Origin of the sequence: Mitsuaria sp. RG (assembly GCF_028369275.1) — a bacterium.
GTDB lineage: Bacteria > Pseudomonadota > Gammaproteobacteria > Pseudomonadales > Pseudomonadaceae > Aquipseudomonas > Aquipseudomonas peradeniyensis.
This window is the reverse complement of the sequence record NZ_JAQMYQ010000033.1, coordinates 1-56656: the sequence shown is the minus strand read 5'-3', so window position 1 is coordinate 56656 and position 56656 is coordinate 1. Positions and strand designations below refer to the sequence as shown.

Sequence of the window (56656 nt, the reverse complement as noted above, 5' to 3'; positions counted from 1 at the left end):
AGCGTTGCCCACAACTGCTGTGGGCCTGCCTGTGGATAAGCTTGGGGCACTCCGCTGCAGGCCTTGTTCCGCAAGGCCTGCAGCGTATTGAGCATATTTTGATCACATTTGTGTGACATTAACCCAAGTCACTGAAAGCGTGTGAGTTATCCCCAGTCAGCAGCGACTGCGTTCCCTGAAACGAGCATTTTCAGGCTGTCGCGCTTGCACACAATTACTGTGGAGCAGCCTGTGGATAACCCGTGAACCACCCTGTCAGACCCCGTCTCCATAGGCCTTTCAGACCTTCGATCATTTTTTGACCAGCCGCGACAGGGCAGCCGACCTCTTCCTGGTTTATGCTCGTCACCCAGGCCCTCCCAGTGGAGGGCAACCGCCACATTGCCGCGCGACAAGCGAACCTGTGCCCAGCACCGCTCGCCGCGCTCTTGATATGGAGTATCGCTATGACCGCCAACAAGACCGCCCTCATCATCGGCGCCTCCCGAGGCCTCGGCCTGGGCCTGGTGCAACGTCTGCGCGAAGACGGCTGGAACGTCGTCGCCACCGTGCGCGACCCGCAACAGCCGGGTGCGCTGGGCGAAGTCTCCGGGGTGCGCATCGAGCGCCTGGAGATGAACGACACCGCCCAGCTCGACGGGCTCAAGCAGCGCCTGCAAGGTGAAGTGTTCGACCTGGTGTTCGTCAACGCCGGGGTGATGGGCCCGCTGCCGCAAGACCTGGAAAGCGTGCAGGTACAACAGATCGGCGAGCTGTTCATGACCAACGCCGTGGCGCCGATCCGTGTGGCCCGCCGCCTGGCCGGCCAGGTACGCGAAGGCAGCGGCGTACTGGCGTTCATGAGCTCGATCCTGGGCAGCGTGACCATCCCCGACGGTGGCGAAGTCTGCCTGTACAAGGCCAGCAAGGCCGCGCTCAACTCGATGATCAACAGCTTCGTGGTCGAGCAGCAGCGCCCCGACCTGGCCGTGCTGGCCATGCACCCGGGCTGGGTGAAGACCGACATGGGCGGCGAGAACGCCGAGATCGACGTGCTCACCAGCACCCGTGGCATGCTCGAGCAGGTCAAGGCCCAGAGCGGCAATGGCGGCCTGCGCTTCATCAACTACAAGGGCGAGACGCTCATCTGGTAATCCCGGGCGATCCTGGCCTGGGTGGGCGCATTGCCCGGCCAGGCCCTGTAGAATGGCGGCCAACCGTACCTGATCGAGATTGCACACATGTATGAATGGCTGAACGCCTTGCCCAAGGCGGAACTGCACATGCACCTGGAGGGCTCGCTGGAGCCCGAACTGCTGTTCGCCCTGGCCGAACGCAACAAGATCGCCCTGCCCTGGGCGGATGTCGAGACCCTGCGCAGCGCCTACGCCTTCAACAACCTGCAGGAGTTTCTCGATCTCTACTACCAAGGCGCCGATGTCCTGCGCACCGAGCAGGACTTCTATGACCTGACCTGGGCCTACCTGCAACGCTGCAAGGCGCAGAACGTCATCCACACCGAACCCTTCTTCGACCCGCAGACCCACACTGACCGGGGCATTCCGTTCGAGGTGGTGCTCGAGGGCATCAACCGGGCCTTGAAGGATGGTCGCGAGCAGTTGGGCATCAGCAGTGGCCTGATCCTCAGCTTCCTGCGCCACCTGAGTGAAGACGAAGCGCACAAGACCCTGGACCAGGCCCTGCCGTTCCGCGACGCCTTCATCGCCGTGGGCCTGGACAGCTCGGAGCAAGGCCATCCGCCAAGCAAGTTCCAGCGCGTGTTCGACCGCGCCCGCAGCGAAGGCTTCCTGACCGTGGCCCACGCGGGCGAGGAAGGCCCGCCCGAGTACATCTGGGAAGCCCTCGACCTGCTGAAGATCCAGCGGATCGACCACGGCGTGCGCGCCATCGAGGACGAGCGCCTGATGCAACGCATCATCGACGAGCAGATCCCGCTGACCGTCTGCCCGCTGTCCAACACCAAGCTGTGCGTGTTCGAACACATGGGCCAGCACAACATCCTCGACATGCTCGAGCGTGGCGTGAAGGTCACGGTCAACTCCGATGATCCGGCCTACTTCGGTGGCTATGTCACCGAGAACTTCCATGCCCTGCACCAGCACCTGGGCATGACCCAGGACCAGGCACGCCGCCTGGCGCAGAACAGCCTGGACGCACGGCTGGTCCGTTAGCCGACCTGCCGGGCCGGGAGGCAGGCGATCGCGTTGATTTGCTGCTGGCCGAGCGGTGTGAGCTGTACCGCCCGGCTGCCTTCCTGCTCACGCACCCAACCCGACTGGGTGAACAACCGGAGCAGGGCCTTGCCCAGGCAACCGCCCAGGTGCGGGCCCTGATCGTTCCATTTGCTGCAATGGCAGATCACGCAGCCGTGCCGGTCACCGGCGGCCAACGCGTCGATGAACACCCCCAGCGCCTCCAGGTGCTCCTTGCCCTCCTGGCTCACCGACAGGTACTGCTCGTTTCCTTCCAGCCAACCGGCCACATGCAGGCGGTGGAGCAGCGCGGCGGCCACTTCGCCGCCCAGGTGGTCGCCACACAGGCGCGCTTTGCGCATCGACAGGGGAATCTGCAGCGTCGTGCCCTGCTCTGCAGGTAAGCGGGTCGCCAGTTGAACGCTGGCCAGCGCCTCCACCGCAGTGCCGACTTCCGGCGCGGCCAGGCGGAAGAAGCGCTTGCGGCCACGCGCCTCGTGCCTGAGCAGCCCGGCACTGGACAACAATGACAGATGCGCGCAGGCCGACGAGGTGCTCAGCCCGGTGAGTACGGCAAGCTCGTCCGCCGCACGCGGGGTGCCATCGATCAACGCCCACAACATGGCGCTGCGCTTGGGATCGGCCATCAGGTTGGCGACCTGACTGATGCTGCGGACTGCGTTCATGAACCTGAAGCTCCCTGTTGAATCCCGCCTGCTGGCGAACGCTGCAGATGCCCTGCCTCCGGTGTGGGCAAGCGCGGGATGGTTCGTGTGCCGGAGGGTGGACGCCAGCCCCGGGAAACGCTCATCCCGCGCTGGTCGCCGGAGGCAGTATAAGCCGCTGGAGGGTGCTCGCCGTGAGGGAGGCATGCCCCGGATGGGTCGGGATTTGCCTCCCCAAAAACGTTCTGAAAGATGCGTCTGTCAGAGTGACAGACGGCTGATTCTGCTCATCCCCCGTACTACCGTGGCTCTAGCGGGAACGAGGCTGACAGTCGCTATCAGGGGGGTCGATGCATCTGACAAGGAGGGGGAAAATTTCCGTCTTGCAAAACAGAACGTCTCCCTACTTCAGACCGTCATGACCGTCAGTCAGGGGACTGATCCCGGTCATGGCACGGGCCGGGGGCGGCGCTACACTAGATCCGCTCCCGCTCACTGGAGGTGGATCGCGATGAAGATTGTCGTCAGTGCGTCGAACCGGAATCCCGCCTGCCCCTGGCAGGTCCAGCTCGACCAGCATGTGGTGAGTTTCCGTAGCGAGGCCGAGGCGCGATCGTTCGTCGCCCTGCTGGAGGCGCGTCTCAACGCGCCCCACCCGCTCACGCAGGCCGGCTGGCCTGCAGGCGCCGGGTCAGCATTGCGACACTGACCACCAACGCGCCGCACAGGCTGATCACCAGCGCCATGGGCACCGCGCTGCCGTCGTGCAGCACCCCGACCAGCGCCGCCGCGCCCGCGGCGACGCTGAACTGCAGGCAGCCCATCAGGGCCGAGGCGCTGCCCGCCCGCGTACCTTGCCCGCTCATGGCACAGGCCGAGGCATTGGGGATGATGCAGCCGAGGCTGGCGATGCACACGAACAGCGGCACCAGTAATGGCCAGAGCTGTGCCGGGCGCAACGCCGCGACCACCAGCAGCGCCAGCGCCGCCACCAGGTACAACCATACCGCCCGCGCCAGCAGGAATGCCGGGCCGCGCTTGGCCAGCAGCCGCGCATTGACCTGGGCCATCAGGATGAAGCCGGCGGCGTTGGTGCCGAACAGCCAACCGTAGTGCTCGGGCGGCACGCCGTAAAGCTTGATGAATACGAACGGCGAACCGGCGATGTAGGCGAACATCCCGGCGATAGCGATGCCGCCGGTCAGCGCATGGCCGACGAACACCCGGTCGCCGAGCAGGCTCAGGTACTGGCGCAGCGCGCCCGACAGCGGCTGGCGTGGAATATGGGCCGGCAGGCTCTCCGGCAAGCCCAGGCCGACCGCCAGCAGGCACGCGGCGCTGAACAGGCCCAGGGCGAGGAAGATCGATTGCCAGCCGGCCACGTTGACCAGCACGCCACCGAGCATCGGCGCGAGGATCGGCGCCAGGCCCATCACCAGCATCAACTGCGAGAACACCTTGGCCGAGGCCACCGCGTCGCACTTGTCGCTGACGATCGCCCGCGACAGCACCATCCCGGCGCAACCGCCCAGAGCCTGGACGAAACGCGCCAGGATCAGGCTGTCGAGATTGGGCGCATAGGCGCAGGCCAGCGATGCCACGGTGAACAGGCCGACCCCGAACAGCAGCGGCAGGCGCCGGCCGAAACGGTCGGCCACCGGCCCGTAGGCGAGCTGGCCCAGGGACAGGCCGAGGAAGTAGGCGGCCAGGGTGGCCTGCACATGCTTTTCGTCGGTGCCGAAGGCATGCGCCATGGCCGGGAAGGCCGGCAGATAGAAGTCGATCGCCAGAGGCCCGAACGCACTGAGGGCGCCGAGAATCAGCAAGGTTCGCAGGTTCATGGAGAATCCATAGCAGGCTAAGCAAGTTTGCTAGTCTACCTGCACTGGATCGCCCGGCGTTGAAAACCTTTGTAATAATTGATCCTGCGTGTCCTGTAGGAAAAGGCAGAAAACAGGGTTGCAGCAGGATCGGCGTGGGAGGATCTGCGTGGGAGCGGGCTTGCCCCGCGATGAGGCCACCCAGGCCAACATCATTGCCTGTTCTGGCGCTATCGCGGGGCAAGCCCGCTCCTACAGAGGTCGCCTTATCAGGCCACTTCGGCCTGATACCCCTCTTCACGAATCGCCGCCAGGATCTGATCCGCCGCCAGGGCACTTTCCACCCGCACCTGCCGCGCCGCCAGGTCCACTTCCACCCGCGCCGCCGCATCCTGCTCCTGCACCGCCCGGGTCACGCCCTTCACGCAATGGCCACAGGTCATGCCTTGCACATTGAACACTTGCATCGAGGTTGCCTCCTTGTGGGTTTTGCCCAGTCTCAGCCTTGCCATCGGGGCAAGGTCAAGTTCCGCGGAAAACGGCCGGGCTGGAAATCCGCGCGCGGCTCGGCCAAGCTGCGCCTTTGACGATTTTGGCAAGCAGGAGATTTTTCATGATCAGGGCAGCATTGGGCCTCGTCGGATTGCTGGGCGCACTGGCCGTCGTGCCACCGGTCAGCGCCGAGGGCAATTCGGACTACAGCGTGCTGATCATTTCCCGGGAACGCCTGGAAGTGGCCACCAGCTGCGAGATCGGCATCTACCTCAACGACCAGTTGTCCGGTCGCCTGTTCCAGGAGCAGGCGACTTCGTTCAACCTGCCGCCGGGCCCGGTGGATGTACGCCTGCGCCTGCTGCCAGGGCAGGTACCCGGCTGCGCGCCGGGCGTCGAGGACCAACGCAGCACGCGCCTGACCCTGCAGGCGGGCCAGATCAACAAGTACCGCATTGCGATGGGGCAAAATGGCCTGGTGCTGAAGCGAGCCGGCCTGGGCTATTGACCTTGCCCGCATGGCAAGGTTGATGCTGGAGGCCAGTCCACGGAGGAGAGAGCCATGCCCGCATCCACCACCTTCGACCTGCCGATCGCCGGCATGACCTGCGCCAGTTGCGCAGGTCGGGTCGAACGCGCCCTGCGCAAGGTCACCGGTACCGAACACGTCAGCGTCAACCTCGCCACCGAGCAGGCCCGGGTCCAGGCCCCGGCCGACAGCCTGCCGGCACTGGTCGGCGCGGTGCGCGACGCCGGTTACAGCGTCCCCACCCGCACCCTCGAACTGCAGATCGGCGGCATGACCTGCGCCAGTTGCGCCGGCCGGGTCGAGCGCGCCCTCGGCAAGCTGCCGGGGGTCGAGCAAGTCAGCGTCAACCTGGCCAGCGAACGCGCTCACCTCGAAGTGCTCGAGGGCGTCGACGACGGCGCGCTGATCGCCGCGGTCGAGAAGGCCGGCTACAGCGCCACCCTGCCGCGTACTCCCCACGATGACCAGGCCCAGGCCCGACGCCGCCTGCGCAACGAACGCCTGGCGGTCGGCGCCGCCCTGCTGCTGGCCCTGCCACTGGTGCTGCCGATGCTGGTGCAACCCTTCGGCCTGCACTGGATGCTGCCGGCCTGGGCGCAGTTCCTGCTGGCCACCCCGGTGCAGTTCATCCTTGGCGCGCGCTTTTATGTCGCCGCCTGGAAGGCCGTGCGCGCCGGTGCCGGCAACATGGACCTGCTGGTCGCCCTGGGCACCAGCGCCGGCTACGGCCTGAGCCTGTACCAATGGGCCAATGCCCACGCCGGCATGGAACCGCACCTGTATTTCGAAGCCTCGGCGGTGGTGATCGCCCTGGTGCTGCTGGGCAAGTACCTGGAAAGCCGCGCCAAGCGCCAGACCGCCAGCGCCATCCGGGCACTGGAAGCCCTGCGCCCGGAACGCGCCGTGCGCGTGCTCGACGGGCGCGAGGAAGACGTTGCCATCAGCCAGCTGCGCCTCGACGACGTGGTGCTGGTCAAGCCCGGCGAGCGCTTCCCGGTCGATGGCCAGGTGCTCGAAGGCAGCAGCCATGCCGATGAAGCCCTGATCAGTGGCGAAAGCCTGCCGGTGCCCAAGCAGCCCGGCGACGCGGTGACCGGTGGCGCCATCAACGGCGAAGGCCGTTTGCTGGTGAAGACCCTGGCGCTGGGCACCGAGACCGTGCTCGCCCGCATCATCCGCCTGGTCGAGGACGCCCAGGCGGCCAAGGCGCCGATCCAGAAGCTGGTCGACCGGGTCAGCCAGGTGTTCGTCCCCGCGGTGCTGGTACTGGCCCTGGTCACCCTGGTCGGCTGGTGGCTGGCAGGCGCACCGCTGGAAACCGCGCTGATCAACGCCGTCGCCGTGCTGGTGATCGCCTGCCCCTGCGCCCTGGGCTTGGCCACGCCCGCCGCGATCATGGCCGGCACCGGCGTCGCCGCCCGCCACGGTATCCTGATCAAGGACGCCGAAGCGCTGGAGCGCGCGCATGCGGTCAACCGCGTGGTGTTCGACAAGACCGGCACCCTCACCTCCGGCAGCCCGCGCATCGTCCATCAGCAGGCCAGCAGCGGCGACGACAACGAACTGCTGCGCCTGGCCGGCGCCCTGCAACGTGGCAGCGAACACCCCTTGGCCAAGGCGGTGCTCGATGCCTGCGCCGAACGCGATCTTGACGTACCGCAAGTGGCCGACAGCCAGTCCCTCACCGGCCGTGGCATCGCCGGCCAGGTGGATGGCCGCGAGCTCGCCCTGGGCAACCGCCGCCTGCTCGACGAGAGCCGGTTGGTGCCGGGCGAATTGGCGGCCAGCGCCCAGGCCTGGGAGGCCGAGGGCCGTACCTTGTCCTGGTTGATCGAGCGTGGCAGCCAGCCCCGCGTGCTGGGCCTGTTCGCCTTTGGCGACAGCCTCAAGCCCGGTGCCGACCAGGCCATCGCCGCCTTGCATGCCCGCCACATCAGCAGCCACCTGCTGACTGGCGACAACCGCGGCAGCGCCAAGGTGGTGGCCGAGGCCCTCGGCATCGACGACGTGCACGCCGAAGTGCTGCCGGCGGACAAGGCCGCCACGGTGGCCGCACTCAAGCAGCAGGGCGTGGTGGCCATGGTCGGCGACGGCATCAACGATGCCCCGGCGCTGGCGGCCGCCGATATCGGCATCGCCATGGGCGGTGGCACCGACGTGGCCATGCAGGCGGCCGGCATCACCCTGATGCGCGGCGACCCGCGCCTGGTGCCCGCCGCCCTGGAGATCAGCCGCAAGACCTACGCGAAGATCCGCCAGAACCTGTTCTGGGCATTCATCTACAACCTGATCGGCATCCCCCTGGCCGCGCTGGGCTACCTCAATCCGGTGCTGGCCGGCGCCGCCATGGCGCTGTCCAGCGTCAGCGTGGTGAGCAATGCCCTGTGGCTGAAGACCTGGAAACCCACCGCCATCGACCAGGAGGCCCCATGAACATCGGCCAGGCCGCCCGCCGCAGCGGGCTCAGCGCCAAGATGATCCGCTACTACGAGTCCATCGGCCTGCTGCGTCCCGCCACGCGCAGCGAAAGCGGCTACCGGCTGTACCAGCAGGAGGACCTGCACAGCCTGGCGTTCATCAAGCGCTCGCGCGACCTGGGTTTTTCCCTGGAGGAAGTCGCCAGGCTGCTGACCCTGTGGCAGGACCGCCAGCGCGCCAGCGCCGACGTGAAGGCCCTGGCCACGCAGCATATCGAGGCGCTGAACAAGCGCATCGAGGAGCTGGTGAGCCTGCGCGACACCCTTGGCGAGCTGGTGGCCCACTGCCAGGGCGATGACCGGCCGGATTGTCCGATCCTCAAGGACCTGGCCAATGGCAGCGGGTGCTGTCACTGACGGCGGCCACTCCTGAAGAAACACGCAACCCATTGATTTAGCTTGACCCTGTGGAAGCGGGTTTACCCGCGAAGAATCCAGCGCGGTGTATGGCACCGGCTCCGCCGGTGTTCGCGGGCAAGCCCGCTCCCACAGGGTAAGCGACTCTCTCTCGGGTGTTATTCCCTGCGCGACAGCGCAAGGCAATCTCTTACAGGCGCAGCTCCCCTGGGGTCGCGCCGAACAGCTGGCGGAATGCGGCGATATAGGCCGAGGTCGAGTCATACCCGCAGCCCAGCGCGGCCTGGGTGACGCTCTCCCCGGCCTCCAGCAGCGCCAGCGACGACAGCAGGCGCATGCGCTGGCGCCAGTTGCGAAAGCTCAGGCCTGTCTCGCGCTGGAACAGGCGCATCAGGGTCTTTTCCGATACCCCGAGTTGCACCGCCCACTGCTGCAGGGTCTGGGGCTGGTCGGGGGTGGCGATCAAGCCGTTGCACAATACCAGCAGGCCCGGGTGGCGCGGCAGCGGCAGCGAGAAGCCCACCTGCGGCAGGGTGTGCAACTGGTCCAGCAACACGGCCACCAGCCGCGCCTCGGCACTGTCGCCTTCCGGGTAGTTCACCGCAAAGGTGCAGAACTGCTTGATCAGCTCCCGCGCCAGCGGTGTGACCTCCAATACCCGGCATTCGCCCGGCGCCCAGGGGCAGGCATCGCGGCGCACGTACAGGCTGCGCATCTCGGCCTGCATCGAGGTCAACACCTCGTGCTCGGTGCCGGCCGGGATCCACACGCCCCACTGCGGCGGGGCGAAGTAGCTGCCGTCGCTGGTGTAAACGCCAAGCACGCCGCTGATGGCGTAGGAAAACTGCACCCAGTCGTGCTGGTGACGGGTGGTCCAGGACCCGGCGCCCAGGCTCTCGGCACGGGCGTAGAGTGGCCTGGGCAGGTGGTCCAGGGCGGGGATGGGACGTGGTCCGGTGATCGACATGTTGAGGCCTGGTGTCTCGGGTCGGACAAGGGTACCAGCCAACTGATGGAACAACACAAGACGCAAGGATTTAATCGGAACTGCGTGGGAGCGGGCTTGTCCCGCGATCCGCATCGCGGGGCAAGCCCGCTCCCACGCTGGTGATGCTTGCCGGTGCGAAAGCGAAGCCAGCTTATTTCCGAGACAGGACACTAGCGCTCGACGATCGCCGTCACCCCCTGCCCGCCCGCCGCGCAGATAGAGATCAGCCCACGCCCCTTGCCACGCTCGCTCAGCAGCTTGGCCATGTTCGCCAGTATCCGCCCTCCCGTCGCCGCGAATGGATGCCCCGCAGCCAGCGAGCTGCCCTTCACGTTCAGCCTGGCGCGATCGATCGACCCCAGCGGCCCTTCGAGCCCCAGGCGCGTGCGGCAGTAGTCGGTATCCTCCCAGGCCTTGAGGGTGCACAGCACCTGGGCGGCGAAAGCTTCGTGGATCTCGTAGAAGTCGAAATCCTGCAAGGTCAGGCCATTGCGCGCCAGCAGCCGCGGCACCGCGTACACCGGTGCCATCAGCAGGCCTTCCTGGCCGTGGACGAAATCGACCGCCGCCGCCTCGCCGTCCACCAGGTAGGCCTGCACCTTCAAGCCCTGCGCCTCGGCCCAGGCCTCGCTGCCGAGCAACACCAGCGAGGCGCCATCGGTCAGCGGCGTGGAATTGCCCGGCGTCAGCGTGCCCAGACCACTGCGCTCGAACACCGGCTTGAGCTTGACCAACTGCTCCAGGGTCAGGTCGGCGCGCAGGTTGTTGTCCCGGGTCAGGCCAAGGTAGGGCGTGAGCAGATCGTCGTGCCAGCCCTCGCGGTAGGACGCCGCCAGGTGCTGGTGGCTGAGCAGTGCCAGTTCATCCTGCTCCTCGCGGCCGATCTGCCAGGTCTGCGCCATGCGCTCGCAATGCTCGCCCATCGACAGCCCCGTGCGCGGCTCGCCATTGCGCGGCAGCTCGGGCTTGAGCAGGCCCGGACGCAGTTTCAAAAAGGGCTTGAGACGTTCGCCGAGGCTCTTGCCGCGGTTGGCCTGCAGCAGGACCTGCCGCAGCCCTTCGCTCACGGCGATAGGCGCGTCCGAGGTGGTGTCGACACCCCCGGCAATGCCACTGTCGATTTGCCCCAGGGCAATCTTGTTGGCCACCAGCAACGCGGCTTCCAGGCCGGTGCCGCAGGCCTGCTGGATGTCGTAGGCCGGCGTCTGCGGCGACAGCCTTGAGCCGAGCACGCACTCGCGGGTCAGGTTCATGTCACGCGAATGCTTGAGCACCGCGCCGGCCGCCACCTCGCCCAGGCGCAGGCCGTGCAGCCGGTAACGCTCCACCAGGCCTTCGAGGGCCGCCGTGAGCATCGCCTGGTTGCTGGCCTTGGCGTAGGCGCCGTTGGAGCGGGCGAAGGGAATCCGGTTGCCACCCAGGATTGCGACCCGGCGAATTGACTGCATGCCTGTTCCTCCTGAAACAATTTGAGCCTTAAGCCTAGGTTCTTTTCACGCATCCGAACGACCCTGCCACAAACTTGGTCCACACTTGCATGCTTGCCTTCAGGGAGAACCGTACATGAGCGACCGCTATCTGGGCTTTGCCAACTCCACCCTCGGACGAAAACTGGTCGATGCCCTCGGCCTGCCCCGCCCGGTGCCGCTGGAGCGCTGGCAGGCCGGACGCCTGCGCCCCATCGAGGGCGCGCTGGTGCTGGGCGGCGGGCCGCTGGCAGGCCAGGTGGCGGCGATCGCCCCGCGTCTGACGGCCGACTGCTACGGCTTCGGCAGCCAAGCGCTCGAGGCCCCCGCCTGGGTCGCGGGTCTCGGGCCGAAGCTCAAGGCGGTGGTGTTCGATGCCAGTCACCTGTCCGACAGCGATGACCTCAAGCAGTTGCGCGAATTTTTCCAACCCCTGCTGCGCAGCCTGGCCTCCAGCGCCCACGTGGTGATCCTCGGGCGTGCGCCAGAAGCCGTGGTCGATGCGCATGCCAGCGTCGCCCAGCGCGCCCTCGAAGGCTTCAGCCGCTCGCTGGCCAAGGAGCTGCGTAATGGCGCCACGGCCAACCTGCTGTATGTCGCCGAAGGCGCCGAAAGCCAGCTCGAGGGCGCGCTGCGGTTCTTCCTTTCGCCCAAGAGCGCGTTTGTTTCCGGCCAGGTCCTGCGCCTGGCGCCCTGCGCCGCCCAGGTACAGGACTGGACTCGGCCGCTGGCCGGCCGTCACGCGCTGGTCACCGGCGCCGCCCGGGGTATCGGTGCGGCGATTGCCGAGACCCTGGCCCGGGACGGCGCCGAGGTGACGCTGCTCGACGTGCCCCAGGCCCAGCGCGACCTCGACGCCCTCGCCGCGCGCCTGGGTGGCCGTGCCCTGGCGCTGGACATCTGCGCCGCCGATGCCGCCGCGCAGTTGCTCGAAGCCCTGCCCCAGGGCCTGGATATCGTCGTGCACAACGCCGGCATCACCCGCGACAAGACCCTCGCCAACATGACCCCGGAGTACTGGGACGCGGTGCTGGCCGTCAACCTCAAGGCGCCCCAGGTGCTGACCGAGGCGCTGTTCGAGGGCGGCAAGCTGCACGCGGATGCGCGCATCACCCTGCTCGCCTCGGTCAGCGGCATCGCCGGCAACCGTGGCCAGTCCAACTATGCGGCCAGCAAGGCCGGGCTGATCGGCTTCGCCCAGGCCTGGGCGCCACGCCTGGCCGAACAGGGCGCCAGCATCAACGCCGTGGCGCCGGGCTTCATCGAGACGCACATGACCGCAGCCATGCCCATGGGCCTGCGCGAGGCCGGCCGGCGCCTGAGCTCGCTGGGCCAGGGCGGCTTGCCGCAGGACGTCGCCGAAGCCATCGCCTGGCTCAGCCAGCCAGGCTCGGGCGCGGTCAATGGCCAGGCCCTGCGGGTCTGCGGCCAGGCCTTGATGGGAGCCTGACCATGACCCGACCCTGGCACGACCTGCACAGCCCCGACTCACGGCTAAGCCTGTACCTGCGCGCCCTCGGCAAACGCAAGATCCGTGGCAGCCAGCTGCCGGAGCAGGGCCTGCGCTGCTTCCTGCGGGTCGATCCCGCCAACCTGGCGGCCTACCGCCGGCTCTGCCACTTCGCCGACGACGGCCGCCTGCCGGGTACCTACCCGCACATCATGGCCTTCAGCTTGCAACTGCAGCTGCTCACCGCCGAGGCGTTTCCCTTCCCGCTGCTGGGGCTGGTGCACCTGCACAACAGCCTGCAGGTGCTGCGCCCCCTGGGCGGCATCGACGGGCTGCGCTTCGCGGTGTATGCCGACAACCTGCAGCCCCATGAAAAGGGCGGCACCTTCGACCTGGTGACCGAGGCCGAGGATGGCCTTGGCCTGCTCTGGCGCGAGACCAGCCGCATGCTGGTGCGCGGCCTCAAGCTTGACGCGCCAGCGGCCGACCTGACCGAAACGACGCCCGCCGCGCTGCCCGAGGCGACCCGCTGGTATGCCGACGGCGATATCGGCCGGCGCTACGCCAGGGTCTGCGGCGACTACAACCCGATTCACCTGAGCAGCCTCACGGCACGCCTGTTCGGCTTCCCCAGGGCCATCGCCCACGGCATGTGGAGCAAGGCCATGGCGCTGGCGGCCTTGCAGGGGCACCTGCCCAAGACCGGGTATGCCTTCGCGGTGGACTTCCACAAGCCGGTGCGCTTGCCTTCGGAGGTGATACTGAGCGCCAGCGAGGCGGGGCCGAGCGGCGAGCTGCGCCTGGATGGCCACGGCGGGCTGCTGCATATGCTCGGCAGCTGGCGCACGCTCTGATCGGGCTTGCTTTGCAAGGCACCTCGCCGGAAGCTATGCGCCACGAGGAGACCCCGATGAACCTGCAAGAACTGACCGAACGCCTGCACCGCATCCGCGACACCAACGACTGGCGGGTGTTCCACAGCCCGAAGAACCTGGCCATGGCCGCCAGCGTCGAAATGGCTGAACTGGTAGAGATCTTCCAGTGGCTGAGCGAGGACCAGTCCCGCCAGCTGCCCGCCGACAAACTCGCCCATGCCGGTCAGGAAGTGGGCGATATCGTCCTTTACCTGTTGCTGCTGTGCAGCGAACTGGGCCTGGACATGGACGAGGTGGTGCGGGCCAAGCTCGCCGACAGCGAGAGGCGCTTCGGCAAATGAACGACCGTCACTTCGATGAACTGGCCAGCCGCTTCGCCGAGAAGATCTATGGCGGCGCCAAGGGCGCCATCCGCCTGGCGGTGCTCCAGGCCGACCTGGCTGAAGCCCTGCCCGACCGTCCGCTGCGGGTGCTCGACATCGGCGCGGGCCTCGGCCACATGGCCCTGTGGCTGGCCCAGCGCGGCCACCAGGTAACCCTTGCCGAACCCGCCGCGCCGATGCTCGACGGTGCCCGCGCGCGCTTTGCCGAGGCCGGCCAACAGGCGACCTTCATCCAGGCGCCCTGGCAGGACCTGCTCGGCCAGCTCACCGAGCCGTACGACCTGGTGCTGTGCCACGCGGTGCTCGAATGGCTGGCCGAGCCCGAGAGCATCCTGCCGGTCCTGCATCAACTGACCGCGCCGGGAGGCTGGTTGTCGCTGGCCTTCTACAACCGCGACGCACTGGTCTACCGCAACCTGCTCAAGGGGCATTTCCGCAAGCTGCGGCACAATCGCCTGGCCGGTGAAAAGCAGAGTCTCACGCCACAGAAACCACTTGATCCGCGCGAGCTCAAGGCGCAACTTGAAGCTCTGTGGAAGGTCGAAAGCGAGAGCGGTGTACGGGTATTCCACGACTACATGCCCAAGGAGTTCCAGGACAAGGCCGAGCTGCTCGATCTGCTGGAGATGGAACTGGCGCACCGCCGCCATCCCAGCTTCGCCGGCCTGGGCCGCTACCTGCACTGGATGTGCCGCCCCCACTGACCCGCTTGCCAGGAGGATCCATGCCGTATCGTCTGCTCTGCCTGGCCTTGCTCCCCCTCGCCCTGGCCGCCTGCCAGGGCAGCAACCCCTATGTCGCCAGCGGCAAGCCGCTGCCACCGGCGCCGCCCCAGGCCGCCAGGACCTTCGATGCCAGTGCCTATCCCGCGCCGGCACGCGACTACGGCCGTTATCGCAGCTGGAGCTGGCGCAACAACCAGCCACCCGGAGGCCTGGTCAACGCGACGCCGGGCCAGCTGGCCGACGCGGTGAGCGGCGCCCTCGACCAGCACGGCCTGCGCCCGGCCCACAATGCCCCCGCCGACCTGCTGGTCAGCGCCGACGTACGCCTGGAACGGCGCCTGCGCCAGGTGCGCGACTACGACTACGATCCCTACTACGGCCCCTACCCCTACGGTAGCGTCGGCTACGGTGGCTACCGCAACGGCTATGGCGGCTACGCCAGCGTGCCGATCGTGCGCACCTACGAAGTCGAAGTGATGGTGGTGCGCATCGACCTGTTCGATGCCCGCAACGGCCAGCCGGTGTGGAGCGCCAGCGCCGAAAGCGGCAGCGACAAGGACTCGCCGCGTGAACGCGAAGGCGCCCTGCGCGAGTCGGTGAGCAAGGCGATGAACGGCTATCCTCCAAGCTAACGTTCAACGGAGAACCACCATGTTGCGCCGTCTCGTTCTACTGTCCTTCGCCCTGCTGCTGGCCGCCTGTTCGAGCAACAACGTGCAGCACGACTTCGATGCCAGCCGCGATTTCGCCGCTTACCGCAGTTGGGCCTGGCTGGAGCCGGGCCTGCAATATCGCCCGGACGACCCGCGGATCAAGAGCGACCTGACCGAGCAACGCATTCGCCAGGCGGTCGCCGGCCAGCTCGACCAGCGCGGCCTGCGCCCGGTCCAGGGCAATGCCCGGGCGGATGTGAAGGTGCGCGCCTACCTGATCGTCGAGGACCGCCAGCAGCAGATCACCACCAACTACGGCGGGGCCTGGGGTGGCTACTGGGGCGGTTACTGGGGCGGACCGATGTACAACGAGACGCGCAGCGTCGACTACAAGGTGGCGACCATCCAGGTCGACCTGTTCGACGGACGTGACGGCAAACTGGTATGGCGCGGCAGCGCCGAGCAGATCATGAACAACTACCCGCCCAGCCCGCAGGAGCGCAACGCGGCGATCCAGAAGACCGTGACCCAGGTGCTGAGCAACTACCCGCCGCATTGAACCTTGTGCTGTCGCGTGGAGGACAGCGTTGCAAGCACCACCAGCGTGGGAGCGGGCTTGCCCCGCGATCACCGGCAAAGCCGGTGCCATGCACCACATCGCGGGGCAAGCCCGCTCCCACGCGGCTCCAGCCAAATCAAAGAATTTCGGTATGTTCCATAAGGGCGTAACAGCAGGCAAGGCAACTTGCCATCACCTTGACTACACTCCTTGCACCGCCGCCGCGCTGCCGGGCCACAGGCCGGCAAAGGAGTGCCCGTGGTTCCCCGTTCCGCTGTGCGCCAACGCGGCGCGATCGGCCTGATGGCCGCGCTGACCATGGGCCTGGCCCTGGTGTTCATGCTCCTGACCGTCGACAGCGGCCGCCTCTACCTCGAACAACGCAAGCTGCAGCGCATCGGCGACATGGCCGCCCTGGAAGCCGCCGAGCACGGCGGCGTCTGCAGCGGCAGCGGCCCACAGGCCTCCACCCTGGCCCGCACCGCGGCCACCCGCAACGGCCACTCGCCCTTCAATCCACTGATCGCCAGCTGTGGCTACCTGCGCACCGGCATCGACAACCTGCGCACCTTCAACGCCGACAACGCGCGCAACGAGGCGATCAAGGTCGAGGTCAGCAACGTGGTGGTCACCAGCGTCGCCGGCGGGGTGTACGCGCTGGTCCAGGGCGGCGCCATCGCCCGCACCACCACCCTGCGCGCCAGCGCGGTGGCCGGCAGCCCCGGGACGCCCCAGGCGCGGCTGAGCATCCGCACCACCCTGGCCACCGTCAACTCGACCCAGGGTTCGGTGCTCAACGCCCTGCTCAAGGCCCTGGGCGGCTCGGCGCAGCTCGATGTGCTGGGCTGGCAGGGCATCGCCAACACCCAGCTCGACCTGTTGAAGTACCTCGACCAGCTGGCCGTGGACCTGCACCTGGATATCGGCGACTACCAGCAACTGCTCAATGCCGACACCAGCGCCACCGTGCTGCTGCAGGCCGCGGTCAAGGTGCTGCAGCAAAGCGGCGCCGCCGTCGATGTGATAACCAACCTGGGCAAGCTGGCGGCGGACCTGCCGGTGGGCGGCCTGCAACTGGGCGAGCTGCTCGACCTGCAGAACGGCACGGCCCAGGCCGGCCTGGATGCCAGCATCCAGCTGCTGCAGCTGGTGCAAGGGGTGATCCAGCTGGCGGCCAGCGAGCACGCGGTCAACGCCAACCTGCCGATCAATGTGCTCGGGCTGGTCAATGGCCGCGTGCAACTGCGGGTGATCGAGCCCCCGCAGATCTCGGCGGTGGGCGACCCGCGCACGGACGAGCTGCGCATTCATACCGCCCAGATCCGCGCGTTGGTGTCACTCGACCTGCCCCTGCTGAGCGGCATCGCCGGGCTGCTCAACGCCGTGCTGGACCTGGCCGCGCCACTGACCAATGTGCTCAACAACCTGCTCAGCCTGAACCTGCTGGGCACCGTGCAGTCGCTGACCTGCGCCCTGGGCATTCCGTGCAAGGTCAGCGACATCAAGCTGCTGGACGGCCAGGTGCATATCGATATCGGCATCGAAGTGGCCGAAGGCAGCAGCCGCCTGCGCCCGGCACCACCCGACAACTACACCTGCACCCCGAAAAGCCTGACCACCCTCACCCAGCGCTCGGCGGCGAAGATCGCCATCGGCAGGTTCGATTCCCCGGCGGACTTCCTCAGCAACGGCACCACCGTGGTCAAGGCCCTGCCGGTCATCGATATCGGCACCAATGTCTGCAGCCGCCTGCTGATCCTGCCGCCGTCCTGCGGCACACGGGTGCCCTATGCCGGCGGTGGCATAGGCCTGCGGGTGGACAGCAAGCTGCTGGGCAATGGCCCGGTCGAAAAGACACTGCTGTTCAGCGGCGCCCACGCCCCGACCGAAATCGGCCAGGAACCTGCCTACCAACCCATGGACAGCGACCAGGCCCAGGTGGTGGCGAGCCTGTCCGACACCCTGGCGGGCATCCACCTGGAAGCCTACAAGCCCACCGGCAATGGCGGCCTCGGCCAGGTGCTGGTGCTCACCGCCGGACTGCTGGACGGGGTGAAGAACATCCTCGAACCGGTCATCAAGAACCTGCTCGGCCCCCTGCTCGATCCCCTGGTCAACGGCTTGCTCAAGGTGCTCGGCATCGACCTGCTCGACGCCCAGGTCGGCACCAACCTCAGTTGCGCCAGCGGCCACGCTCAACTGGTGCTGTGAAGGGGCAGCTCGACCCGGAAGCACGCGCCGTCGGCGCCGTTGTCCACGCTCAGGCGGCCTCCCATCTGGCTGACGATGCCATGGCTGACCGACAGGCCCAGCCCGGTGCCGACCCCGGCCGGCTTGGTGGTGAAGAAGGGTTCGAAGATCCGCTCGTGCAACTGCGGATCGATCCCGCCGGCGTTGTCCTCCACCAGCAGCCATAAGCATCCGCCATGCAGCGCCTGGCGTACCCGGATCCACGGCTGTGCCACCTGCTTTTCCAGCAAGGCGTCACGGGCGTTGACCATCAGGTTGATCAGCACCTGTTCCAGCTGGTCCTGGTGCCCGAGCACCTGCGCCAAGGCCTCCGGCGGTTCCAGGCGCAGCGTCACGCCCTTGCCGCGCAGGCCTTCCTCGAGCAACGCCCCGGCGCCTTCCACCGCGGCCCAGGCGGCGAAGCACTCGCGCTCGACCGCCGAGCGCCGGCCATACACCCGCATATGGTCGACCAGTCGGGCGGCGCGCTCGACCTGGGCCTCGATACGGCGCAGCTTGTCCTGCAGGTAGGCCTGATCGGCGGCGCCGTTCTCCAGGCGCTTGAGGGTGTTGGCCACCGCCATGCGCATCACGTTGAGCGGCTGGTTGATCTCGTGCAGCAGGCCGGTGGCCAGCTCGCCGAGGGTCGCCATCTTCGCGCCCTGCAGCAATTGCTGCTGGCTGCGCCGCACCTCGGTGTTGTCGCGCCCCACGGCCTGGACCTCCAGCAGGTTGCCGTCGGCGTCGAACAAGCCACGGTCGGCCCAGACCCACCAGGCGTGCTCGCGGCCGGGCAATTGCAGGCAGATCTCCGCGCTGCTCACCGGCTGCTCCGGGGTCAGCGCCCGCAGGCGCAGGAGAAAGGCCTCGCGCTGGCCGGCAGACAGCCACTGCCCAAGGTCGGCACCCTGCAACTGCTCAGGCGTGCAGCCCAGGTAATCGCCCAAGGGTCGGTTGCCGAACAATACAGTCAGGTCCGGGCGATAGCGGCAGATCATCGCCGGCGAGTCCTCCACCAGTACGCGGTAGCGCTCCTCGCTCTGGCGCATGCGCTCGGCGGCCTCGGTGGCTTCGCTGACGTCCAGCCACAGGCCGACCACCTCCAGCGGCTGGCCGAGGTCGTCACGCAACAGGCGGGCCTCGTCGAGCATCCAGTGATAACCACCAAGGTGATCGCGCAGGCGATAGCGACAACGCACTTGACCATCACGCAACAGGCTGCGGGTGCGCTCCAGCCACAGCGGGCGGTCGTCCGGATGCACCGCCAGGCCCGGCTGGCGCGCCTGCTCGCTGTCGGCCGCCCAACCCAGCAACGGCGCCAGGCTGGCGCTGTAGAAGTCGCTGTGCAGTGCGCCTTCGGCATAGCGCTGCACGTAGATCACCGCGGGTGAGCGGGCGATGAGGTTCTCCAGGCGCGCACGGGCCGCGCCGGCCTGCTGTTCCTGGGCCTTGAGGGCGCTGATATCGAGCAGGAAGCCGCGCAACTGGTCGCCCCGGCCCTGGCCGGCCCAATGGAACCAGCGCGGCGGCGCCAGGGGATCGGGGTCCGGCAAACGCACGCTGAGGCTCAGCGCTTGCCCGTCACGGGCCTGGTCCAGGGCCAGTTGCGCCGGCTCGCGGTCCGCCGGGTGCAGGCGGGCGAGCCATTGGTCAAGGCTGATCCGGTTCGCCAGCCCGAGGGTCGCGGCCAGGGCCGGGTCCAGCTGCAGCTCGCCGTGCGCCGGCCATTCCCACCAACCTGCGCCCAGCTGGCGCTGCAGATCATCAAGGTGATGGGCCTGATGCTGCAGTTGCTGGCGGCGATGGCGCACCAGCAGCGGCTCGGTCAAGGTCCGCACCAGCGCCAGGGCCATGTCGACCGGGGGCGCCTGCCGCGCCCCGGCGCACAGCACCCAGGCCTCGGCCTCCAGGCCCTGGCGGTAGGGCACCAGGAACAGCGACGTACCACCGCACAGGGCGAGCAGTTCGGGGTCGTCATCAACCTTGACCAGGGTATGGGCCGGCCAGCGGTCCAGGCGCTCGCGCAGCCTGCGATCGTCGGGCCAGGGCCAGGTCTCGTCGCTGCTGGCGTAGTCGCGCCAGCCACCCGGCTCGCGCAGCATCAGCCGCAGCGCGGCCGCCTGCCAGTGCTCGGCCAGGCTGTGCAGCTGTTCGCGGGTCGTCTGCAGCAGGCGCTCGCTGCCGCATTCGCGCAGGGCGTGGCCGATCTCGCTGAGCAAGGGGCGCTGACGGTCCCAGCGCTGTTCGCGCAACAGGTCGCCGATATCGAACAGCTGCAGCATCCAGCCCTGGTCATGGCGCTGCAGCCAGCCACGGGTGTGCAACGCATGGCCCATGACGGTGTGAAAGTCCAGGTCCAGGGGCTGGCCCTGCCAGTCGGCGGGCTGCCCTTCGAGCACCAGCCAGCTGTGGCGTTCCAGATAGTCGTGCACCCGCGCCCCCGCCTGTCCGGGCAAGGCCAACAAACTGCGCAGCGGACCGCCCAGGCGCAGCACCCGCGCCTGGTCGTCGAGCCACAGCTGCAGGCCAATGGCCGGCGCCACTTCGGGCGTCTGGGACGGGGCCGGCGCGGCGAACCAGCGATCGAACAGGCTACCACTCACAGTTGCAGGCTCGCCTGGGCCTGCAGCCGCGCGGGCAGCTTAGGTACGTCACCGACCACCGGCAGCACCAGGGTCGGCAGCACCCGCGTCAGGCGCGAGCGCGGGTAGTCGATCGCCACGGTTAGCACCTTGTCCACTCCAACCGTGACCCGGGTGTCGGTGAGCACGTTGAACCCCAACGCGTTGGGCATCCACGCCAATTGCTGGCCGATCACCTGGCGGGCCAGCCCCTGCACGTCCAGCTCAAAGGTCTGGCTGGTCGGGTCCACGGCCACGCAGCGGCGCACCGCCTCGCTGCTGGCCTGGTTGAACGACTGCAGCATCAGCATCGGCAGGGCGTAGCTGACCAACCCGTAGAACACCGCGAAAAACACCATGAATACCGCGACAAACTCGATGGCTGCCGCGCCTTTTTGCCGTCCCGCCGGGCTTGCTTTCATGATCGCGTCTACCCTGACTGTGAGACCTGTCTGAAAGCATAGAACCGTTCAACGAATAGGGATGGCAATTTGCCAATGCAAAGCATTGTTCTCCTGATGTGGCTTGCCTTGTGCACCGAACAAGATGTCCGTGAACGGCAAATCTCCAACGCCCTTACCCTCGGGGTCGCGGCGTGCGCCCTGGCCTGGCTGTTCGCCACCGGACGCAGCTGGATTGGCGCCGACGCCAGCGAGGCCGGCTGGGCCCTGGCCATCGTCATGCTGCTCACCCTGCCCGGCTACATGCTCGGCCGCTTCGGCGCCGGCGACGTCAAGCTGATGGGCGCCCTGGCCCTGGCCACCAGCCCGCAGTACGTGCTCGGCACCTTCATCGGCGCCGGGGTCACCGTGCTGGCCTGGATGTTCGGCCGGCGACGCCTGTGGACCCTGCTCAATCCCAAGGTGAAAAAGCGCCTGCAGGCGCTGGCCGAACAGGTCGGCGACAAGCAGCCCTTTGCCCCGTATGTGCTGGCCGGCTTCCTGTTGACGGCCGTCTGGATCCAATAACCGACCGCTGGGTCGCTTCCATGAGCTAGATGCATGTACATAATTGCAAAGTGCGACTACTTTTCTACCTGCCAGAGCCTCTGGCCCGGGAGCAGAGCCGATACAACAGGGAGTTGATCGTGAATAAATCTGTCAGTGAGGTGAAAGTGCTGGTGGTCGACGACCAGCCAGTGATCGTCGAAGAGTTGTGCGAATTTCTCGAAAGCGAGGGCTACCGTTGTGTGCCCGCCCATTCCACCGGCCAGGCCATCGACTGCTTCAAAGCCGACGAGACCATCGGTTTGATCCTGTGCGACCTGCACATGCCCGAGCGCGATGGCATCGAGCTGGTCCGCACCCTCAAGCAGATCGCCGGGCCGCAGCGCATGTTCGAGGCGATCATGCTGACCGGTCGCGCCGACAAGCAGGACGTGATCCGCGCGCTGCGCGAGGGCTTCGCCGACTACTACCAGAAACCCATGGACCTCGACGAACTGCTCGAAGGGGTGCGCCGACAGGAAGCGGCGCTGCTCGAACGGCGCCGCAACTTCCGCGAGCTGGGCAGCCTCAACCAGCGCCTGCAGGAGCTGGCCGAGTCCATCGACGATCTCTACCAGGACCTGGAAAAAGCCCGGGGCCAGGGCACCCACCGCCGCGCCAGCGACGCCGAGGACGGCGAGGCGGAGCTGCCCGCCGCCTTCGAGAAGCTGTCACCGCGCCAGCTTGAGGTGGCCCGGCTGGTGAGCAAGGGCAAGACCAACTACCAGATCGCCTGCGAGCTGGGCATCACCGAAAACACGGTGAAGCTCTATGTGTCGCAGGTGCTGCGCCTGACCCACATGCACAACCGCACGCAGCTGGCGCTGGCGTTGACCCCGCGTTCGTCGCCGGTGCACCAGCGGTTTACCACGCACTGACCTTGTGAATACCGCATCTTTGTAGGAGCGGCCTTGTGCCGCGAAAGGGTTGCGAAGCAGCCCTGGACTCCAGCATTCATGCAAAGATTGCGGGGCCGCTTTGCGGCCCTTTCGCGGCACAAGGCCGCTCCTACACGCATCGTGCCAGTGTTGTGCGATATCAATTGTTCGACGAACTGATCTTGGTCCAGCGATAGAAGTCAGGAATCGCGTACTTGTAGCTGTCCAGCCAGCGCTGCATGGCCTGGTCGCGCTCCTTGTCGGTCTGTTCCTGGCGCACGCTGGAGGCCTGGCGATTGCTCGCCTGCACCTGCAGCAGGGCCTCGGTGGCGGTTTGCGGACGCGGTTGGCGCGGTGGTTCTTCGGCCTGCGCCAGCAGCGGTGTGGCCAGGCAGGCCAGGACGATCCAGGGCTTGAACATGATCACCTCCCGATCAGTTGATGGCCGCGGCCGAGGATTCGGTCGCCGCCAGCGGGCCACGCCCGTTGGACCTGATGCGCTGGGCCCGGGCCTGGGCCTCGGCGAACTGCTCGGGCTTCAGGCGCAGGCGATTGACCAGATCCTCCGCCTGGCGCCAGTTGTCCTGCACCAGCGACAGGGTCACCAGGTTCACCGCCGGCAGCGGGTTGTCGTCCTTGAGCTCGATGGCAGTGAGAAACTCGAAGCGCGCCTGTTCGTGGTTGCCCAGGTTCATCTGCACCACACCCAGGTCGTTGCGCACCTTCTCGTCGGTGGGTGCCAGGCGTGCCGCCCGCTGCAGGTTGCGCAGGGCCTGGACGTCATCACCACGGGCCGAGGCCAGCTGGCCCAGGCCGTGCTCGCCCTCGGCGGCCAGGCAGCCGCCAAGCAGGCTGCGGTAGAGCGGCTCGGCCTCGCCGCGCCCGAGCTGGCGCAGCACCTTGGCCTTGCGCAGGCGGACCTGGTCGAGGGTGTCGGGCAGCTGTTCGAGGTGGGCCAGGCCCGCGTGCGGGCGACCCTCGCTGATCATCTGGTCGGCCATGTCCAGGCTCAGTTGCTGGTCGGCGTCGGGCTTGCCGCAGGTGCCGCCACCGAGCAGACGGGCCAGGCCTTCGGGGGGCTGGCCAGCGCAGCCGGTGAGCAGCAACAGGGTGCTTAGCAGCAGAATCGTTTTCATTGCATTTCCCCCTCTCCAATGCCACCTCTGTAGGAGCGGCCTTGTGCCGCGAAAGGGCTGCAAAGCAGCCCCAGCCATTTTCGCCATGGTCGAGAACCTGGGGCCGCGTTGCGGCCCTTTCGCGGCACAAGGCCGCTCCTACATTCCATGTTCATGAGCCCAAGGCCCGCGCCAGCGCGGAAAAACCTGGCCCGGCCAGGACGATCAGCAACGCCGGGAACAGGAACACCATCATCACCGCCGACATCTTCGCCGACATCTTCGACACCCGCTCCTGCAGGCCAGTCAGGCGTCGGTCGTCGAGCAGTTCCTTGAGCGCCAGCAGCGATTTCATCGACCCACTGCCCTGCACCAGCAGCTGCTGGAGAATGACGCAGGTGTCGATCAGCTCATCCACCGCCAGCAGGCGCGCGGTCTTTTCCAGCTCAGGGCCCAGGGCCAGGCCGGAATCGACCCGCTGCAGGACCAGGCGCAATTCTTCACTGATGTTCGGCACCAGGCTGCGGCCTTCATGGGCCAGCACCCGCAGGGCCTGCTCCACCGCCAACCCGGTTTCGAAGAGGATGCGCAGCAACGGGATCAGCAGGCTCACCTCCTGGGCGATCTGCCGCTGGCGCCGCGCCGCCGCCAGCACCAGCAGGCGCTTGGGCAGCAGGTAACCCGCGCCCATCGCGCAGAGCACCAGCACGCCCCAGTGCCCGCGGTTTTCGCCGGGCAGGCCATGGGCCAACAGCAGCGCCACGCTCACCGCCAGCAGCGGCAGGCCCAGCTGCACGGCGGCGAACAGCGCCCGTTGCCGGCTGCGCCGCCAGCCCAGGCGGTCGAGCAGCGTCTGGGTCTCGCCATCCAGTCGTTGCAGGCGCCGCCCCAGCGGACTGCTGCCCAACCACTGCAACCAGTCGCCGAGCCGCTCGTCACGGGCCAACCGTCCCTGCAGCCGCCGCGCCACCCGCTGACGGGCCCGCCACTGCTGCGCGGCCTGCAAGGCCAGCAGCACGAACGCGGCGAACAGGAACAGCGCGCAGAGCAACATGGCCATGCTCACAGGCTCCTCATCATGCGCCACAACACCAGGCAGCCGACGGCCTGCAGGGCAAAGGCGAACAGCAGCATCAGCTGCCCGCTGCGGTCGTGCCACATCGCCAACAGGTAGGTGGGATTGGCGAACAGGAAGTAACCCACCATGGCCAGCGGCAGCGCGCCGAGGATCCACGCGGTAATGCGAGTCTCGCCGGTCATGGCGCGCAGCTGCCGATCACCCTGCTCATGCTCACGGATCAGCTTGATCAGGTTCTCCATCAGCTCGCTGGCATTGCCGCCGTGGCGCTGGTTGATGCGCAGCCCCAGGGCGAACATGCGCAGTTCGGCCTGGCCATACAGTTCGGCGAATTCGTTGACCGCGTCCTCCAGCGGCACGCCCAACTGCACGTTGCGCCGCACCCGCAGCATCGCCGAGCGCAGCGGCTCGCGGGTGCTGTCGACGCCACCGAGCACCGCCTCGTTCAGGGTGCGACCGGCCTTGAGGCTGCGCACGCTGTAGTCGAGCAGGCCGGGCAGTTGCTGGACGATCTGCTGCAGGCGCCGCCGGCAGCGCCAGGCCAGGTAGAAGTGGCCGAGCAAGGGCAGGCCGAACAACACCATCAACGCTGCCACCCAGCCCGCCAGCAGGCCGGCGAGCAGGGCCAGCGTCAGCCAGCCGAGTAGCCACGGCCGCGGGGAAAAATCGGCATGGGCCAGGCCCGCCCTTTGCAGCAGCGGGTCAAGCCAGTCGCGCCGGGCATTGGCGCTGCGCACAGCGCGGTAGGCCCGGCCCAGGCGCTCGAGGATGCGTTCCTCGCCGCGCTTGTACAGGCCCAGGCGCAACAGCAGCAGCGCCATGCCCAGGCACAGCGGCGACAGCGCCAGCAGCAGCGGGCCCATCACAGCACGCCCTCGTGGCGCAGCTTGCTCCCCGCCGGGTTCGGCGCCTCACGCAGAAAGCCATCGCCGCTGCGCCGGTCCAGGCGGAACAGGGTGTTGGTCACGTACACATCGTCGCGCACGCCGACCACTTCCAGCACCTCGCTGACGCAGCGCCGGCCATCGGCCAGGCGGGTCAGCTGGATCACCACGTCCAGCGCCGCGCAGATCATCTGCCGCAGGGTCTTCTCGGCCACCTGGCGGCCCGTCAGGCCGACCAGGGTCTCCAGGCGCAGCAGCGCGTCCTGGGCAGTGTTGGCGTGCACCGTGCTCATCGAGCCGTCATGGCCGGTGTTCATCGCGGTCATCACATCGAGCACCTCGGCGCCGCGGATCTCGCCGAGGATGATGCGGTCGGGGCGCATGCGCAGGGCGTTGCGGATCAGCTCGCTGGCCTTGATCTCGCCATGGCCCTCGGCATTTGGCGGGCGGGTCTCCAGGCGCACCACATGCGGGTGGTGCAGTTGCAGTTCGGCCACGTCCTCGATGGTCACCAGCCGCTCCTGGGGCGCGATCATCTGGCTGAGGATATTGAGCAGGGTGGTCTTGCCGGTACCGGTGCCGCCGCTGACCAGGATGTTGCAGCGCCGGCCCACGGCGCGCTCGAGGAAGTCGTAGATCGGCTGGTCGATGGCCCGGGTGGCCAGCAGGTCGGCGCTCTTGAGCATGTCCTGGCGGAACTTGCGGATCGACAGGCAAGGCCCGTCCAGGGCCACCGGCGGGATGATCGCGTTGACCCGGCTGCCGTCGGGCATGCGCGCGTCGACCATCGGCGACGACTCGTCCAGGCGCCGCCCGAGGGGCGCGAGGATGCGCTGCATCACTCGCTCGACATGGTGGGCGTCGATGAAACGCAGGTCGGTCTGTTGCAACAGCCCCGCCCGCTCGACGAACACCCGGTACGGGCCGTTGACCAGGATCTCGGTAACGCTCGGGTCGCGCAGCAGCACCTCCAGCGGCCCATAGCCGGTCAGCTCGTCGACGATCTCCTCGGCCAGGCGCTCCATCTCGTAGCGCGACAAAGCCAGGCGCAGGCGCGCCACATAGTCGCCCACCTGTTCCAATACGAACTGCGCCAGTACCGGACGCGCGCCTTCGAGCAGGTTGCGGCCGCTGTCCTCGATGGCGTCGATGACATGCCGGTGCAGGGCGCGCTTGAGCACCTGCGGATCGCTGGCCGCATGGCGCGGCCCGCCAAAGGGTTCTTCGTTGCTCATCGGTTGCCCCATAGCCGGTTGAGCCAGCCCTGGCCTGCCGGCGCCAGGTTTTCCGAACGCTGCGCCAGGCGTTCGCCCAGGCCGCGCAGGGCCTGGGTCAGGCCTTCGCGCGGGGCCAGCTCGAACAGGCTCAGGCCCTGGTTCTTGGCGTTCAGCCTCACCTCCGGGCTGTAGGGCATGACCTTGAGCAGGGCCAGCCCGTAGCGCTTGGCCAGGGCGTCGGCATCCGGCGCCACATGGCGCAGGTAGCGGTCCACCAGCAGGCTGGCGTGCTCCAGCTTGATGCCGCGGTCGCGCCACTGTTCGAGCACATCCAGGTTGCGCCGGCAGTCGAGGATGTTCTGGTCGGTGTAGACGATCAGCTTGTCGCAATGGCTGACGATGGTGCGCAGGGCCTCGCTGTCGACCTGCCCGGTGAGGTTCACGACGATGTGCTGAAAGTGCTGGCGCAAGGCGCTGAGCAGCATGTACAGCTCGGCGGCGCTGGATTGTTCCAGGGCCTCGTCGTTGTCGGCATAGGCAAGGATGCGCAGGCCGCCCTTGTCGCGGGTGAAGGCGCTGTCGATCAGGGTCGCGTCGAGCCGGCGCAGGTGACGCAGCGCATCGCCGAAATGAAACGACGCCTCAAGGCCCAGCAGGGCCAGGCTGTCGCCCCGGGGCAAACCCAGGTCGAGCAACAGGGCCTGCTGGCCGCTGTCCTGCACCACCCGCGCCAGGTGCGTGGTGAGCAGCGCGCCGTCGGCGCCGCGCTGGGTGCCGAAGAGCACGGTCAGGCCGCCCAGGCTGGGGTTGCTGGTGACCGCCGGCAGGCGCTTGCCCAGGCGCCGCACCAGCCCCGCCACCTCGCTGGCCCGCGAGCCGTAGGCGACGAAGTCGCGGGCGCCGGCGCGCATGGCGTGCAGCACCAGCTGGTTGTCCATGCCGTCGCCGAGGGCGACGATGGCCAGCATCGGCTTGGCTTCGAGCATGCCCTCGATCAGCGCACACTGGCCGATCAACTGCTCGCGGTCCAGGCCGATGAACACCAGGTTGCTGAAGGTCATGTCGACCAGCGCCAGCAACTCGTCGAGGTTCGGGCTGCTGGCGCCGATCACCTGCCCCAGCGGCGCCAGCGCGCCCTGCAGCCAGTGCAGGTCCTCGTCGGTGCGGGTCAGGGCCAGGTAGGTCTGGTTCAGGCTTTCGTTCATTGGGACAACCCGCCACGGCCTTCGAAGTTGCCGTTTTCCATGAAGAACAGGCGGCCCCAGCTGGGGTCGTAGGTGCGCAGCGTCTCACCCGGCAGTTCCGGCAGGCGCGCATTGGCGGCCAGCGGCTGGACCAGGTGCGGGGTGACGATCATCAGCAGTTCGGTCTCCTCGCGGTTGAGCGCCGACTGGCGAAAGAACGCGCCAATGATCGGCAGGTTGCCCAGGCCCGGCATCTTGTCCACGTTCGAACGCACGTTGCTGCTGATCAAGCCGCTGATGATGAAGCTCTCGCCATCGGCCAGGGAGATGCTGGTGTCGGTACGGCGCACGCTCAGCCCCGGCACCCGGGTGCCGGCGATGACCACCGAATTGTTGAAGTCCAGCTCGCTGACCTCGGGGGCGACCTTCAGGGTGATGCGGTTGCGGCTGACCACGGTGGGCGTCAAGGCCAGGCGCACACCGAATTCCTTGTACTCGATCGACACGTTGTCGCTACCGCTGCTGGGGACCGGGATGGGGATCTCGCCACCGGCCAGGAAGCTTGCGGTCAGCCCGCTCAGCACGGTGAGGCTGGGACGCGCCAGGGTGTAGGCGAAGCCGCTGTTCTCCAGGGCGTTGATCATCGCCAGGAAGCGGCTGCTGCCGCCGCCCCAGACGATATTGAAGACGCTGTTGTCGAGGGGGATGCCGGGCCGTGCGTCGGCATAGTTGGCCGAGCTCGGCACGCTGGCGGTGCTCGGCACATAGCCTGGGCGCACCACCGTGTCGGGCACGGTGCCGGGTGAGCCGATCAGGCTGTTGTTCGAGCCCTTGAAGAACAATCGCGCCCCGGCCTCCTTGTACTTGAGGCGGCGCACTTCGACGAAGCGGATATCGGCCTGCACCTGCACCGGCAGGTCCTCCTGGGCGGAGGGCAGCTGCGCCGTTTCCGTCATGTCGGCGCTGGCCCGGCCCTTGACGAACAACATCGCCCGGTGCGGCTGCGCGGCGCAGTCGGTCCACAGCATGATGCTGGTGGTGCCCTGCCCCACCGCCGTCAGCAGCACGGCGCGCTCGCCGCTGGGCTGCACATCGGCCACCTTGGGCTCGCCCACCGCCGCCCGGGTGATGGCCACCGGCAGGCGCAGTTCCTGCTGCAGGCCCTGGTCCATCTCGATCACCGACGGCAACTGGCCGAACGCGGCGCAACCCTTGGCCGCCTGCGCCGACGGCGCCAGCAGGACCAGGGCCAGCAGCGCCGGGGCCAGCCATTCGCCTCGTGGAGTAACACGCAAAGAACTACGCATGGATCGCATCCTTGCCGGTTCAGGGAGTCTTGTTGTTGTCGCCGTTCTGCGCACCACGGATGATCTGCATGGTCGGCGCGCCGGCCACTGCGGAGGCAGCCTGGCTGGCCAGCGGCACCTGGGACAACTGGCTGAAGCGATAGAGATCGCGGTTGGCGCTCTCCAGTTGCGCACTGGCGGCCTGGCCGGACCAGTAGGCCGCCAGCAATTGTTCATCGGCGCTGCGCACCGCCAGGCGCAAGGTCCCGGCCTGGGCCGCCAGCATCAGCCGGCTGGCCAGGGCCTCGGGCACGGCCAGACCCACGGTGCGGGTGGTGTTGCTGTTCAGCGATTGCTGGTCGCGGCGGGCCTTCTGTTCTTCGGCCGTTTGCGCCGGGCGTCCGTCGTTGGCCAGGCCGGTCTGCTGGTCGACGCTGAGCACGCGCAGGGCCGGCAGCACAACCTGGGCGGAAGACTGCGGGTTGTTGTTCTCTTCGCGCAGGAACAGCAGCACATCGACAAAATCGCCAGGGCGCAATTGCCCGGCGGCACCGCTCACATCGTCGATGGCCACCGCCACGGCGCGCTCATGCGGGCGGATCATGCGCGCCAGCGGGCCACCGGCCTGGAAGCTCGACTCGTCCAGCCAACTGCCCGCCGCCAGCGGCCGGGAGCTGCGGCGCCCGAGCACCTGGTCGAGTTGCTGGAAGGCGCCGGCCGGCACCACCTGCAGGCGCTCGACCAGCACATCGTCTTCGCTCAAGGGGGTGTTGGCCGGCACCGCCCTGCGCAGCACCACGATGGGCGAACGCGGCGGCTCGGGCGCGGCTACGGGAACGGGCGCGGTGGGGATCACCGCTGCACTGGGAGGCGCCAATGGCGCCGGCGCGGGCTCGGCCGGACGGCTCAGACGCAGGCCCCAGTATCCGGCAAGCAAGGCCGCGATCAGGAACAGGCCGGCGAGGATCATGGTCAGGCGACTGCTCATCTGCGCTCTCCCCTACGCCCGGGACCAATGATGGCAAAAGGTAACTATTTCGCTATTGGACGGTAGCTGAGCCGCTATCTTTCGCCATTACCTGCATCGCATTTTTAGAGCCATGAAATTGACGCGTCGGCAAAACAAAAACTTAGCACCGCCAATTACAACCAATACTTTTGGATTAATGCTTTCTTACATTTGCAGGTCGCCACGACTTGGCGATGCTCTGATGGCAAAGGGGTATCACTTATCAAGCCCCGCCGACCGGCGCCCATCGAGCGCAAGGAGTAGTGCCATGCTGCTGCAACAGATCCTCATCCATGTGAAGACTTTCCTCCAGCGCAAGGACGGCGCCTCCGGTATCGAATACGCGGTGATCGCGGCCATGGTGGCGGTGGTGCTGGCCGGCTTCGTCACGCCGATCTCGACCGAGGTGTCGGCGATCATGACCACCATCAAGACCGCGATCACCCAGTGATCGCGCAGCACCTGCATGACGCGTAGTCCCACTGCCAGGAGCCGACCATGCCGACCTCTTCCTTGCGTCAACAGATCCTGCTGGTAGACGACGAGGAAGAGGCCCTGCTGGAGCTGGCCGAGCTGCTGGAGAACGAGGGTTTCTGTTGCCACACCGCCACCTCGGTGCGCGGCGCCCTGCAGCAACTGACCCGCCACCCCGACGTCGCCCTGGTGATTACCGACCTGCGCATGCCCGAGGAAAGCGGCCTGGGCCTGGTGCAGCGCCTGCGCGACCACACCGCGCGCCAACACCTGCCGGTGATCGTCATGTCCGGGCATGCCGACATGGACGATGTCAGCGACCTGCTGCGCTTGCAGGTGCTCGACCTGTTCCGCAAACCGATCTATCACGCGCGCCTGCTTGAGACGCTGGAGAACCTGTTTCCCAAGCCGTTGATGCAGGCCGTCAAATAGCGGCTCTCCCCCCTGTAGGAGCGGCCTTGTGCCGCTAAAGGGCCGCGCAGCGGCCCCAGCGATTGTCGCGACACTGTCGAAATCGAGGGGCCGCTGCGCAGCCCTTTCGCGGCACAAGGCCGCTCCTACAACTGATAACTGAAACTCAGGTTCAGCCGTGGCCGCCGGTTGAAGCTGTCCAGGGCTATGTCCGACATCGGCTTGGCCACCTCGACCGCGATGTTGTAGTAGCGCATATCGCCAAACCGCAGCCCCAGTGCCGCCGATGACATCTTCGCGTCCCTCACGTCCAGCTCGTTGAACCAGGCCCGCGCCGTGTCGAGCGCCACGTACGGCTGCACGACCTTGAGCCAGGCGCCGTCGCGGTGGAAGCTGTAGTTGAGTTCGTAGGCCAGCCCCCAGCCCTTGTCGCCCGAGCCCTGGTCGCTGGGGTAACCGCGCCCGAAATTCTGCCCACCGAACACCGCCCGCTCGCTGTCGGGCAAGCTGTCGTTGCTCCAGTAGGCCGCCGCCGAGGCCACGCCCTGCCAGTTGTCGGTGAAGTTGTCGCTCTGCACCCCCGATACCCGCAGGCGCAAAAAATCCAGGTCGTAGTCGGCATTGGTGTTCGCCCCCAGCCGATCGAGCCCCTGGTAGACGCCGGCACTGAGGATGCGCAGGCGCCGCGCCTCGGCCTTGCGCCAGTCGCCTTCGAAGGACAGCGCGCGAATGTCGGTCTCGCTGTCCAGCCGCAACGGAAAGCCCACCACCTGGTAGTCGATGCGGTCGTTGACCACGTAGAAGCGCCCGACCACCTCCAACCATTCGCTGGGCGAGGCGATCAACGACTGGCTGATGCCCACCGAGTAGCGTTCGTTCTCGCGGTGCTGGGTCAGATCGATACCGTTGTCCAGGCGGATGCGCGCCTTGGGGTCGCTGCGATAGCGCGAGGCCGACAACAACAGTCGCGAGCCCTCGGCGTCGAGGAACTGGCTGTAGTCGAGGCGGTAGTAATGCTCCTTGTCCTCGCCGGGCGGCACCAGCACGCTGGCGCTCAGTTGCTCGGCAAAACGGGTCTGCGCGTTGCTGCTGGCGCCGAGCAGCGCCTGCAGGTCGTCGCGGCTGCCGTCATTGAGGCTCAGGGTGGTGGTAAACGGTTTGCGCGAGACCTGGGCCAGCAGCCGGGTCGCGCCATCGGTGGTGGCCGGGGGCGGCACCTGGGCCTGGAAGGTCACCCCGGGGATGCGCCCGGCCAGGCTGGTATAGCGCTCGAAGCTCTCGCGGGTCAGCGGACGCTCGGCCTTGAGGCGCTCCATCAACTGGTCCAGGTAAGCCCGCGCCGCGCCGATATCGCCCTCGACCTGATAGTCGTGGATATAGCCTTCCACCAGCACCACCCGCACCCGGCCATCGACGAAGTCCTGGGGCGGCAGGTAGGCGTACGACAGCAGGTAGCCATCCTGCTGGTAGCGTTGGGTGAGGCGGCGGGTGACCTCGATCAGCTCGGCGAGGGTCACCTCGCGGCCGATCAGCGGCTGGTAGTGCTCGCGCAGGTCGCTCAGGGGGTAGACGGTGCCGCCCTCGAAGCGCACCTTGCGCACCGCCACCCGCGTGCTCATCAGCAGCGGCGATTGGCGTGCGCTGTCCACGCTGGGTACGCGCAGGCCGGCGGGGCCTGGGCGATAGGCGTCCACCGGCAGGTTCGGCGTGGGCAGGCGGCGCTCGGTCTCGTTGCTGTTGAGGAAACTCGGCAAGGGCTCGGCCCGCGCCAGGCTGGCCAGGGACAGCGCCAGCATCGTCACCAGCCATCGGCGCATTCGGACACTCCATGATCCACGGGTGGCAGGGTGACCGACCGGCGTACGACGCACCGGTCGGTCTCGCTCACCTTGAGCGTAGCCCGTCGCGTCAGCGCTGCCCGCCTGCCAGGGCGCCTGTCACGCCGCTCAACGCACCGCCGAGGCCACCGCCCTGCGTGCCGTTGGCGTTGACCAAGGTGCCGGCTTGGCCGACCGTTGCGCCCACCGCCGTTACCGTCGCGCCCAACTGGCTGACCGTCGGATTGGCAGTGGCGCCGGTCAATTGCGTGCCAACGCTGCCCACCGCACCACCGACCTGGTTCAGCAACCCGGCCACCGGTACCCCCGCGCCCGTACTGGCGCCGACCTGCTGGGTCACGCTGGACACACCGGCGACCACCGGATTGAGCCCGCTGCCCACTTGCTGGGGCAGTGCCGCGGCAGGGGTGCCCGCCGCCGTGTTGGTCACGCCGTTGCCGCCGAGCACCGGGCCCAGGCTGGCGACGCTGTTGCCTGCCTGCACCATGCTGCCGCCGATACCGCTGACCGTCGGGCTGCCAATACTCGCGGCCAGGCCACTGCCGGCACCGGCCACTACGCCGCCAGCGGTTTCCAGCAGCCCAGTGCGCGGGCCACCGGTAACGGGCGCCAGCCCGCTGGCGGTGCTCACGGAGGTGCCAGTATTGGCGACCGCCTGCCCGAGCGTGGTGCCCAGTGGATTACCCGTGCCAGCCAGTTGCTGGCCGGCCTGGTTCAGGATAGTGCCGGTTTGGTTCAACGTCTGGTTGAGCGGCCCGGCGAGCCCGGTCTGCCGGGTGACGTTGGCCGTGGTGTTTTCCACCAGCGAGACCACCGGCACCAGGGCATCGCTCGCGCCTTGGGTCACCCCGGCCAGCGGGCCGCTCGTGCCAACCGGCGAGAGGGTGTTGCCAAGCATGGTCACCGCCTGGCCAACCCGGTCGACGCCCTGCCCGGCCCCGACGACCAGCTGGTTGACCACCGGTACCTGCTCGACCGGCCCGTTGCTGGCCAGCCCGGTCACGCCCTGGCCAAGCCCTGAGACGCCGGTGCCCAGGTCGGCGGTGGCCGCGCCGACCACGCCGACGGTTGTACCCACGGCATTGTTGCCGGTGCCCAGTTGCCCCAGGCCGTCGCTCAGGCCACTGCCGACACTGTTCACCGCGTTGCCGGTGGACGACACCAGCGTGCCCACGCCGCCGGTCAGCGAGGTATCGCCGGCGATGGGCAGCGAGCCGATTGCCTGGCCGAGATTACTCACGCCGTCACCAACGCCGGAGACGGTGTTGCCCAGCTGATCGACCACCTGGCCGGTGACCAGGGCGGTGGGTGTCGTGCCTCCACCGGTTCCGCCATCGCCGCCGCCAGGCGTGGTGCCGCCGCCGGAGCCGCCGCTGCCCCCACCCGTGCCTGCGCTGCCATCGCCCGGAATGCTGCCACCACCACCGGTGCCTGCGCCACCGTCACCGGCCCCGCCGCCCGAACCTCCAGCTCCCGCACCTGCACCCGTGCCGCCGTCGGCCGAGGAGCCGTCGACCTCGCTGTGATGCCCGCCACCGCCACTGCTGCAACCGGTAAGGCCCAGGGAAATGACCATCGTCAGCGCCGTTGCGGCCTTGATCCACGCTTGAGTGTTCATGGGAAGACTCCCGCTGCTGGTTGTTGTGCTTGCTACCAGCAGTGAAAGCCGAGGGGGGTGAGAGGGGTAGATTACAACTTGGTGTTAGTACCTGTGGGAGAGGGCCGGGGATGGAGCATAAGCGTATGAATTTCAGCCGATTTCGTTTGGTGGACAACGCCCAGTGTCGAAAGAGTTAGTCATAAGTCATTAGTACGGGTGGCTGACAGAATGCTGGGGCCGCTGCGCGCCCCTTTCGCGGCACAAGGCCGCTCCTACAGGAATCGCGTCCCATTGTAGGAGCGGCCTTGTGCCGCGAAAGGGCTGCAAAGCAGCCCCAGCGATTTCAAAATGAACACCTATTTATAAGACTTTCCCCATTCCCTGTAGTCCATTTCCCAAACATACTCCCAAGCCCTTTCAAGCCATTGCGGTGGTCTGGGTTGGCCTCTAGTCTCGGGCAGTCGCTGCACAATCAGCGACCGGCTTTGACAGGCCGATTCAAATACGAACGCATGGCTATGCCGCTATGGCGGCTGTGCGTGGGGCATCTTCGGGTGCGCCGGGTTTCCTCTATTTGACCGGTCTGTCAACCCACGTACAGCTGCCACCCTTTGTTTGACAGCGAACGGTGATGGTTCCATCTCAAATTGAGGATTCATCATGCTGAAGATTGTCCCCGATCCACCCCACAACCCTCACTCCCTCGAAGACACCCTCATCCAGGCCACCGAGTACGCCCTGTGCGCCTTGACCGTGGCCCATCATGCCGTGCAGCTCAAACCCAGGTCACCGGCTGCCGTGTTGATGATGGCGTCGATGCATGAAATGGAGTCTCTGCGTGTGTTGCTCGAAGCGGCGTTGATCCAGGTGCAGATGCCGGCGCAGGCGCCGACGTTGCATTAAGCCCAATCGCGGGGCAAGCCCGCTCCCATGCAGCCGAATCCAGCGAAATCCTGGCGTGGGAGCGGGCTTGCCCCGCGATAGCGCCCGCACACGCACCGACCATTTCAGGGAGAACAATCATGACCACAGACAACACCCCCACCACTGCCGGCAAGACCAAGTTCTACCAAGGCGAAGGCATGACCGACCCGCTGTTCTGCATCGAACCCGGCATCCCCTGCCAGCATGCCCGCGACCAGGCCTCGGAGTTGATGGGCTGCGTACGCGACCTGACCATCACCGGGATCATGGAGGAGAAGCCCCAGCTGCTCTGGGCGTCGTACTACCTGAGCGCGCTGGCCAAGGCATTGATGGATGATGCCGAGCTCGGCATGAAGCACTGACTCAACGAAACACTTCGCGGGGCAAGTCGGCGCCGCAGTTCAGAACTGCCAACCTGCAGACGCCACCTGTCCCGCCATGACCGCCCCGCCGCTTGAGCTGATGGCCTGAAGCTCAGGCGGCTCATCTGTAGCACCTATCAGTTTTGCCAGTTTCCTGAAAAACCGCCCCCTCTTAGCATTGAAACCAAAATCACGGTAAACATCTGCGGAGACGTCATGGCACCCGTGAACGAAGCCAGACAGAATCAGCACCCCACAACCCTGCTAGGTGTGGACAGAGCAGGGAGTGTACTGACGACACAAAGCGACCATCAGCGTAATAGCCGCAGCTATACGGTTTATGGCGATAAGCCTTCTGTTACTCCGGAAGCCTGCAAGACAGGCTTCGTGAGTGAGCTGCTGGAGGCCTTGGGCGGGCATTACATATTGGGAAATGGCGTGCGCACTTATGCTCAAACGCTAATGCGCTTTAGGTCACCGGATGCGCTGAGCCCTTTTGGTAGAGGGGGGATAAACTGCTATATGTACTGCTCAGGTGACCCGGTTAACTTTATAGACCGCACAGGTCGAATGCGAGAGCCCCCAACACTTCAGAACCTGGCAAGAAAGGCCTTCATCAAAAATTCAGCCAAAAATAGTACGGAACAGTTTTGGTCATTCTTCAAAGCCACCCAAAATAACCTCGCAAGACTAAGCGCTGCTGACAAGTCATTGGAAAATGTAGACAAAATATCAGGAAATATGGATCCAGAATCATATGCAAAATTCTGGAGAGCTCAACCTCCAAAGGAACTGGATATCGCCAAGGCCCAATCGTGGCAAAAAATAGCAGAAATCCTAGACATACTAGACTCTACCACAGTATTGAGCTTACAAAACGGTGCCTCACCCGAAACAGGAAATTTCTTCGGAGGCACGATAACCGGTGTATTCCCCGAACACCTACACACCGCAATTAAAACCTACAGCAGACATATTCCAGAACATGAAGCATATTCAATAGGCATATCACCTGCAATTGCAAAGAACTACACAAGACCAAAAGTTTTTGACTTTACATTATACAGTCTGACGCAGGCCGAAAGCCATATTCATACGTACTTACTAAATTTCAGACAAGATAATTAAATTTATCAGACAGCGTAGCGATTGGCCTTGGGCCACGGCACTACGTATCGAGCCCCGTTCAACATGGGACCGATGAGTACTGCAGAGGGCCACTGAACAAGTGACTGCACATTCTATCATTTCTCACCACCACGGGGCTGCGTGAAAAACTTCGCTCGGGCAAGCTTTCCATGTAATAGCCCGTCTCTGATTTTGACACTCCTGTCGCTGCATGACTATCCATGGTCAGGTTGACGGATCATACGGAGCGCTCCCTGAAAAACTGGATACCCGCTCCTACAGTGCAGCGAGAGGCAACCTCACTCACTAACCTGAAACGCCACCCGCGCCGTCTCACCGCTCTCATCCAACGCACTCAACTCGATGCTGCCGGCCTGTTCGAATCGCACCGGCAAACTGTCCTGCCCCTGGGTCTCACCCAGCGGCTGACCATTCAGGAACCACCAGCGCCGCCCCGCACCGCCCAACGCCGACACCCGCAACTGCAAAGGCTCGTGACTGGTGGCCGGGCGGCGCAGGTTGTCGCCGGAGCGCACGCCGACGATCGACAGCGGCGGCGCGCTGGCCACCTGCTGCGGCGGGCAGGCCGGGTCCACGGCGGGTAGCCGCGCTGCGCGGCGCTCGGCCCGGGGCAGCCAGGGTTCCAGCGGGGCCGGCCACAAGGCGACATCGTAGACCTTGGCACCTGGGCAAGCGGCATCAACGCGCAGTCCCTGGTCGTTGAGCCACGCCGTCTCGCGCAAACCCAGCCCCAGGGGCTGGTCGGCCGCCAGCAAGGTCGGCGGGGTGGTGCCGTCCAGGGTCCAGGCGAAACGCTGGCGGCGGCAGTTGGGGTCCTGGCGGTTCATCGGCTGGCCCAGGGGCCAACAAATCGCCGCCACGCCCACCGACGCCGGCACCGGCTCGACCGGCACCTCGATGCCGCGCTGGCTGTCGCGATTGCTCAGCAGGTCGTGCACCTGCAGCATCAACGGCGCCGCCGAGGCCAGGCCGAACTGGCCCGGCACCGGGGTGCCGTCGGGGCGGCCGATCCACACACCGATCAGGTAACGCGGGCCTATGCCCACCGACCAGGCGTCGCGAAAGCCGTAGCTGGTGCCGGTCTTCCAGGCCAGTTGCGGGCGCTGCACCAGTTCGGCATGGGGGTCGCGGTCCGGCCGGGCCAGGCCGCTGAGGATGCGCCGGGTGATCCAGGCCGAGCCCGGTGACAGCAGGCGGCGCTCCACCAGCGGGTCCTGGGGTTGCAGGCGAATCTTCGCGCTGTTGCCGCCTCGGCCGAACGCGGCATAGCCACCGACCAGGTCTTCCAGGCGGCTGCCCGCGCCACCGAGGATCAGCGAAAGGTTCGGCTCGGCCAGCGGCGGCAGCACCAGCGGCATGCCGCCCATGCGCATCTGCGCGGCGAAGCGTTTCGGACCATAGGCCTCGAGCAACTGCACCGCCGGCAGGTTGAGCGACAGCGCCAGCGCCGAGCTGGCCGACACCGGGCCGCTGAAGCCCATGGAGAAGTTGCCGGGGCGGTAGTCGCCATAGCGCCGGGGCACATCCTGCAGCAGCGATTCGGAATGGATCAGGCCGTCGTCCATGGCCATGGCATAGAGGAATGGTTTGAGGGTCGAGCCGGGCGAGCGCAGGGCGTGGATCATGTCCACGTGGCCGAAGCGGCGCTCGTCACTCAGGTCGATGGAGCCGAGATAGGCGCGCACCGCCATGCTCTGGGTCTCCACCACCAGCAACGCCGCCGAGGTGCGCTCGGGCAGGCGCGCGCGCCAGCCCATCAGCAGGTCTTCGAGGCGCCGTTGCAGGGCGGCGTCGAGGGTGGTGCGGATCAGCGGCGGGCTGTCCGGCGTGTTCAACCGCCGCGCCAGCAAGGGCGCCAGCGCCGGTTCCTGGCGGGGCGCCAGCAGCAGCGGCTCTTCGCGGGCCTCGTCGATGCGCTGGGCCGGCCACACCTGGTACTCGGCCAGGCGTTGCAACACCTTGTCCCGGGCGCGCTGGGCACGCTCGGGATGCCGGTCCGGGCGCAGGCGGCTCGGCGCCTGGGGCAGCACGGCAAGCAGCGCGGCCTCGGCCGGGGTCAGGTGTTTCGGCGACTTGCCCAGGTAGGCCCAGCTGGCCGCAGCCACGCCCTGCAGGGTGCCGCCGAACGGCGCCCGGTTCAGGTACAGCTGGAGGATCTCGGCCTTGGACAGGTGCCACTCCAGCTGCGCCGTGCGCCACAGCTGGCGCAGCTTGCCGGCCAGGGTACGGTCGTGCGGATCGAGCAGGCGCGCCACCTGCATCGACAGGGTGCTGCCGCCGGACACCACCCGCCCGCCGCGCAGGTTGAGCCAGGCCGCCCGGGCCAGGGCCATGGGGTTGACCCCCGGGTGGTGGTAGAACCAGCGGTCCTCGTAGGCCAGCAAGGCTTCAAGGTACAGCGGCGAGACCTCGTCCGGGCCGACCGGGTAGCGCCACACGCCGTCGGCGTCGGCGAAGCGCCACAGCGGCGTGCCGTCCTCGGCCAGCACCACCCGCGCCAGGTCGTCGCCGGGCATGGGCAGCGGCCAGATCCGGTCGGCCACCCACAGCAGGGCCATGGTCGCCAACAGGGTGATGGCGACACGCCGCAGCAGCTTGAGCAGACCTGGGCGCGCTAAGCTTGGCATCGGGAACCGACCGGGCCAGGTGATGGCCAAAGGCTGGGAATCGCCGATTCGTTGATCAGGAAGCGACTATGCATGTAGAAGGTTTTTTCGAGTGGCTGGGCCAGGTACTGGGTTCGGTGATCCGTTTTATCGTCGACGGCCTGAGCGGGTTGTTCAACCTGCTGGCCAACGCCGGCGGCAATTTCATCGACGGCCTGGCGCGCACGCTGGGCATGGACACCTCGCTGGTCAGCATCCTGGCGCTGATCGTTGGCCTGATGCTGCTGTACTCGGCAGTGCGCGCGTTCATGCGGGCGTCGATCATCCTCGGGATCATCTGGGCGCTGCTGGGGTTGTGGGTGTTGAGTTGGGTGGTGCACTGAAAGCCCTGTAGGAGCGGCCTTGTGCCGCGAAAGGGCTGCGTAGCAGCCCCGGCGATTCTCGCATTGACGTCGAGATCGGGGGGCCGCTGCGCGGCCCTTTCGCGGCACAAGGCCGCTCCTACAGGGGGCGCGTTGCCTCAGCGGGCGCGTACCACCATTTCGCCCTGGCTATCGCCAATCGCCTGCAGGTTCGGCCGGTACATCGACTCCACCTGCGGCGGCGGGATGCGGTAGCTGCCCGGGGTCACCGCGCGGGCCAGGTACAGCAGGTGGGTGGTGCCGTAGCTGTCGAGCTTGAGCGCGGCCACGTAGCGGTCGTCACGGTACTCCTGGTGCACCACGCTGGCGTTCTGCATCGACTCGCGCCACTGCTTCACCGCACTGCTGGCGTTGTCCAGGCTGGCGGCGCTCTGCGCCAGGTTCTGGTTTTCAAGCTCCAGGCCCGCCGGCAACAGGTCGACCACCAGGGCATCCGGCACCTGGTCCTGGGCCTTGAGCGCCAGGTGCACCAGCACCAGGTCGCCGCTGCGCAGGTTGCGCACATCCAGTGCCTGGCCGTTCATGCCCAGGTACTCGCGGCGGATCTCCATGCCGTTGCCGCTGGCGGCCGGGGCCTGGCGCGGGTAGCCGGACAGGGTCAGCTGCTGGTACAGGGTGTCGCCACCCTGGTTCTGCACGGTCAACGGCGAGGCCAACAGCGGGCCTTCGAGCTTCATGCCCGAGTCGTTGTTGTCGAACTCGCGCACTTCACCGGCGCTGTCCAGGCGGGCTTTCCAGTTGCCTTCCGGCTTGCCCAGCAGGCCACGGCCGGCGAGGAACAGCGCGTTGCGCTCCTGAGTGGACAGCCAGCGGTTAGCGGCCAGCTCGTCGGACAGGCCGAACAGGCGTTGGTCGACCTGGTTGCCGGCAAGGTTGTTCTCCTGCAGCAGGGCGAGGATCAGCGCCTGGTCACGCAGGGCGCTGCCGTAGTCGGCCATCCAGCCTTTGCCGCGTGTCACGGCCAGGCCTGCCTGCAATGCCTGCTGCGAACGCTGCTTGTCGCCCATCTTGTCCAGCGCCACCGCCAGTTGCACCAGCGGCAAGCCGGAGCGTGCGTCAGAGCGGCGCTCGAACAGGCTGCGCAGGGCACCCAGCGGCGCCTGTTGGCTGCGCGCCAGCACCAGGCCGGCGTAGGCCTGCACGGCGAAGCGGGTGTGGTCGGCGTTCTGGCTGTAGTCGACTTCGATCAGGTTGCGCTCCTGCACATAACGCAGCAGGCGCTCGCTGGCCTTCTTCAGTACTTCGGCCGGCACGCCGTAGCCTTGCTCGCGGGCGCGCAGCAGGAAGTCGGTGACGTAGGCGGTCAGCCAGTACTCTTCCTCGCTGTCCGAGCTCCACAGGCCGAAGCTGCCGTTGTAACGCTGCATGCCCAGCAGGTGCTCGATGCCCATCTCGATCTTGCGCTTGCGCACATCGGTCGGCTCGCCCTTGATGCCCAGGCGCTTGAGGCTGTCGGCATCGGCGTACAGCGACGGGTACAGGCCACTGGTGGTCTGCTCCAGGCAGCCGTAGGGGTAGGCTTCCAGGGCGCGGATCTGCTCGGCCAGGTTCAGCGGTGGGCGGCTCGACAACGCCAGGCTCGCTTCCAGGCCCGCTGGCTCGAACTCGGCCAGGTCGCTGTCCGGCAGGCTCCAGGGTTGGTCCTTCAGGGCCACGCGATAGTGCTTGAGCATCGCCGGGTAGGCCGGGCGCACACCGAGGGTCCATTCGCGTTCGAAGGTGTTGGCCGGCTCGCTCGGCAGTTGCAGACCATTGACCTGCACCCGCACCTTGCCCTGGCCCAGACCGCCCTGGGCCTGCACCGGAATCATCAGGGTGGTGCGCTGGCCTTCGGCCAGAGTGAAGTTCTGCTGGGCACCGCCAACCAGGCTCAACTGGCCTTCGGCGATCATCTGCACGCTCAGTTGCTGGTCGCGGCCGGACAGGTTGGCCAGGTCCAGCGCCAGCCGGGTGCGGTCACCGCCGGCGAGGAAGCGCGGCGCGGACAGTTCGGCGATCAGCGGCGCGGCGACCACGGTCTTGCCTTCGGCCATGCCGAAGTGTTCCTCGGTCCAGGCCTGGGCCATCAGGCGCAGTTCACCGTTGAAGTCGGGAATTTCGACAGTGGCCTGGCCTTCGCCCTTCTCGTCGAGGGTCACCGGCAGGCTCTGCTGGGCGACGATGGTCACCGTGGTGTTCGGGCGCTTGCCGCCCTTGGCCATGGCAGCGTCACCACCGAAGGCGAGGCTGGCCAGGCGGCCCTGGCCGGCCTCGATCAGCTGGCCGTAGATGTCCAGCTGGTCGGCGCCATAGGCCTTGCGGCCGAACAGGCTGGCGAACGGGTCGGGGGTCTTGAAATCGGTGATGTTGAGGATGCCCACATCCACGGCGGACAGCAGCACATGCACCTGCTTCGGCACGCTGCCGTCGGCGTTGACCGCCTTGAACTTCACGGTCAGCGGCTGCTTGGGTCGCATTTTCTCCGGCGCCTGCAGCGACACGGCCAGCTTGCGCTCGGCGCGGTCCAGCGGCAGGTGCAGCACACCCACGGCGCGTTTCGGCGTGGCGTTGGCCTTGCGCTCGCCCGGGCGGATCACCAGGGCGCTGATGTACAGGTCGTGGCGCGCCCACTTCTTGTCCAGCTCGACGTCGAAGGTCTTGCCCTCGGCAGGTACGTCGATCTCCTGCCACCACAGCGGACCATCGGCGGACTCGATCATCAGGTAGCCGCTGCCGGCGGCCGGCGGAGTGACGGTGACCTTGGCGGTGCCGCCTTCCTTGTAGGCGGGCTTGTCCAGGGCGATCTTGACCTGGTCGGGGCGCACGGCGCCGCCCTCGGCGTTGTCCTGGGCACGGTAGCCGGCCCAGAAGCGCGCGCTGGAGACCAGGCCAGTCTGCGGGTCTTCGACCTCGACGCGGTACGGGCCCCACTCCACCTGGAAGTTCAGCTTGGCGGTGGAGCCGGCCTTCACGCTGACGGTTTCCTCAGCCTGGGTGAGGAATTTCTCGTTGTAGTTGTAGCTCCAGCCATCGCTCTGCGAGTAGTTCCAGTAGTAGTCGCGGCGCTCGCGGATCAGGCGCACCTTCAGGTTGTCGGCGGCGAGCTTCTTGCCGTTGCGGTCGGCCACCAGGAACTCGAATTCCACCGGGCCATCGCCGTCGGTCTCTTCGCCGTCGAACAGGCCGCGCAGGCCCGGCAGGCGGTCGGCGGGCCAGATCGGCTGTTCGAGGCGCCGGGTGATCGGCCGGCCGCCGGACTCCTGCAGGCTGGCCTGCACGGTCAGTTGCAGCGGCGAACGGGCCTCGGCCCAGCGGCTTTCGATGTCGATGCGGGCCTTGCCGTTCTGGTCGAGGGTGACTTCGTCCAGTTCCAGGTCCTGGTTCAGGTCGGTCTCGGTGACCGCGCCGAACTGGTAGCCCGGCAGCGTTTTCACCGCTTCGCGCAGCGGGCGCACGTAGGCCTGGCCGCTGAGGCGGTTGCCGGCAGCCGGCGCGCCGTAGAGGTAACGGCCATTGACCTGGATGCTGGCGGTCTCATCCGGCGCCAGCGGCGTGGTGCTGCCCTTGAGCTCCAGCGCCAGGCGCTCTGGGAGGAAGTCCTCGACAAGGAATTCGTAGACCTGCTTGCGGCCACCGCCCATGTCCAGCAGCAGTTGCCAGCGGCCGGTCGGGGCCTCGCTGGCCAGTTGCAACTGGTACTGGAACAGGCCGTTCTTGTCGGCCTCCCAGACGAACTTGCGGCTGACCTGTTCGTCCGGACGACGCACTTCCACATTCACCGGCTGGGCCTTGACCGGCTTGCCGTCCTGATCGCGCAGAAGGCCGTTGAGCAGCACGGTCTCGCCCGGGCGATAGAGGTCGCGCGGGCCGAAGATGAAGAACTGCAGCGGGTTGGCCTGGGGGCCGGTGATGTCGAACTCGGCCAGGTCCAGGGCAGCGGTGTTCAGGCGCAGCAGGGTGGTGTGCACGCCCTGGGTGGCGATCAGGGTATCGGCCTTGGCGGTAATTGGCAGCTGGGCATGGCCGTCGCCGTCGGTCTTGGCCTGGGCCAGCAGCTTGCCCTTGTCGTCGTGCAGTTCGAGGGTGACGTCCTTGAGCGCCTTGCCACCTTCAAGGGCCTGGCTGAACACGTCCAGGCGGTCGCGGTAACGGTGCGCGGAAACGCCGATGTCGCTCAGGGTGAACAGGGTCGCCGGCTGCGAATAGTCATAGGTGCCCGAGGCGCGCATCACCGCCAGGTACACGCCCGGCTCCTGCAGCGGCTTGATCCCGGCGATCGGCAGCAGCACGGTCTCGCGGGTGTTGCGCGCGGGGTTGAGGTCGAAGCGGCCGCTGTAGACCAGCTCGGCCATCTCCAGGGTTTCCTTGGACTGGTAGTAGTAGAGGCTTGAGTTGCGGCCCCAGTTGACCAGGAAGCTGGAGAGCATGTCCGGCTTGATGCGGAAGAACTCGACATCGACCTTGTCGACGTTCAGGGCGATCACCGGCAGGCCTTCGGCCAGGCGCGTGGGCAGCAGCGAACCGCGGCTGGCGAAGCCCACGGTGGGCTGCATGTCGCGGGTCTCGAAGCGGCTGACCGATTCGGTCTCAAGCTGGTTGCCGTTGACCGAGAGCAGGCCCTTGTCGATGGTCAGGACCATCTTGCGCTGCGGCTCCAGGTGGCGCAGGCGCAGTTCCATCTGGTTGTCGGAGAGTTCCCAGGCACCGTCGACCTTGCCCTTGACGGTGTCGACCAGGTGCAGCTTGGCGGCGAAGTCCTGGTTGGCGTCCAGCGGCGCGGAGACGCTGACCGACAGGGTGCTGGCGCCGTCGAGCTGGACTTCCGAGACGTCCAGCACGGTCAGCTCGCGACCAGCGTAGCGCTTGGCAAGCAGCGCCGGGTCTTCGCGCTTGGTCGCCTTGGTTTCGGCGGGCGCAACGGCGGTAGCGGCATCGGCGGGGGCCGATGGCTTGTCCGGCGTGGAGGAATCACAGGCACTGAGCAAGGCCAGCGCGCAGGCCAGCAACAATCCTTTGTTGAGCATTTGAGAGGGGACTCTTCGGCAGCGTGTACGTGAGGGGGGCAACTATAGCGCAACGGTGCACGGCTTACCTGCCGATGCGCGGCAAGTGAGACCCTGTTCGCGCCGATTGGTTGCTGGGCGGGTAGAATGCTGGCCATTCGTCAATGGGGCGCGCTGCGCACGCCTTTCGCGGCGCAAGGCCGCTCCTACAGGGGCATGCAGTTTCCTGTAGGAGCGGCCTTGTGCCGCGAAAGGGCTGCGCAGCAGCCCCGAGTTCCTCAGGACCTCGCATGTCTTCACTGTCCACCGCCTGGCGCGACCGCCCCACCCACCACAAGGTCTGGGCCCTGGCCGCGCCAATGATCCTGTCCAACATCTCGGTGCCGCTGGTGGCGCTGGTCGACAGCACGGTGATCGGCCACCTGCCCCACGCCCACCAGTTGGGCGCGGTGGCGGTGGGCGCCACGCTGTTCACCTTCATGGTCGGGCTGATGGGCTTCCTGCGCATGGGTTCTACCGGTTTCGCCGCCCAGGCCGCCGGCCGCGGCGACGGCGCCGCGCTGCGCCAGGTGCTGGTGCAGGGGCTGCTGCTGGCACTGGCCTTCGCCCTGCTGATCGGCCTGCTCGCCCTGCCCTTCAGCCAGCTGGCGCTGCACGCGATGCAGCCCAGCGAGGCGCTGCATGCCTCCACCGAGGCGTTCTTCCACACTCGCCTGCTTGGCCTGCCGGCGGCGCTGGCCAGCTACGCCCTGGTCGGCTGGTTCCTCGGCACGCAGAACGCCCGGGCGCCGCTGGCGATCCTGCTGACCACCAACCTGCTGAACATCGCCCTGAACCTGTGGTTCGTGCTCGGCCTGGACTGGGGCGTGGTCGGCTCGGCACGGGCCTCGGTGATCGCCGAGTGGAGCGCCGCCCTGCTCGGCCTGGCCCTCACCCGCCCGGCGCTGCGCGCCTACCCCGGGCACATTGCCTGGGCCGCGCTGAAACGTTGGCAGGCCTGGCGGCCCTTGCTGGCGGTGAACCGCGATATCTTCCTGCGCAGCCTGGCGTTGCAGCTGGTATTCCTGCTGCTGACCGTGCAGGGCGCACGGCTGGGCGAAGCGACGGTAGCGGCCAATGCACTGCTGCTCAACGGGCTGATGCTCACCGCCTATGCCCTCGATGGCCTGGCCCATGCGGTCGAGGCGCTGTGCGGGCATGCCATCGGCGCCCGTGATCGCGGCGCCCTGAAACGGGCGCTGGTGGTGGCCTGCGGTTGGTCGTTGATCGTCAGCCTGGGGTTCGCGGTGCTGTTCCTGCTGGGCGGCCATCTGTTCATCGACCTGCAGACCGATATCGCCAGCGTGCGCGAGGCGGCGTATCCGTACCTGCCGTATCTGGCGGTGCTGCCGTTGGTGGCGGTGTGGAGTTATCTGCTTGATGGGCTGTTCATCGGTGCCACCCGGGCGCGGGAGATGCGCAATGCGATGCTGGTGTCGGTGGTGATCGCGCTGCCTGTGGCGTTTGTCATGCGTGGGCTTGGCAACCATGGGTTGTGGCTGGCGTTTCTGGGGTTCATGGCGTTGCGGGCGGGGACGTTGGGGTGGGTGGGGTGGCGGTTGCAGGAAAAGGGGCGTTGGGTTCGGTGACGTTGGGGCCGCGTTGCGGCCCTTTCGCGGCACAAGGCCGCTCCTACATGGGATCGCGGTCTTCTGTAGGAGCGGCCTTGTGCCGCGAAATGAGGGCGCAGCCCTCACCTGCGGACTTACAGCCAAACACAGTCCCAATGTGAATACTCGCCGGCACGCTGAACCAGCCCGGCACGAATGGGATTGGCGATAATGTAGCGGGCAGCGGCCTTGACGTTGTCGTCTCGACGCAATGCCCGATCATGAAAACCGGGTTGCCAGACGCGTTGACGATCCACTCCGACACGAAAGAGTGCGCAACTGCTTCTGGATTTGAACGCACGCATCAGACTGCTCAAGCTGCCCTGTCTGAGCTCAACCAGCCAGTGCAGGTGATCAGGCATGAGTACCCAAGCCAAGGACTGGCAAGTGCCTTCCTGCTGGCTCAAGCGAAGTTGCTGGATAACTGCCCTGGCGAAACGCAGGTCAGTGAACAGTGGCGTGCGATTGCGGGTAGTGGTTGTAAGCAGGTACGGACGACCAGCCTCTGAAAAGCGCCCTCTACGCAGTCGGTGGTTACCTTGATGCTCCATGAGTCACTCCCTTGAACATTGCATTCAAAGGTAGTCGCATGGGGCGGACAGCTTTAGAAGAAAGCGTTTCAGATTGTGCTTTCGGTGAGGCCCTTTCGCGGCACAAAGGCCGCTCCTACAGGGTATGCATTCTCCCTGTAGGAGCGGCCTTGTGCCGCGAAAGGGCCGCAAGGCGGCCCCGGCGATTACGAAGACAGGTACGACGACCGGGTCAACCCAAGCCGCAACGCATCAAGGAACTGCGTGCGCTCGCGGGCGGTGATCCGTGCACTGGCCACCTTGTCGCGGTAATGGGTCATCAACTCCTCCGGCGACAGGTGCACGTAGCGCAGCATGTCCTCGATGGTGTCGTGTGTCTCGATGCCGGCGTGGTAAACGCTGCCGTCGGCGTTCTGGTAGATGTTCACCGAGTCGGTGTCACCGAACAGGTTGTGCATGTCGCCGAGGATCTCCTGGTACGCGCCCACCAGGAACACGCCCAGCAGGTAGTCCTCGCCTTCCTTGACCGCGTGCACCGGCATGCTGGTCTCGATGCTCTGCTCGTCGACGTACTGGTTGATCTTGCCGTCGGAGTCACAGGTCAAATCCTGCAGCACGGCGCGGCGCAGCGGCTCCTCGTCCAGGCGGTGCAGCGGGATGATCGGCAGCACCTGGCCGATGGCCCAGGTGTCGGGCAGGCTCTGGAACACCGAGAAGTTGCAGATGTACTTGTCGGCCAGCTTGTCGTTCAGCTCATCCAGCACCTGGCGGTGCGAGCGCTGGCGGGCCTTGAGCGAGTTGTGCAGGCGACGGCACACGGCGAAGTAGCACTGCTCGGCCAGGGCCTTTTCGGCCAGGGTCAGCTTGCCGTCGGCGTACTGCGCGGCCACGTCGCCCATGTAGTGGGTGGCGCGCCAGTAGGTCTCGGTGACCATCTCGATGTCGGTGGGGCCGAGCAGGTCGGCCAGCCACTGCACGGTCTCGGGCAGCGACGCCTTGTTCTCGATGGTCGGCATCTCGTCGTTGTGGCTCTCGACGTCGGTCACCTGGATCACCAACATGGCGTGGTGCGCGGTCAGCGAGCGGCCACTCTCGGAGAAGATGTGCGGGTGCGGCAGGCCCTGCGCGTCGCAGAACTCCTTGAGCATCCCGACGACCACGCCGGCGTAGTCGTCCATGTCGTAGTTGATGGAGCTGGCGTTGCGCGAGTGGGTGCCGTCGTAGTCCACGCCCAGGCCGCCGCCGACGTCGATGTGATCGACCGGCAGGCCCAGGGCACGCAGCTCGCCGTAGTAACGGATGGCTTCCTTGAAGCCGTGCTGGTAGTCGGCCAGGTTGGCGATCTGCGAACCCATGTGGAAGTGCAGCAGGCGGATGCCCTGGTCCAGGCCTGCGTCACGGAAGCGCTGCACCACCGAGATCAGCTGGGCGGCGGACAGGCCAAACTTGGACTTCTCGCCGCCGGTGTCGGCCCACTTGCTCGAGGCCAGCGACGACAGGCGCACACGCAGGCCGACCTGTGGCTTGACCTTCAACTCCGCGGCTTCCTCGATCACCAGGGCGACCTCGGATTCCTTCTCGATGACGATGAACACGTTGTGGCCGAGCTTCTGGCCCATCAGCGCCAGGCGGATGAACTCGCGGTCCTTGTAGCCGTTGCAGACGATGGTGCCGCCCTTCGGCGCCAGCGCCAGCACCGCCAGTAGCTCGGGCTTGGAGCCGGCTTCCAGGCCGATGGAGACGTTCTGGGTGGCGATGATGTTCTCGACCACCGCTTCCTGCTGGTTGACCTTGATCGGGTACAGCGCGGTGTACTGGCTCTGGTATTCCAGGCGCGCGATGTTGGCGTCGAAGGCGCCGGTCAGCTGACGCACGCGGTCCTGCAGGATGTCGGGGAAACGGACCAGCAGTGGCAGCGACAGACCGCTCTGGCGCAGCTCCTGAACCTGCTCGAACAGGTCGATCGGCGCGCTGTCCGGGCCGTTGGGGCGCACTTCGACGCGCCCGGCCTCATTGATGGCGAAATAACCAGCGCCCCAATGGCGGATGCCATAAACACTGCGGCTGTCGGCCACGGTCCATTGGCTACCATCGTCTTTGCGTGTGCGTCGTACGGACATTCAAGTCCCCTATAGATAAGTCCAAGACACTGCCCCATCAGGTGGCGGGCGCAGTGTAGAAGCTGAAAATGACGAATCGTCCGTGCCCCCGGATAGACCCTGGCCACGGCATCGAGTTTAGAAAGCGCTGGGCGAAAAGTCGCGCGACGGCCTCAGCCGCCGGATTTTTTCGCCTTGAAGCCCTGTTTGATCAGCTCGCCGAGCAACAGTTCGACATGGTCGCCCTGAATCTCGATGACCCCATCCTTGAGCGCGCCGCCGGTGCCGCAACGACGCTTGAGCGTGCTGGCGAGCTCCTTGAGCTGTTCGAGGGGCAGCGGCACGCCGATGATGGTGGTCACGGTCTTGCCGCCGCGACCTTTGCTTTCACGACGCACACGGGCAATGCCATCGCCTTCGGGGATGACCTGCTGCTTGCAGATGCAGGCGTCCACCGTCTGGCCACAGTCGGGACAGTGCCGACCGGCGTCGGTGGAATATACGAGACCGCCAAGGGCGGCGAAGGAAGAAGCTTTCTTGGCCACTTTTGTTCCTCTGTGCCGAGGACAAAAAACTGGTCGACGGGTGTCGACCGCGAAGCCCCACTCTGGCAGGGGCGGCGCTACTGCCGCAAGGTCCTGCGACAGCCCGAAAAGGGCGCGCAGTGTAACGATAATTCTGCCTGTTGCTAAGTACAGGATTGCGCCATTTTACGAATGTTTTGCGACCTGGCGCATTGCGGCGCTACAACCTTGCCCGCGAGCTCGAACCTGGAGCCTGCAGCGAGGACGCCTTGCTCCAACACCCGGTAACGATTCGTTTATGGCAATGACTGGAGCAGCCGCCATAGTACGGACTTCGCCAGCCCTCATGCAGGAGACCGCCCAATGAGAATTCCCGCCATCAGCGCATTCATTGCCCGCTGGCACGAACTGCGCCTGGCTCCGCCCATGGCCTGGCAGGTGACCCAGGACAGCCACAACCAAGTCCTGGCATTGCTGGGCAGGCTGCCGCCAGGCTACCGGCGCCAGGGCGATTGCGTGGTCCACGAGACCGCGACCGTCGAACCGGGCGCAGTCCTGAAAGGCCCGATCATCATTGGCGCGGGTTGCTTCGTGGCCGCCGGGGCCTACCTGCGGGGCGGGGTCTACCTGGGCAGCCAGTGCGTCGTCGGCCCGAGCTGCGAGCTGAAAAGCAGCTTCATGCTCGACGGCAGCAAGCTGGCGCACTTCAACTTCGTCGGCGACTCGTTGATCGGCTCAACGGTCAATGTCGAAGCCGGCGCCATCATCGCCAACTATCGCAACGAGCTGGACGGCGCCCCCATCAGGATTCGCCACGGCGAGGGGGTCATGGAGACAGCGGTCAGCAAATTCGGCGCACTGGTCGGCGACGGCTGCAAGATCGGGGCAAACGCCGTTATCGCGCCTGGCGCACTCCTGCAACCGGGTACACAGGTGCCGCGCCTCGGGCTGATCGACCAGTACGCCTACGACTGAACACGGGCCTTGTAGCGCTCCGGGCTTGCGCTATTTCACGAAAAATTTGCAACCTCATCGCGGGGCAAGCCCGCTCCCACGGTATCAAGTGCAGTTGCGTGGGAGCGGGCTTGCCCCGCGATCGGTCAGATCAGGCCAGCCTGGTACCGCTGCAACGCCACCAACGAGTCGGGGCAGTACGGCAGCTTTGCGCTTTCGGCCTGGGCCTGCTCGACGCTGATGAACCGCGCCTCGATGACCTCCTCGGGCTGCAAGCGCAGCGGCCCGTCCCACACCGCCGAATACACCGCGCACCACAAGCGGTTGCCCGGCTGCTCGAAGTAGAAGGTCTCGTGAAAACCCAACTCGACGCCGCTCACCCCCAGCTCCTCGGCAAGCTCCCGCGCCGCCGATTCGGCGTAGGACTCCTGCACCCCGACCATGCCGCCGGCCGCCACATCCCAGTAACCGGGATACAGCGCCTTGCTCAGGGTGCGCCGGTGCACGCACAGCTCACCCGCGCCGTTGAACAGCAAAATGAACGTGCAGCGCCCGATCAGGCCGCGCTCGCGCAGCTCGGCCCGTGGCAGGGCACCGAGCAGTTGGTCATGCTCATCGACCCAGGCCACCAGCTCGGCGTCGGAGGCCGCGCGGTGCGCGACCTCGGCAGGATTGGTCGGCATATCAGCCCTGGGACAGCAGTTGGCGCAGGTCGATGACCGCGGCGTTGGCCCGGGAGATGTAGTTGGCCATCACCAGCGAGTGGTTGGCCCACATGCCGAAGCCGCTACCGTTGAGCACCATCGGGCTCCACAGCGCTTCCTGCGAGGCTTCCAGCTCGCGGATGATCTGCCGCACGCTGACCGTGGCGTTCTTCTTCGCCAGCACGTCGGCGAAGTCGACCTCGATGGCGCGCAGCAGGTGCGACAGCGCCCAAGCCTGGCCGCGGGCTTCGTAGAACACGTTGTCGATCTGCAGCCATGGGGTCTCGACCACTTCCTCGTCGACCTGCGGCGCCTGGCCGGGGGCCACGGTCTCGGTCTTCAGGGTGTTGTTCAGCTTGACCCGGCCGACGCTGGCCGACAGGCGTTGCGACAGCGAGCCCAGGCGGGTGGCCACGTCGCCCAGCCAGTTGTTCAGGTTGTCGGCGCGGGTGTAGAAGATCGCGCCCTGGTCACCCTTGGCCAGACGAGTCTGGTAACGGTTCAGCGACTTGATGCCCTCTTCGAACTCCGACTCGCTGGACGGCAGGATCCAGCTCTTGTTGTCGAAGTTGAAACGCGGCTCGGCCTTGGCCAGGTCGGCGTCCTCGGTCGATTGCGACTGGGAGCGGGCGAAATCCTTGCGCAGGGCGCGGGACAGGTCACGTACCTGGACCAGCACGCCGTACTCCCAGCTCGGCATGTTGTCCATCCACAGCCCTGGTGGGAAGCGGTCGTTGGAGATGTAGCCACCCGGTTTGTCGAGCAAGGTGCCGGCGACGGTCTTGAGGGTCTCGACGGTGGTGTAGCCGATGACCATCTGCTGGCCGTTGCGCTCGGCGGCGGCCTGGGCGTTCTGCTGCACCGGGAACAGCTCGGGCTCCTGGCTCCAGTACCAGCCCAGGCCGATGCACACCAGCAGGTAGAGGCCGATCAGGGTGCCCAGGGCACGGCTCCAGAGGCCACCGAGGTAGCTACGGGTGGCGGCGCCACGGGTTTCGACCCGCTCACGGGGCTCGGCCTTGGCCTCGCGGTTTTTCCAATCCAGCATGGCATTGTCCTTAATCAGTCACGAACGGTTCAGGGCTTGGACCACAGGCCTCGGCCAGGGTGCCACGACAAGCCCGCATGCCAGCACTATAAAGCAGACGCCGCCATTCGTATAAGCGACCATCGGGTCGGCAACTGAATGACGGTCCCTGAACACTTTGTTGACCCCAGGCACTCGCTTGTCGGAAAAGCAGTGCTAGCATAGAGCCATCATTGAACCTGCGCCCTCCCACTCATAAGTAGTCAGGACATGACCCAGCCAGCCGAGCCGAGCCACGAACGCCTCAAGCAGCACTTTGCCCAGCGGGTGATCCACCAGGCCCGGCAGATTCTCGAGATCTGGCAGCGCCTGCAGCGTGGCGAGTGGTCCAGCGGTGATCTGGGCGAGCTGTGCGAAGCCAACCTGCGCCTGCAGCGCTACGCCGAGCGCTTCGAGCAGCCCGAGCACGGCAGCCTGTCGACGGCCATCGGCCAGACCCTGCGTGCCATCGAAGCCAACAGCGCGCGGCTCAACTCCGAGCTGATCAGCGAACTCAACCGCCTGATGCAGCGCCTGTCGCGCACCGGCCTGCGCAAAGGCGACCAGCTCGACAACGTGCCCCTGCCGCCGCTGCGCAAACCGGTGTACATCGTCCTGCAGGACCACGACCGCGCCGAGCGCCTGGCCCAGCAGCTGGAGTTCTTTGGCCTGACCGTGCAGGCGCTGTGCAGCGCCGAGGCGTTCCAGGCGTCGATGAGCGAGCGCCTGCCGTCGGCCATCGTCATGGACGTGGACTTCACCGGCAGCGGCATCGGCCTGCAACTGGCGGCCCAGGCCCAGCAGGGGCTGGAGCAGCCGGTACCATTGCTGTTCTTCTGCCTGCACGAGACCGACACCCCGACTCGCCTGGCCGCCGTGCGCGCCGGCGGCCAGGAGTTCCTCACTGGCACCCTGGACGCCTCCAGCCTGCTGGAAAAACTCGAACTGCTGACCAGCGCCACCCAGTACGACCCGTTCCGCGTGCTGGTGATCGACGATTCCCGCGCCCAGGCCCTGCACACCGAGCGCCTGCTCAACAGCGCCGGGATCATCACCCGCACCCTGACCGAGCCGATCCGCACCATGAGCGAGCTGGCCGACTTCCAGCCCGACCTGATCATCCTCGACCTGTACATGCCCGAGTGCACCGGCCCGGAGCTGGCCAAGGTGATCCGCCACAACGACCGCTACGTCAGCGTGCCGATCATCTACCTGTCGGCCGAGGACGACCTGGACAAGCAGCTCGACGCCATGAGCGAAGGCGGCGACGACTTCCTCACCAAGCCGATCCGCTCGCGGCACCTGGTGACCACCGTGCGCAACCGCGCCGCCCGCGCCCGCCACCTCAAGGCGCGGATGGTGCGCGACAGCCTCACCGGGCTGTACAACCACACCCATATCCTGCAACTGCTCGAGGACTGCAGCTTCCGCGCCCGCCGCGAAGCGCAGCCGCTGAGCTTCGCCATGCTCGACATCGACCACTTCAAGAAGATCAACGACCGCCACGGCCACCCCATGGGCGACCGGGTGATCAAGAGCCTGGCGCTGTTCCTCAAGCAACGCCTGCGCAAGACCGACTTCATCGGCCGCTACGGCGGCGAGGAGTTCGCCATCGTTATGCCCAACACCGCGCTGGAGGCGGCGCACAAGGTGCTCGACGAGATCCGCCGGCGCTTCGCCGAGATCCATTACCCGGCGCAGCCGCATGACCTGCAGTGCACCTTCAGTGCCGGGGTGGTGCAGCTGGACGACAGCCTCGATGCGCTGACCATGGCCAGTGCGGCGGACGAGGCGCTGTACCGGGCCAAGCATGCCGGGCGCAACTGCGTGGTCAGGGTCGAGCCGTAGCCGCTGACATGGGCCGCTCTCATGGAAAACTCGTAACCCATTGATTTAACTCGATTCTGTAGGAGCGGCCTTGCGCCGCGAAAGGGCTGCGCAGCGGCCCCAGGTTCTGAGCCACCCTCGAAATTGCCGGGGCTGCTGCGCAGCCCTTTCGCGGCACAAGGCCGCTCCTACAGAGAGAAGCCGGCAAACAATACCGGCACTGTGCCACTTTTTTATGGCGCCAACCCTCCGTCGTCATCACCCCGTCACAAAATCGCAATAACTTCAGGCCCCGACCTCTCCACTCCCCCTCCGCAGGAAGTTCGCGGCTATGCGCCTGAAGTGGCTGACCAATTTCAACACCCTGTTGCTGGTGACCGTGTGTATCGCCCTGGGCGCGACCCTGTGGTGGTCGCAACGCGCCCTGGAACGTCCCTATCAACTGATGGAGCGCTACCTGGGCCTGTCCCAGCAGTTCCAGAACGACGCCGCGCGCAATATCCAGGCCTACCTGGGCAGCGGCGACGCCCTGCGCCATGCTGCGGCGATGGAGGCCAACAAACAGTTGCAGGCCGCCCTGGCCGAATGGCCGCAGGAGCTGTCGGCCAAGCTGCGCCCGAGCCTCGACAGCCTGCAGGGCTTCACCGCCAACGAACTGCTCGCCGCCGGCAAGCTGGCCGGCGATCCCCAGGCCCTGCTGCTGCAGGCCGAGCGGGAGCTGGGGGCGAACCTCGAGCAACTGGCCGGCTACGCCCGCGACAGCGCCAGCAGCGATGCCGGCCGCTACCTGACGCCGCTGCTGGAGGCCTCGCTGCACCTGGGCCGGCTGTCCCTGGCCCGCGACAAGCTGGTCAGCAGCGGCCGCGCCGAACTGGCCGCCGAGGTGGAGCGCGAACTGCAGCTGATCGCCGCCCAGGCCCAAGCCATCGACGGCCTGCCGCTGCTGGGGGTGACCCGCGCCGCCGAATCCAACGCCGACGACTTCGCCGCGATGATGGGCCTGGAATCCCAGGCCAGCAGCCAGCAGGAAGACGTCGCCGTGGGCCTCAAGCGCGAACTGCACAGCCTGCTCGGTCGCTACCCCGGCGAACTGCAGCGCACCCGCGAGCAGATCGAGCGCCGCGCCGCCCTGGCCGCCAGCACCGGCGAGCGCCTGGAGGCGGTGCAGCAGGCCATCGCTGGCCTCGAGCCCGAGGTGCGCGGCCTGCACGCCACCATCGCCGGCGAGGTGCGCCTGATCCAGGGCCTGATGATCGGCCTGATTCTGCTGATCGCCCTGCTGATCGACACCCTGCAGCGCCGCCTGGCACGCACCCTGACCAGCCTGGCGCCAGCACTGTCGCGCTGGGCCGAGGGCGACTTCGCCCAGGCCATCGCCCTGGGCCGCACCAACCGCGAGCTGCACGATATCCAGGAATCGCTGAACCGCCTGCGCCAGTACCTGGTGGAGCTGGTCGGCACCATTCGCCACAACGCCGAACAGGTGGCCGGCAGCAGCCATGCCCTGGCCGGCATGAGCAGCGCCCTGCACGACGGCGCCGAGCGCCAGGCCGGCGACACGGCGCAGATCCGCGACGCCCTGGGTGAGCTGGAGGCGACCATCCAGCAGGTGGCCGGCGATGCCAGCGCCGCCGCCGAGGCCAGCCGCGATGCCGGCCGGGCCGTGGAGCAGGGCCAGACGGTGATCGGCCAGAGCCTGTCCGGCCTGCGTTCGCTGGTCGACGAGGTGCAGGGCAACGCGCGGATGATCGAACAACTGGCGGAAGAGTCGGCGACCATCGGTGGCGTGCTCACGGTGATCCGGGCGATTGCCGAGCAGACCAACCTGCTGGCCCTCAACGCCGCCATCGAAGCGGCCCGGGCCGGCGAGATGGGCCGTGGCTTCGCCGTGGTCGCGGATGAAGTGCGCTCGCTGGCCCAGCGCACCACCGGCGCCACCGGTGAGATCCAGGCGTTGATCGACCGCCTGCAGCAGGCCGCCCGCAGTTCGGTGGACGGCATGCGCACTCAGCTGGAGCACGCCGAGGCCACCGCCAACCAGGCGCAGTCGGCCGATGGCGCGCTGGACGCGATCGTCAGCGCCATCCGCACCATTGCCGACACGGCGGTGCGGATCGCCGATGTGACCGCGCAGCAGACCGGCGCGGTGAGCGAGATCCGCGATCACAGCGAGCGGATTCATGAGCTGGGCGAGGACAACCTGCAGCGCATTGGCGAAGGGCGTGAGCAGGGCGAGCAGTTGCTCAAGCTGGGGGGTGAGTTGAATACGGCGGTGCGGGCGTTCCGGCTCTAGCCATCTGCTTGATGGGGCTGCTTCGCAGCCCATCGCGGCACAAGGCCGCTCTCATGGAACAAAACATAATTCTCTGATCTGACTGGGGCAGCGTGGGGGGGGGGGGGGGGGGGGGGGGGGGGGG

General features: G+C 66.8%; 49 protein-coding genes (1 of these 49 cut by a window edge). 25 read left to right on the top strand and 24 right to left on the bottom strand.

Annotated features, from left to right (window positions below; translation table 11 throughout):
* The 3 genes from POF53_RS18130 to POF53_RS18120 form a co-directional block, all read left to right on the top strand.
* Position 1 carries a 1-nt sliver of an IMPACT family protein gene (locus POF53_RS18130; protein WP_498968831.1) on the top strand. Its footprint begins 584 nt before the window's first position, so only 1 of the gene's 585 nt is visible here; its start codon lies beyond the left edge, outside the window; only part of the stop codon is in view: it crosses the left edge, with 1 base visible at position 1.
* Positions 2-446: 445 nt separating this feature from the next.
* Positions 447-1133, top strand: coding sequence for an SDR family oxidoreductase (locus POF53_RS18125; protein WP_498968829.1), 687 nt, complete (start codon positions 447-449; stop codon positions 1131-1133).
* A gap of 87 nt (positions 1134-1220) precedes the next feature.
* Positions 1221-2171 carry an adenosine deaminase gene (locus POF53_RS18120; RefSeq protein WP_254465133.1) on the top strand — a complete coding sequence of 317 codons (951 nt, stop codon included), beginning with the start codon at positions 1221-1223 and terminating at the stop codon, positions 2169-2171.
* Here the strand turns inward: POF53_RS18120 and POF53_RS18115 are convergent.
* From POF53_RS18115 to POF53_RS18105, 3 genes are all read right to left on the bottom strand, one after another.
* Entirely contained in the window at positions 2168-2878 is a 711-nt protein-coding gene (locus POF53_RS18115; protein WP_203650400.1) for an ArsR/SmtB family transcription factor, read from the bottom strand. The two genes, POF53_RS18120 and POF53_RS18115, sit on opposite strands and share 4 nt — an antisense overlap.
* A gap of 638 nt (positions 2879-3516) precedes the next feature.
* The gene (locus tag POF53_RS18110) at positions 3517-4698 is read right to left on the bottom strand and encodes a multidrug effflux MFS transporter (protein WP_198744452.1); all 1182 of its coding nucleotides are present in this window, start codon (positions 4696-4698) and stop codon (positions 3517-3519) included.
* A 248-nt stretch (positions 4699-4946) separates the two neighbouring features.
* Positions 4947-5144: a heavy-metal-associated domain-containing protein gene (locus tag POF53_RS18105; protein WP_028691383.1), complete on the bottom strand. Its 198-nt coding sequence runs from the start codon at positions 5142-5144 to the stop codon at positions 4947-4949.
* Between the two features lie 146 nt (positions 5145-5290).
* Between POF53_RS18105 and POF53_RS18100 the strand changes: the two genes are divergently transcribed.
* The 3 genes from POF53_RS18100 (at position 5291) to cueR (ending at position 8532) form a co-directional block, all read left to right on the top strand.
* Positions 5291-5677: a hypothetical protein gene (locus POF53_RS18100; protein ID WP_203650397.1), complete on the top strand. Its 387-nt coding sequence runs from the start codon at positions 5291-5293 to the stop codon at positions 5675-5677.
* A 93-nt stretch (positions 5678-5770) separates the two neighbouring features.
* The gene (locus POF53_RS18095) at positions 5771-8131 is read left to right on the top strand and encodes a heavy metal translocating P-type ATPase (RefSeq protein ID WP_498968835.1); all 2361 of its coding nucleotides are present in this window, start codon (positions 5771-5773) and stop codon (positions 8129-8131) included.
* The gene (gene cueR, locus POF53_RS18090) at positions 8128-8532 is read left to right on the top strand and encodes a Cu(I)-responsive transcriptional regulator (RefSeq protein ID WP_186734472.1); all 405 of its coding nucleotides are present in this window, start codon (positions 8128-8130) and stop codon (positions 8530-8532) included. The genes POF53_RS18095 and cueR overlap by 4 nt, the downstream gene beginning before the upstream one ends.
* A gap of 190 nt (positions 8533-8722) precedes the next feature.
* Here cueR and POF53_RS18085 read toward each other — a convergent pair whose 3' ends face one another.
* Both POF53_RS18085 and POF53_RS18080 read right to left on the bottom strand, forming a co-directional pair.
* Positions 8723-9499: an AraC family transcriptional regulator gene (locus POF53_RS18085; RefSeq protein ID WP_498968825.1), complete on the bottom strand. Its 777-nt coding sequence runs from the start codon at positions 9497-9499 to the stop codon at positions 8723-8725.
* 191 nt (positions 9500-9690) lie between these two features.
* Positions 9691-10968 carry an acetyl-CoA C-acetyltransferase gene (locus POF53_RS18080; RefSeq protein ID WP_498968823.1) on the bottom strand — a complete coding sequence of 426 codons (1278 nt, stop codon included), beginning with the start codon at positions 10966-10968 and terminating at the stop codon, positions 9691-9693.
* Between the two features lie 115 nt (positions 10969-11083).
* Here POF53_RS18080 and POF53_RS18075 point away from each other — a divergent pair, with 115 nt between their 5' ends.
* The 7 genes from POF53_RS18075 (at position 11084) to POF53_RS18045 (ending at position 17842) form a co-directional block, all read left to right on the top strand.
* Complete coding sequence (locus tag POF53_RS18075; RefSeq protein ID WP_498968821.1) at positions 11084-12436, top strand: 3-oxoacyl-ACP reductase; 1353 nt, start codon at positions 11084-11086, stop codon at positions 12434-12436.
* Between the two features lie 2 nt (positions 12437-12438).
* Positions 12439-13290 carry a MaoC family dehydratase gene (locus POF53_RS18070; protein ID WP_498968819.1) on the top strand — a complete coding sequence of 284 codons (852 nt, stop codon included), beginning with the start codon at positions 12439-12441 and terminating at the stop codon, positions 13288-13290.
* 56 nt (positions 13291-13346) lie between these two features.
* Positions 13347-13652 carry a MazG-like family protein gene (locus POF53_RS18065; protein WP_203650387.1) on the top strand — a complete coding sequence of 102 codons (306 nt, stop codon included), beginning with the start codon at positions 13347-13349 and terminating at the stop codon, positions 13650-13652.
* Positions 13649-14398 (top strand): methyltransferase domain-containing protein, encoded by a 750-nt coding sequence (locus tag POF53_RS18060; RefSeq protein ID WP_110739130.1) that lies wholly within the window; start codon positions 13649-13651, stop codon positions 14396-14398. Before POF53_RS18065 ends, POF53_RS18060 begins: the two co-directional genes overlap by 4 nt.
* A 20-nt stretch (positions 14399-14418) precedes the next feature.
* Positions 14419-15051 (top strand): DUF4136 domain-containing protein, encoded by a 633-nt coding sequence (locus POF53_RS18055; protein WP_498968817.1) that lies wholly within the window; start codon positions 14419-14421, stop codon positions 15049-15051.
* Between the two features lie 19 nt (positions 15052-15070).
* Entirely contained in the window at positions 15071-15631 is a 561-nt protein-coding gene (locus tag POF53_RS18050) for a DUF4136 domain-containing protein (RefSeq protein WP_234562288.1), read from the top strand.
* A gap of 258 nt (positions 15632-15889) precedes the next feature.
* The gene (locus POF53_RS18045; protein ID WP_498968814.1) at positions 15890-17842 is read left to right on the top strand and encodes a pilus assembly protein TadG-related protein; all 1953 of its coding nucleotides are present in this window, start codon (positions 15890-15892) and stop codon (positions 17840-17842) included.
* Here the strand turns inward: POF53_RS18045 and POF53_RS18040 are convergent.
* Together POF53_RS18040 and POF53_RS18035 are read right to left on the bottom strand one after the other, a co-directional pair.
* A complete protein-coding gene (locus tag POF53_RS18040) occupies positions 17827-20463 on the bottom strand; it encodes a PAS domain-containing sensor histidine kinase (RefSeq protein WP_498968812.1) in 2637 nt (878 codons plus the stop codon). The genes POF53_RS18045 and POF53_RS18040 overlap by 16 nt on opposite strands.
* The gene (locus tag POF53_RS18035) at positions 20460-20903 is read right to left on the bottom strand and encodes a TadE/TadG family type IV pilus assembly protein (RefSeq protein WP_498968810.1); all 444 of its coding nucleotides are present in this window, start codon (positions 20901-20903) and stop codon (positions 20460-20462) included. Before POF53_RS18035 ends, POF53_RS18040 begins: the two co-directional genes overlap by 4 nt.
* Before the next feature lie 75 nt (positions 20904-20978).
* Between POF53_RS18035 and POF53_RS18030 the strand changes: the two genes are divergently transcribed.
* A complete protein-coding gene (locus POF53_RS18030; RefSeq protein WP_028691368.1) occupies positions 20979-21449 on the top strand; it encodes an A24 family peptidase in 471 nt (156 codons plus the stop codon).
* 119 nt (positions 21450-21568) lie between these two features.
* On the top strand, positions 21569-22345 hold the full coding sequence (locus POF53_RS18025; protein ID WP_203650369.1) for a response regulator transcription factor: 777 nt from the start codon (positions 21569-21571) through the stop codon (positions 22343-22345).
* A gap of 160 nt (positions 22346-22505) precedes the next feature.
* Here the strand turns inward: POF53_RS18025 and POF53_RS18020 are convergent, their stop codons facing one another.
* From POF53_RS18020 to cpaB, 8 genes are all read right to left on the bottom strand, one after another.
* Entirely contained in the window at positions 22506-22766 is a 261-nt protein-coding gene (locus POF53_RS18020) for a DUF3613 domain-containing protein (protein WP_232857068.1), read from the bottom strand.
* Between the two features lie 13 nt (positions 22767-22779).
* The gene (locus POF53_RS18015; protein ID WP_232857069.1) at positions 22780-23481 is read right to left on the bottom strand and encodes a tetratricopeptide repeat protein; all 702 of its coding nucleotides are present in this window, start codon (positions 23479-23481) and stop codon (positions 22780-22782) included.
* 151 nt (positions 23482-23632) lie between these two features.
* Positions 23633-24520 (bottom strand): type II secretion system F family protein, encoded by an 888-nt coding sequence (locus POF53_RS18010; protein ID WP_203650365.1) that lies wholly within the window; start codon positions 24518-24520, stop codon positions 23633-23635.
* Positions 24521-24522: 2 nt separating this feature from the next.
* Positions 24523-25401 (bottom strand): type II secretion system F family protein, encoded by an 879-nt coding sequence (locus POF53_RS18005; RefSeq protein ID WP_267967212.1) that lies wholly within the window; start codon positions 25399-25401, stop codon positions 24523-24525.
* On the bottom strand, positions 25401-26657 hold the full coding sequence (locus POF53_RS18000; protein ID WP_110739121.1) for a TadA family conjugal transfer-associated ATPase: 1257 nt from the start codon (positions 26655-26657) through the stop codon (positions 25401-25403). The genes POF53_RS18005 and POF53_RS18000 overlap by 1 nt, the downstream gene beginning before the upstream one ends.
* Positions 26654-27844, bottom strand: a complete 1191-nt coding sequence (locus POF53_RS17995; RefSeq protein WP_498968805.1) for a CpaE/TadZ family protein — start codon at positions 27842-27844, stop codon at positions 26654-26656. The genes POF53_RS18000 and POF53_RS17995 overlap by 4 nt, the downstream gene beginning before the upstream one ends.
* Positions 27841-29130, bottom strand: a complete 1290-nt coding sequence (locus POF53_RS17990; protein WP_254465141.1) for a type II and III secretion system protein family protein — start codon at positions 29128-29130, stop codon at positions 27841-27843. Before POF53_RS17990 ends, POF53_RS17995 begins: the two co-directional genes overlap by 4 nt.
* A gap of 19 nt (positions 29131-29149) precedes the next feature.
* Positions 29150-30097 carry a Flp pilus assembly protein CpaB gene (cpaB, locus tag POF53_RS17985; protein WP_498968803.1) on the bottom strand — a complete coding sequence of 316 codons (948 nt, stop codon included), beginning with the start codon at positions 30095-30097 and terminating at the stop codon, positions 29150-29152.
* 289 nt (positions 30098-30386) lie between these two features.
* Here cpaB and POF53_RS17980 point away from each other — a divergent pair, with 289 nt between their 5' ends.
* Together POF53_RS17980 and POF53_RS17975 are read left to right on the top strand one after the other, a co-directional pair.
* Positions 30387-30569: a Flp family type IVb pilin gene (locus POF53_RS17980; RefSeq protein ID WP_203650353.1), complete on the top strand. Its 183-nt coding sequence runs from the start codon at positions 30387-30389 to the stop codon at positions 30567-30569.
* A 47-nt stretch (positions 30570-30616) separates the two neighbouring features.
* A complete protein-coding gene (locus POF53_RS17975; RefSeq protein ID WP_050703614.1) occupies positions 30617-31024 on the top strand; it encodes a response regulator in 408 nt (135 codons plus the stop codon).
* Positions 31025-31149: 125 nt separating this feature from the next.
* Here POF53_RS17975 and POF53_RS17970 read toward each other — a convergent pair whose 3' ends face one another.
* Both POF53_RS17970 and POF53_RS17965 read right to left on the bottom strand, forming a co-directional pair.
* Positions 31150-32820 (bottom strand): ShlB/FhaC/HecB family hemolysin secretion/activation protein, encoded by a 1671-nt coding sequence (locus POF53_RS17970; protein WP_498968800.1) that lies wholly within the window; start codon positions 32818-32820, stop codon positions 31150-31152.
* A gap of 91 nt (positions 32821-32911) precedes the next feature.
* Positions 32912-34459, bottom strand: a complete 1548-nt coding sequence (locus POF53_RS17965; RefSeq protein ID WP_232857073.1) for a collagen-like triple helix repeat-containing protein — start codon at positions 34457-34459, stop codon at positions 32912-32914.
* A gap of 642 nt (positions 34460-35101) precedes the next feature.
* Here POF53_RS17965 and POF53_RS17960 point away from each other — a divergent pair.
* From POF53_RS17960 to POF53_RS17950, 3 genes are all read left to right on the top strand, one after another.
* Positions 35102-35344 (top strand): hypothetical protein, encoded by a 243-nt coding sequence (locus tag POF53_RS17960; protein WP_046854291.1) that lies wholly within the window; start codon positions 35102-35104, stop codon positions 35342-35344.
* 119 nt (positions 35345-35463) lie between these two features.
* Entirely contained in the window at positions 35464-35727 is a 264-nt protein-coding gene (locus tag POF53_RS17955; protein WP_102685470.1) for a DUF3077 domain-containing protein, read from the top strand.
* A 216-nt stretch (positions 35728-35943) separates the two neighbouring features.
* Positions 35944-36855 carry an RHS repeat-associated core domain-containing protein gene (locus POF53_RS17950; RefSeq protein WP_498968797.1) on the top strand — a complete coding sequence of 304 codons (912 nt, stop codon included), beginning with the start codon at positions 35944-35946 and terminating at the stop codon, positions 36853-36855.
* 299 nt (positions 36856-37154) lie between these two features.
* Here POF53_RS17950 and pbpC read toward each other — a convergent pair whose 3' ends face one another.
* A complete protein-coding gene (gene pbpC / locus POF53_RS17945; RefSeq protein ID WP_498968794.1) occupies positions 37155-39503 on the bottom strand; it encodes a peptidoglycan glycosyltransferase PbpC in 2349 nt (782 codons plus the stop codon).
* 68 nt (positions 39504-39571) lie between these two features.
* On the opposite strand from pbpC, the gene POF53_RS17940 reads away from it, so the two are divergent.
* Complete coding sequence (locus POF53_RS17940) at positions 39572-39865, top strand: hypothetical protein (protein WP_110735938.1); 294 nt, start codon at positions 39572-39574, stop codon at positions 39863-39865.
* Positions 39866-40002: 137 nt separating this feature from the next.
* On the opposite strand, the gene POF53_RS17935 is transcribed toward POF53_RS17940, so the two are convergent.
* Complete coding sequence (locus POF53_RS17935; RefSeq protein WP_498968792.1) at positions 40003-44907, bottom strand: alpha-2-macroglobulin; 4905 nt, start codon at positions 44905-44907, stop codon at positions 40003-40005.
* A gap of 269 nt (positions 44908-45176) precedes the next feature.
* On the opposite strand from POF53_RS17935, the gene POF53_RS17930 reads away from it, so the two are divergent.
* Positions 45177-46514: an MATE family efflux transporter gene (locus POF53_RS17930; protein ID WP_498968790.1), complete on the top strand. Its 1338-nt coding sequence runs from the start codon at positions 45177-45179 to the stop codon at positions 46512-46514.
* 116 nt (positions 46515-46630) lie between these two features.
* Here POF53_RS17930 and POF53_RS17925 read toward each other — a convergent pair whose 3' ends face one another.
* The 3 genes from POF53_RS17925 to POF53_RS17915 form a co-directional block, all read right to left on the bottom strand.
* On the bottom strand, positions 46631-47086 hold the full coding sequence (locus POF53_RS17925) for an REP-associated tyrosine transposase (protein WP_232857103.1): 456 nt from the start codon (positions 47084-47086) through the stop codon (positions 46631-46633).
* Between the two features lie 185 nt (positions 47087-47271).
* The gene (gene speA / locus POF53_RS17920) at positions 47272-49185 is read right to left on the bottom strand and encodes an arginine decarboxylase (protein WP_186714976.1); all 1914 of its coding nucleotides are present in this window, start codon (positions 49183-49185) and stop codon (positions 47272-47274) included.
* 152 nt (positions 49186-49337) lie between these two features.
* A complete protein-coding gene (locus POF53_RS17915; RefSeq protein WP_498968787.1) occupies positions 49338-49709 on the bottom strand; it encodes a translation initiation factor Sui1 in 372 nt (123 codons plus the stop codon).
* A gap of 342 nt (positions 49710-50051) precedes the next feature.
* Here POF53_RS17915 and POF53_RS17910 point away from each other — a divergent pair, with 342 nt between their 5' ends.
* Positions 50052-50663, top strand: coding sequence for a DapH/DapD/GlmU-related protein (locus POF53_RS17910; RefSeq protein ID WP_475859752.1), 612 nt, complete (start codon positions 50052-50054; stop codon positions 50661-50663).
* Between the two features lie 125 nt (positions 50664-50788).
* Here POF53_RS17910 and POF53_RS17905 read toward each other — a convergent pair whose 3' ends face one another.
* Together POF53_RS17905 and POF53_RS17900 are read right to left on the bottom strand one after the other, a co-directional pair.
* Positions 50789-51325 (bottom strand): NUDIX hydrolase, encoded by a 537-nt coding sequence (locus POF53_RS17905; RefSeq protein ID WP_203650325.1) that lies wholly within the window; start codon positions 51323-51325, stop codon positions 50789-50791.
* A gap of 1 nt (position 51326) precedes the next feature.
* Positions 51327-52394 (bottom strand): DUF2333 family protein, encoded by a 1068-nt coding sequence (locus POF53_RS17900; protein ID WP_062572768.1) that lies wholly within the window; start codon positions 52392-52394, stop codon positions 51327-51329.
* Positions 52395-52643: 249 nt separating this feature from the next.
* Here POF53_RS17900 and POF53_RS17895 point away from each other — a divergent pair, with 249 nt between their 5' ends.
* Together POF53_RS17895 and POF53_RS17890 are read left to right on the top strand one after the other, a co-directional pair.
* Positions 52644-54260 (top strand): diguanylate cyclase, encoded by a 1617-nt coding sequence (locus POF53_RS17895; protein ID WP_232857080.1) that lies wholly within the window; start codon positions 52644-52646, stop codon positions 54258-54260.
* 310 nt (positions 54261-54570) lie between these two features.
* Positions 54571-56532, top strand: a complete 1962-nt coding sequence (locus tag POF53_RS17890) for a methyl-accepting chemotaxis protein (protein ID WP_232857082.1) — start codon at positions 54571-54573, stop codon at positions 56530-56532.
* Positions 56533-56656: the final 124 nt, after the last annotated feature.

Bases quoted from the DNA above. Each gene is read 5' to 3' on its own strand.
- POF53_RS18125 (WP_498968829.1), top strand. From the start codon at position 447: ATGACCGCCAACAAGACCGCCCTCATCATCGGCGCCTCCCGAGGCCTC.
- POF53_RS18120 (WP_254465133.1), top strand. From the start codon at position 1,221: ATGTATGAATGGCTGAACGCCTTGCCCAAGGCGGAACTGCACATGCAC.
- POF53_RS18115 (WP_203650400.1), bottom strand. From the start codon at position 2,878: ATGAACGCAGTCCGCAGCATCAGTCAGGTCGCCAACCTGATGGCCGAT.
- POF53_RS18110 (WP_198744452.1), bottom strand. From the start codon at position 4,698: ATGAACCTGCGAACCTTGCTGATTCTCGGCGCCCTCAGTGCGTTCGGG.
- POF53_RS18105 (WP_028691383.1), bottom strand. From the start codon at position 5,144: ATGCAAGTGTTCAATGTGCAAGGCATGACCTGTGGCCATTGCGTGAAG.
- POF53_RS18100 (WP_203650397.1), top strand. From the start codon at position 5,291: ATGATCAGGGCAGCATTGGGCCTCGTCGGATTGCTGGGCGCACTGGCC.
- POF53_RS18095 (WP_498968835.1), top strand. From the start codon at position 5,771: ATGACCTGCGCCAGTTGCGCAGGTCGGGTCGAACGCGCCCTGCGCAAG.
- cueR (WP_186734472.1), top strand. From the start codon at position 8,128: ATGAACATCGGCCAGGCCGCCCGCCGCAGCGGGCTCAGCGCCAAGATG.
- POF53_RS18085 (WP_498968825.1), bottom strand. From the start codon at position 9,499: ATGTCGATCACCGGACCACGTCCCATCCCCGCCCTGGACCACCTGCCC.
- POF53_RS18080 (WP_498968823.1), bottom strand. From the start codon at position 10,968: ATGCAGTCAATTCGCCGGGTCGCAATCCTGGGTGGCAACCGGATTCCC.
- POF53_RS18075 (WP_498968821.1), top strand. From the start codon at position 11,084: ATGAGCGACCGCTATCTGGGCTTTGCCAACTCCACCCTCGGACGAAAA.
- POF53_RS18070 (WP_498968819.1), top strand. From the start codon at position 12,439: ATGACCCGACCCTGGCACGACCTGCACAGCCCCGACTCACGGCTAAGC.
- POF53_RS18065 (WP_203650387.1), top strand. From the start codon at position 13,347: ATGAACCTGCAAGAACTGACCGAACGCCTGCACCGCATCCGCGACACC.
- POF53_RS18060 (WP_110739130.1), top strand. From the start codon at position 13,649: ATGAACGACCGTCACTTCGATGAACTGGCCAGCCGCTTCGCCGAGAAG.
- POF53_RS18055 (WP_498968817.1), top strand. From the start codon at position 14,419: ATGCCGTATCGTCTGCTCTGCCTGGCCTTGCTCCCCCTCGCCCTGGCC.
- POF53_RS18050 (WP_234562288.1), top strand. From the start codon at position 15,071: ATGTTGCGCCGTCTCGTTCTACTGTCCTTCGCCCTGCTGCTGGCCGCC.
- POF53_RS18035 (WP_498968810.1), bottom strand. From the start codon at position 20,903: ATGAAAGCAAGCCCGGCGGGACGGCAAAAAGGCGCGGCAGCCATCGAG.
- POF53_RS18030 (WP_028691368.1), top strand. From the start codon at position 20,979: ATGCAAAGCATTGTTCTCCTGATGTGGCTTGCCTTGTGCACCGAACAA.
- POF53_RS18020 (WP_232857068.1), bottom strand. From the start codon at position 22,766: ATGTTCAAGCCCTGGATCGTCCTGGCCTGCCTGGCCACACCGCTGCTG.
- POF53_RS18015 (WP_232857069.1), bottom strand. From the start codon at position 23,481: ATGAAAACGATTCTGCTGCTAAGCACCCTGTTGCTGCTCACCGGCTGC.
- POF53_RS18010 (WP_203650365.1), bottom strand. From the start codon at position 24,520: ATGGCCATGTTGCTCTGCGCGCTGTTCCTGTTCGCCGCGTTCGTGCTG.
- POF53_RS18005 (WP_267967212.1), bottom strand. From the start codon at position 25,401: ATGGGCCCGCTGCTGCTGGCGCTGTCGCCGCTGTGCCTGGGCATGGCG.
- POF53_RS18000 (WP_110739121.1), bottom strand. From the start codon at position 26,657: ATGAGCAACGAAGAACCCTTTGGCGGGCCGCGCCATGCGGCCAGCGAT.
- POF53_RS17995 (WP_498968805.1), bottom strand. From the start codon at position 27,844: ATGAACGAAAGCCTGAACCAGACCTACCTGGCCCTGACCCGCACCGAC.
- POF53_RS17990 (WP_254465141.1), bottom strand. From the start codon at position 29,130: ATGCGTAGTTCTTTGCGTGTTACTCCACGAGGCGAATGGCTGGCCCCG.
- cpaB (WP_498968803.1), bottom strand. From the start codon at position 30,097: ATGAGCAGTCGCCTGACCATGATCCTCGCCGGCCTGTTCCTGATCGCG.
- POF53_RS17980 (WP_203650353.1), top strand. From the start codon at position 30,387: ATGCTGCTGCAACAGATCCTCATCCATGTGAAGACTTTCCTCCAGCGC.
- POF53_RS17975 (WP_050703614.1), top strand. From the start codon at position 30,617: ATGCCGACCTCTTCCTTGCGTCAACAGATCCTGCTGGTAGACGACGAG.
- POF53_RS17970 (WP_498968800.1), bottom strand. From the start codon at position 32,820: ATGCGCCGATGGCTGGTGACGATGCTGGCGCTGTCCCTGGCCAGCCTG.
- POF53_RS17965 (WP_232857073.1), bottom strand. From the start codon at position 34,459: ATGAACACTCAAGCGTGGATCAAGGCCGCAACGGCGCTGACGATGGTC.
- POF53_RS17960 (WP_046854291.1), top strand. From the start codon at position 35,102: ATGCTGAAGATTGTCCCCGATCCACCCCACAACCCTCACTCCCTCGAA.
- POF53_RS17955 (WP_102685470.1), top strand. From the start codon at position 35,464: ATGACCACAGACAACACCCCCACCACTGCCGGCAAGACCAAGTTCTAC.
- POF53_RS17950 (WP_498968797.1), top strand. From the start codon at position 35,944: ATGGCACCCGTGAACGAAGCCAGACAGAATCAGCACCCCACAACCCTG.
- pbpC (WP_498968794.1), bottom strand. From the start codon at position 39,503: ATGCCAAGCTTAGCGCGCCCAGGTCTGCTCAAGCTGCTGCGGCGTGTC.
- POF53_RS17940 (WP_110735938.1), top strand. From the start codon at position 39,572: ATGCATGTAGAAGGTTTTTTCGAGTGGCTGGGCCAGGTACTGGGTTCG.
- POF53_RS17935 (WP_498968792.1), bottom strand. From the start codon at position 44,907: ATGCTCAACAAAGGATTGTTGCTGGCCTGCGCGCTGGCCTTGCTCAGT.
- POF53_RS17930 (WP_498968790.1), top strand. From the start codon at position 45,177: ATGTCTTCACTGTCCACCGCCTGGCGCGACCGCCCCACCCACCACAAG.
- POF53_RS17925 (WP_232857103.1), bottom strand. From the start codon at position 47,086: ATGGAGCATCAAGGTAACCACCGACTGCGTAGAGGGCGCTTTTCAGAG.
- speA (WP_186714976.1), bottom strand. From the start codon at position 49,185: ATGTCCGTACGACGCACACGCAAAGACGATGGTAGCCAATGGACCGTG.
- POF53_RS17910 (WP_475859752.1), top strand. From the start codon at position 50,052: ATGAGAATTCCCGCCATCAGCGCATTCATTGCCCGCTGGCACGAACTG.
- POF53_RS17905 (WP_203650325.1), bottom strand. From the start codon at position 51,325: ATGCCGACCAATCCTGCCGAGGTCGCGCACCGCGCGGCCTCCGACGCC.
- POF53_RS17900 (WP_062572768.1), bottom strand. From the start codon at position 52,394: ATGCTGGATTGGAAAAACCGCGAGGCCAAGGCCGAGCCCCGTGAGCGG.
- POF53_RS17895 (WP_232857080.1), top strand. From the start codon at position 52,644: ATGACCCAGCCAGCCGAGCCGAGCCACGAACGCCTCAAGCAGCACTTT.
- POF53_RS17890 (WP_232857082.1), top strand. From the start codon at position 54,571: ATGCGCCTGAAGTGGCTGACCAATTTCAACACCCTGTTGCTGGTGACC.